Annotated in this window: 52 protein-coding genes (1 of these 52 only partly in view); 12 read left to right on the plus strand and 40 right to left on the minus strand. The window is 75.0% G+C overall.

Annotation, left to right across the window (positions count from 1 at the left end; all coding sequences use genetic code 11):
- Positions 1–117 precede the first annotated feature (117 nt).
- Positions 118–1,116: a S1 family peptidase gene (locus tag ABZ793_RS21325; RefSeq protein WP_357459886.1), complete on the minus strand. Its 999-nt coding sequence runs from the start codon at positions 1,114–1,116 to the stop codon at positions 118–120.
- Positions 1,117–1,338: 222 nt separating this feature from the next.
- Here ABZ793_RS21325 and ABZ793_RS21330 point away from each other — a divergent pair, with 222 nt between their 5' ends.
- A complete protein-coding gene (locus tag ABZ793_RS21330; protein WP_357459888.1) occupies positions 1,339–2,043 on the plus strand; it encodes an SGNH/GDSL hydrolase family protein in 705 nt (234 codons plus the stop codon).
- Positions 2,044–2,073: 30 nt separating this feature from the next.
- Here ABZ793_RS21330 and ABZ793_RS21335 read toward each other — a convergent pair whose 3' ends face one another.
- Positions 2,074–3,594: an NAD(P)/FAD-dependent oxidoreductase gene (locus ABZ793_RS21335; protein WP_357459890.1), complete on the minus strand. Its 1,521-nt coding sequence runs from the start codon at positions 3,592–3,594 to the stop codon at positions 2,074–2,076.
- 319 nt (positions 3,595–3,913) lie between these two features.
- Between ABZ793_RS21335 and ABZ793_RS21340 the strand changes: the two genes are divergently transcribed.
- Positions 3,914–4,876 carry an AraC family transcriptional regulator gene (locus ABZ793_RS21340; protein ID WP_357459893.1) on the plus strand — a complete coding sequence of 321 codons (963 nt, stop codon included), beginning with the start codon at positions 3,914–3,916 and terminating at the stop codon, positions 4,874–4,876.
- Between the two features lie 19 nt (positions 4,877–4,895).
- Here ABZ793_RS21340 and ABZ793_RS21345 read toward each other — a convergent pair whose 3' ends face one another.
- From ABZ793_RS21345 to ABZ793_RS21405, 13 genes are all read right to left on the minus strand, one after another.
- The gene (locus ABZ793_RS21345; RefSeq protein ID WP_357459895.1) at positions 4,896–5,876 is read right to left on the minus strand and encodes a phosphotransferase; all 981 of its coding nucleotides are present in this window, start codon (positions 5,874–5,876) and stop codon (positions 4,896–4,898) included.
- A gap of 187 nt (positions 5,877–6,063) precedes the next feature.
- Positions 6,064–7,422 carry a hypothetical protein gene (locus tag ABZ793_RS21350; RefSeq protein WP_357459896.1) on the minus strand — a complete coding sequence of 453 codons (1,359 nt, stop codon included), beginning with the start codon at positions 7,420–7,422 and terminating at the stop codon, positions 6,064–6,066.
- A gap of 3 nt (positions 7,423–7,425) precedes the next feature.
- The gene (locus ABZ793_RS21355; protein ID WP_350707511.1) at positions 7,426–8,394 is read right to left on the minus strand and encodes a transketolase C-terminal domain-containing protein; all 969 of its coding nucleotides are present in this window, start codon (positions 8,392–8,394) and stop codon (positions 7,426–7,428) included.
- Entirely contained in the window at positions 8,395–9,366 is a 972-nt protein-coding gene (locus tag ABZ793_RS21360) for a thiamine pyrophosphate-dependent dehydrogenase E1 component subunit alpha (RefSeq protein WP_357459901.1), read from the minus strand. It abuts the gene before it with no gap.
- On the minus strand, positions 9,363–10,160 hold the full coding sequence (locus tag ABZ793_RS21365) for a DUF3050 domain-containing protein (RefSeq protein WP_357459903.1): 798 nt from the start codon (positions 10,158–10,160) through the stop codon (positions 9,363–9,365). Before ABZ793_RS21365 ends, ABZ793_RS21360 begins: the two co-directional genes overlap by 4 nt.
- Position 10,161: 1 nt before the next feature.
- The gene (locus ABZ793_RS21370; protein ID WP_357459906.1) at positions 10,162–11,091 is read right to left on the minus strand and encodes a phytanoyl-CoA dioxygenase family protein; all 930 of its coding nucleotides are present in this window, start codon (positions 11,089–11,091) and stop codon (positions 10,162–10,164) included.
- Positions 11,088–12,200, minus strand: coding sequence for a 4-hydroxyphenylpyruvate dioxygenase (gene hppD, locus ABZ793_RS21375; protein WP_357459909.1), 1,113 nt, complete (start codon positions 12,198–12,200; stop codon positions 11,088–11,090). Before hppD ends, ABZ793_RS21370 begins: the two co-directional genes overlap by 4 nt.
- A gap of 72 nt (positions 12,201–12,272) precedes the next feature.
- A complete protein-coding gene (locus ABZ793_RS21380; protein ID WP_357459911.1) occupies positions 12,273–13,511 on the minus strand; it encodes a beta-ketoacyl-[acyl-carrier-protein] synthase family protein in 1,239 nt (412 codons plus the stop codon).
- Positions 13,508–15,124 carry a class I adenylate-forming enzyme family protein gene (locus tag ABZ793_RS21385; RefSeq protein WP_357459913.1) on the minus strand — a complete coding sequence of 539 codons (1,617 nt, stop codon included), beginning with the start codon at positions 15,122–15,124 and terminating at the stop codon, positions 13,508–13,510. Before ABZ793_RS21385 ends, ABZ793_RS21380 begins: the two co-directional genes overlap by 4 nt.
- Positions 15,121–15,657, minus strand: a complete 537-nt coding sequence (locus tag ABZ793_RS21390) for a beta-ketoacyl synthase chain length factor (protein ID WP_357460098.1) — start codon at positions 15,655–15,657, stop codon at positions 15,121–15,123. Before ABZ793_RS21390 ends, ABZ793_RS21385 begins: the two co-directional genes overlap by 4 nt.
- Before the next feature lie 74 nt (positions 15,658–15,731).
- Positions 15,732–16,814 (minus strand): beta-ketoacyl synthase N-terminal-like domain-containing protein, encoded by a 1,083-nt coding sequence (locus tag ABZ793_RS21395; RefSeq protein WP_357459916.1) that lies wholly within the window; start codon positions 16,812–16,814, stop codon positions 15,732–15,734.
- Positions 16,807–17,052, minus strand: a complete 246-nt coding sequence (locus ABZ793_RS21400) for an acyl carrier protein (protein ID WP_350707497.1) — start codon at positions 17,050–17,052, stop codon at positions 16,807–16,809. Before ABZ793_RS21400 ends, ABZ793_RS21395 begins: the two co-directional genes overlap by 8 nt.
- Entirely contained in the window at positions 17,052–17,318 is a 267-nt protein-coding gene (locus ABZ793_RS21405) for an acyl carrier protein (protein ID WP_350685991.1), read from the minus strand. Before ABZ793_RS21405 ends, ABZ793_RS21400 begins: the two co-directional genes overlap by 1 nt.
- Positions 17,319–17,333: 15 nt before the next feature.
- Here ABZ793_RS21405 and ABZ793_RS21410 point away from each other — a divergent pair, with 15 nt between their 5' ends.
- Positions 17,334–18,101: a 4'-phosphopantetheinyl transferase superfamily protein gene (locus ABZ793_RS21410; protein ID WP_357459920.1), complete on the plus strand. Its 768-nt coding sequence runs from the start codon at positions 17,334–17,336 to the stop codon at positions 18,099–18,101.
- On the opposite strand, the gene ABZ793_RS21415 is transcribed toward ABZ793_RS21410, so the two are convergent.
- The 11 genes from ABZ793_RS21415 to ABZ793_RS21465 form a co-directional block, all read right to left on the minus strand.
- Positions 18,032–19,423 (minus strand): class I adenylate-forming enzyme family protein, encoded by a 1,392-nt coding sequence (locus ABZ793_RS21415; protein ID WP_357460101.1) that lies wholly within the window; start codon positions 19,421–19,423, stop codon positions 18,032–18,034. The genes ABZ793_RS21410 and ABZ793_RS21415 overlap by 70 nt on opposite strands.
- A 393-nt stretch (positions 19,424–19,816) precedes the next feature.
- Positions 19,817–20,137: a multidrug efflux SMR transporter gene (locus ABZ793_RS21420; RefSeq protein WP_357459922.1), complete on the minus strand. Its 321-nt coding sequence runs from the start codon at positions 20,135–20,137 to the stop codon at positions 19,817–19,819.
- Positions 20,138–20,192: 55 nt separating this feature from the next.
- The gene (locus ABZ793_RS21425; protein WP_357459925.1) at positions 20,193–20,516 is read right to left on the minus strand and encodes an antibiotic biosynthesis monooxygenase family protein; all 324 of its coding nucleotides are present in this window, start codon (positions 20,514–20,516) and stop codon (positions 20,193–20,195) included.
- Entirely contained in the window at positions 20,513–21,763 is a 1,251-nt protein-coding gene (locus tag ABZ793_RS21430; RefSeq protein WP_357459927.1) for a beta-ketoacyl synthase N-terminal-like domain-containing protein, read from the minus strand. Before ABZ793_RS21430 ends, ABZ793_RS21425 begins: the two co-directional genes overlap by 4 nt.
- Positions 21,760–23,028 (minus strand): beta-ketoacyl-[acyl-carrier-protein] synthase family protein, encoded by a 1,269-nt coding sequence (locus tag ABZ793_RS21435; RefSeq protein ID WP_357459929.1) that lies wholly within the window; start codon positions 23,026–23,028, stop codon positions 21,760–21,762. Before ABZ793_RS21435 ends, ABZ793_RS21430 begins: the two co-directional genes overlap by 4 nt.
- A gap of 55 nt (positions 23,029–23,083) precedes the next feature.
- Positions 23,084–23,488 (minus strand): cupin domain-containing protein, encoded by a 405-nt coding sequence (locus ABZ793_RS21440; RefSeq protein ID WP_357459931.1) that lies wholly within the window; start codon positions 23,486–23,488, stop codon positions 23,084–23,086.
- Positions 23,481–24,233, minus strand: a complete 753-nt coding sequence (locus ABZ793_RS21445; protein ID WP_357459934.1) for an SRPBCC family protein — start codon at positions 24,231–24,233, stop codon at positions 23,481–23,483. The genes ABZ793_RS21440 and ABZ793_RS21445 overlap by 8 nt, the downstream gene beginning before the upstream one ends.
- Positions 24,233–25,609, minus strand: coding sequence for an acetyl-CoA carboxylase biotin carboxylase subunit (locus ABZ793_RS21450; protein WP_357459937.1), 1,377 nt, complete (start codon positions 25,607–25,609; stop codon positions 24,233–24,235). Before ABZ793_RS21450 ends, ABZ793_RS21445 begins: the two co-directional genes overlap by 1 nt.
- 11 nt (positions 25,610–25,620) lie before the next feature.
- Complete coding sequence (locus ABZ793_RS21455) at positions 25,621–26,124, minus strand: biotin/lipoyl-containing protein (protein WP_357459939.1); 504 nt, start codon at positions 26,122–26,124, stop codon at positions 25,621–25,623.
- Complete coding sequence (locus tag ABZ793_RS21460; protein ID WP_357459941.1) at positions 26,121–27,854, minus strand: acetyl-CoA carboxylase carboxyltransferase subunit alpha; 1,734 nt, start codon at positions 27,852–27,854, stop codon at positions 26,121–26,123. The genes ABZ793_RS21455 and ABZ793_RS21460 overlap by 4 nt, the downstream gene beginning before the upstream one ends.
- Positions 27,851–28,189: a TcmI family type II polyketide cyclase gene (locus ABZ793_RS21465; RefSeq protein ID WP_350707477.1), complete on the minus strand. Its 339-nt coding sequence runs from the start codon at positions 28,187–28,189 to the stop codon at positions 27,851–27,853. The genes ABZ793_RS21460 and ABZ793_RS21465 overlap by 4 nt, the downstream gene beginning before the upstream one ends.
- Positions 28,190–28,603: 414 nt before the next feature.
- Between ABZ793_RS21465 and ABZ793_RS21470 the strand changes: the two genes are divergently transcribed.
- The 4 genes from ABZ793_RS21470 to ABZ793_RS21485 all read left to right on the plus strand — a co-directional run bounded on the left by ABZ793_RS21470 (position 28,604) and on the right by ABZ793_RS21485 (position 32,653).
- Positions 28,604–29,407 (plus strand): BTAD domain-containing putative transcriptional regulator, encoded by an 804-nt coding sequence (locus ABZ793_RS21470; RefSeq protein WP_357459944.1) that lies wholly within the window; start codon positions 28,604–28,606, stop codon positions 29,405–29,407.
- Between the two features lie 124 nt (positions 29,408–29,531).
- Positions 29,532–29,879 (plus strand): TcmI family type II polyketide cyclase, encoded by a 348-nt coding sequence (locus ABZ793_RS21475; protein WP_357459947.1) that lies wholly within the window; start codon positions 29,532–29,534, stop codon positions 29,877–29,879.
- Positions 29,880–29,893: 14 nt separating this feature from the next.
- Positions 29,894–31,243: an NAD(P)/FAD-dependent oxidoreductase gene (locus tag ABZ793_RS21480; protein WP_357459950.1), complete on the plus strand. Its 1,350-nt coding sequence runs from the start codon at positions 29,894–29,896 to the stop codon at positions 31,241–31,243.
- 234 nt (positions 31,244–31,477) lie between these two features.
- Positions 31,478–32,653: a hypothetical protein gene (locus ABZ793_RS21485; protein ID WP_357459952.1), complete on the plus strand. Its 1,176-nt coding sequence runs from the start codon at positions 31,478–31,480 to the stop codon at positions 32,651–32,653.
- A gap of 207 nt (positions 32,654–32,860) precedes the next feature.
- Here the strand turns inward: ABZ793_RS21485 and ABZ793_RS21490 are convergent, their stop codons facing one another.
- The gene (locus tag ABZ793_RS21490; RefSeq protein WP_357459954.1) at positions 32,861–33,688 is read right to left on the minus strand and encodes a hypothetical protein; all 828 of its coding nucleotides are present in this window, start codon (positions 33,686–33,688) and stop codon (positions 32,861–32,863) included.
- A gap of 244 nt (positions 33,689–33,932) precedes the next feature.
- Here ABZ793_RS21490 and ABZ793_RS21495 point away from each other — a divergent pair, with 244 nt between their 5' ends.
- Positions 33,933–34,139, plus strand: coding sequence for a hypothetical protein (locus ABZ793_RS21495; protein ID WP_357459957.1), 207 nt, complete (start codon positions 33,933–33,935; stop codon positions 34,137–34,139).
- An 81-nt stretch (positions 34,140–34,220) separates the two neighbouring features.
- Here the strand turns inward: ABZ793_RS21495 and ABZ793_RS21500 are convergent, their stop codons facing one another.
- Positions 34,221–35,402 (minus strand): Cmx/CmrA family chloramphenicol efflux MFS transporter, encoded by a 1,182-nt coding sequence (locus tag ABZ793_RS21500; protein ID WP_357459960.1) that lies wholly within the window; start codon positions 35,400–35,402, stop codon positions 34,221–34,223.
- A gap of 808 nt (positions 35,403–36,210) precedes the next feature.
- Positions 36,211–37,044 (minus strand): TetR/AcrR family transcriptional regulator, encoded by an 834-nt coding sequence (locus ABZ793_RS21505; protein WP_357459963.1) that lies wholly within the window; start codon positions 37,042–37,044, stop codon positions 36,211–36,213.
- Positions 37,045–37,167: 123 nt separating this feature from the next.
- Here ABZ793_RS21505 and ABZ793_RS21510 point away from each other — a divergent pair, with 123 nt between their 5' ends.
- Entirely contained in the window at positions 37,168–38,865 is a 1,698-nt protein-coding gene (locus ABZ793_RS21510; RefSeq protein ID WP_357459966.1) for an MFS transporter, read from the plus strand.
- Between the two features lie 265 nt (positions 38,866–39,130).
- Here ABZ793_RS21510 and ABZ793_RS21515 read toward each other — a convergent pair whose 3' ends face one another.
- The 4 genes from ABZ793_RS21515 to ABZ793_RS21530 all read right to left on the minus strand — a co-directional run bounded on the left by ABZ793_RS21515 (position 39,131) and on the right by ABZ793_RS21530 (position 47,410).
- Positions 39,131–40,747, minus strand: coding sequence for a right-handed parallel beta-helix repeat-containing protein (locus ABZ793_RS21515; RefSeq protein ID WP_357459968.1), 1,617 nt, complete (start codon positions 40,745–40,747; stop codon positions 39,131–39,133).
- A gap of 193 nt (positions 40,748–40,940) precedes the next feature.
- The gene (locus ABZ793_RS21520) at positions 40,941–43,034 is read right to left on the minus strand and encodes an amino acid transporter (RefSeq protein WP_357459971.1); all 2,094 of its coding nucleotides are present in this window, start codon (positions 43,032–43,034) and stop codon (positions 40,941–40,943) included.
- Between the two features lie 603 nt (positions 43,035–43,637).
- Positions 43,638–44,408 carry a DUF5995 family protein gene (locus ABZ793_RS21525; protein ID WP_350707455.1) on the minus strand — a complete coding sequence of 257 codons (771 nt, stop codon included), beginning with the start codon at positions 44,406–44,408 and terminating at the stop codon, positions 43,638–43,640.
- A gap of 107 nt (positions 44,409–44,515) precedes the next feature.
- The gene (locus tag ABZ793_RS21530) at positions 44,516–47,410 is read right to left on the minus strand and encodes an AAA family ATPase (RefSeq protein ID WP_357459973.1); all 2,895 of its coding nucleotides are present in this window, start codon (positions 47,408–47,410) and stop codon (positions 44,516–44,518) included.
- A gap of 261 nt (positions 47,411–47,671) precedes the next feature.
- Here ABZ793_RS21530 and ABZ793_RS21535 point away from each other — a divergent pair, with 261 nt between their 5' ends.
- Together ABZ793_RS21535 and ABZ793_RS21540 are read left to right on the plus strand one after the other, a co-directional pair.
- The gene (locus ABZ793_RS21535) at positions 47,672–49,723 is read left to right on the plus strand and encodes an adenylate/guanylate cyclase domain-containing protein (RefSeq protein WP_357459976.1); all 2,052 of its coding nucleotides are present in this window, start codon (positions 47,672–47,674) and stop codon (positions 49,721–49,723) included.
- 110 nt (positions 49,724–49,833) lie between these two features.
- Complete coding sequence (locus ABZ793_RS21540) at positions 49,834–50,727, plus strand: aldo/keto reductase (protein ID WP_357459978.1); 894 nt, start codon at positions 49,834–49,836, stop codon at positions 50,725–50,727.
- A gap of 151 nt (positions 50,728–50,878) precedes the next feature.
- On the opposite strand, the gene ABZ793_RS21545 is transcribed toward ABZ793_RS21540, so the two are convergent.
- From ABZ793_RS21545 to ABZ793_RS21575, 7 genes are all read right to left on the minus strand, one after another.
- A complete protein-coding gene (locus tag ABZ793_RS21545) occupies positions 50,879–51,445 on the minus strand; it encodes a dienelactone hydrolase family protein (RefSeq protein WP_357459980.1) in 567 nt (188 codons plus the stop codon).
- Positions 51,446–51,503: 58 nt separating this feature from the next.
- Entirely contained in the window at positions 51,504–52,613 is a 1,110-nt protein-coding gene (locus ABZ793_RS21550; protein ID WP_357459982.1) for a nucleotide disphospho-sugar-binding domain-containing protein, read from the minus strand.
- A 72-nt stretch (positions 52,614–52,685) separates the two neighbouring features.
- On the minus strand, positions 52,686–53,093 hold the full coding sequence (gene paaI, locus ABZ793_RS21555) for a hydroxyphenylacetyl-CoA thioesterase PaaI (RefSeq protein WP_357459985.1): 408 nt from the start codon (positions 53,091–53,093) through the stop codon (positions 52,686–52,688).
- 1 nt (position 53,094) lies between these two features.
- Positions 53,095–54,402: a phenylacetate--CoA ligase PaaK gene (gene paaK / locus ABZ793_RS21560; protein WP_357459988.1), complete on the minus strand. Its 1,308-nt coding sequence runs from the start codon at positions 54,400–54,402 to the stop codon at positions 53,095–53,097.
- Between the two features lie 160 nt (positions 54,403–54,562).
- A complete protein-coding gene (locus ABZ793_RS21565; RefSeq protein ID WP_357459991.1) occupies positions 54,563–54,883 on the minus strand; it encodes a hypothetical protein in 321 nt (106 codons plus the stop codon).
- A gap of 69 nt (positions 54,884–54,952) precedes the next feature.
- Entirely contained in the window at positions 54,953–55,393 is a 441-nt protein-coding gene (locus ABZ793_RS21570; RefSeq protein WP_357459993.1) for a DUF6766 family protein, read from the minus strand.
- A gap of 114 nt (positions 55,394–55,507) precedes the next feature.
- Complete coding sequence (locus ABZ793_RS21575; protein ID WP_357459995.1) at positions 55,508–55,957, minus strand: MarR family transcriptional regulator; 450 nt, start codon at positions 55,955–55,957, stop codon at positions 55,508–55,510.
- A 140-nt stretch (positions 55,958–56,097) separates the two neighbouring features.
- Here ABZ793_RS21575 and ABZ793_RS21580 point away from each other — a divergent pair, with 140 nt between their 5' ends.
- On the plus strand, positions 56,098–56,316 hold the beginning of the coding sequence (locus ABZ793_RS21580) for an MFS transporter (protein WP_357459997.1). The gene runs 1,002 nt beyond the window's last position; 219 of the gene's 1,221 nt are visible here — the first part of the coding sequence; its start codon is at positions 56,098–56,100; its stop codon lies beyond the right edge, outside the window.

Raw genomic sequence — 56,316 nt, forward strand, 5'->3', positions numbered from 1 at the left:
ACACAAACCAATCCCCGCCCACCCCCTTCCCCACCCCCCCCTTCTCCCGACCGCAATGGCCCCCCCCCGCGGGGGGCCGCGCGGGCGGGATCCGCCGGGGCGCCACGGTCGGTCGGGTCAGAACACGGAGACGCCGTACTTGCTGAGCGCCTCGGTGACGGGCTGGAAGAAGGTGGTGCCGCCGGTGCGGCAGTTGCCGCTGCCGCCCGAGGTCAGGCCGAGCGCGATGCTGCCGGAGTAGAGCGGGCCGCCGCTGTCGCCGGGCTCGGCGCAGACGTTGGTGGCGATCATGCCCCGCACGGTGCCCTCGGCGTACCGGACGGTGGCGTTGAGGCCGGTCACCGTGCCGCTGTGGGTGCCGGTGGTGCTGCCCCGCCGGGTCACCTGCTGGCCGACGGACGCGTTCCCGGCGGCGGTGATGTCCTGCGAGCCCACCGAGCCGTCGATCGCGATCGAGGTGTTGGTGTAGCGGACGATGCCGTAGTCGTTGCCCGGGAAGCTGGTGCCGGTGCGGTCGCCGAGCTTGGTGCTCTGGGCCGAGTTGGCGTACCAGGCGGAGACCGCGTCCGTGCAGTGCCCGGCGGTGAGGAAGTAGTAGGTGCTGCCGCTGCGCACGTTGAAGCCGAGCGAGCAGCGGTAGCCACCGCCGTAGATGGCGTCGCCGCCGGAGGTCCGCGTGCTGAGCGTGCCGGCGAGCGGGGTGACGCGGGCCGTGCCGCCGGCGGCGGCCACCGCGGCGCGGATGCGGGCCAGCTGGGCGGCGCCGACCGTGCTGTCCACGCCGACGACCACCTGGTTGCTGACCGGGTCGACCCAGAGGGCGGTGCCGGTGACGCCCAGGTCCACCCGGGTCTGCGCGGCTTCCAGGGCGCGGGTGCTGTGGGTGACCAGGCGGGCGACGCCGCCGGCGGCGCGGACCTTGGCGGCGGCGGCCTCGTCGGTGACGGCGACGACCATACGGCCCGAGGCCGCGTCCACGTAGGAGCCGGCGGTGCGATCGGGACCGAGGCCGGCGGCGAGGCCGGACGCTCCGTCGGCGGTCAGGACGGCGGGCGCGGCGTGGGCCGGCGACACGGCCATGGTGGCGCCGAGGCAGGCGACGGCGACGGCGGACATCACGCCACGTCGAGTGAGTCTCACGCGTACCTCCGGGGAGGGCTGGACCGGCTCTCTGCCGATCGATGTGCACATATTCACATCGATCAACGGCAACGTAAAGGGGGCGGCGCGCGGTTTGTTCGCCGGCTGTTCGCCCGCGGTGCGCCGGGGCGTCGACCGGGACACCTCGTGCCGTATCGGCCGCTGGCCGGCGGCGACCCGGTCGACTAGCGTGCGCTCATGTCATCGACGCTGACCGAATCGACGGATCCGTGGTGCCTCCGCGACGGGGAGAGCGTCGCCCTGCTGCGCGACCACCCGTGGCGGCGCTTCGCGGTGCTCGGCGACAGCGTGGCCGAAGGGCTCTGCGAGCCCGTCGACGGCTATCCCGAGGTGCAGTGGGCGGACCGCGTCGCCGCCGAGCTGCGGGCCGTCCGGCCGGAGCTGGCGTACCTGAACCTCGGGCTGCGCGGGCTGCGGGCGCACGAGGTACGCGCCACCCAGCTCGCCCCGGCGCTGGCGTTCCGCCCCGACCTGGCGCTGGTGGTGTGCGGCGGCAACGACGCATTCCACCCGGCGTACGACGCGGACGCCGTCGACGCGGAGCTGACCGCGATGATCGAGGCGTTGCGGGCGGCGGGGGCCGACGTGATCACCGTCGGCATGTTCGACGTCTCGCACAGCCCGGCCGTGCCCGAGCGGCACCGGGCCGGCCTGGCCGAGCGGATGCGGCGGCTCTCCGCGCACACCGGCGCGCTCGCCGAACGGCTCGGCACCCTGCACGTACGGCTCACCGACCACCCGCTCACCGCCGACCCGTCGATCTACAGCAGCGACGGCCGGCACGGCAGCGCCCGCAGCGACGCCATCGCCGCCGCCGAGACCGTCCGCCGCCTCGGCGCCCACCTCACGACCGCCCGAAGCGCGGACGGGGCAGCTCGGTGAGGATCCCCGCGGCTGCTGTTCCTTCCCCTGTCAGACGGGCTGGCTCACCGACTCCCGCGGCGCCGTCGCGGCGGTGCGCCGGATCATGCGGGGCGTGACCCTCCGGTAGGCGCGCGGGTCGACGGGCAGCAGCCACTGGCGGGCGCGGGCCAGCGGGCCGAGGTTGAGCCCGAGATCGTCGAGCACCTCGTCGATGTTGTGCATCGAGAACGGGATGATGCTCGTGCCGCGGGCGTGCTGCCCGTTGGTCCGCGCCGCCATCCAGGCCAGCCGCGTACGCACCTGCTCCCGCATCCGCTCCCTGGGCGGCAGCGCGATCCCTCCCCGCAGATGGGCGGCTGTCCAGACCGCTGCCATCTCGGCGCTCAGCGGGCTGAAGAACGAGGAGTTGTAGCCGGCGAAGGTCAGGTGCGGGACGTCGACCGGCAGGATCTGGCGGTGGAGCATGAAGTTGCCCTCGTCGTCTTCGAGCCGGGCGTGCAGGGCGGCGTCGAAGAAGGGCACGTGCTGCCGGAACCCGGTGCCGCAGATGACCAGGTCGGCGGGGAGCACCGTGCCGTCCGCGAGCCGGGCGGCCGGCCGCCCCTCGTCGACCAGGAGTTCGCTGATCTGCTGATCCCGGTGGACGCTGATCCGACCGTCGGCGACCCGCTCGAAGAAACCGTCCGTCGCGAGGCTGACGGTGCTTCGCGCGATGTCCTCGAAGGTCCCGTTCGGCACGAGACCCAGCTCGCGCAGCTTGAGCTGCCGGGTAGCGACCGACCCCACGCCGTCGAGCATGCCGCGACGCAGACCGTTGCCCGGGCCGTGCAGGAACCGCTCGAAGCCCTTCACGCGGATGTACCGGAACAGCGCCTCACCCATCCGGGTGAGCAGAAGGTACTTGTAGTTGACCGCTCCGCCGAGCTTCCTGGGCATCTTCCACAGCAGTTGACGGGCGACGACGTCGGTCCGCGCGGCGACGTCGCTCAGCGGGACCGCCACGTCGCAGGACGACTTGCCGTACCCGACGACGAGGACGTGCTTTCCCCGCGCTGCCTCGAGATCGTGGAACTCCCCGCAGGCCAGAACACGTCCGCCCGCGGCGACGAAGTCCGCACGGCCCTCGAAGTGCGGGATGAGCGGCTCGGAGAAGATGCCGTTGGCGACGACGAGGTGGTCGTACCGCTCCCAGGTCGCGGGGTCCCGCCCACCCGTCGGTCGTGACGCGATCAGCCACGCGGTCTCGTCGTCCACGAGTTTCGCGGCGACGACCTCCGTGGCGAGGCGCAGAACGGGGCGGAGCCCGAACCGGTCCACGTAGCTCTCGACGTACTGCTGGACCTGCTCGCCCGACGGCCACTGCGGGTAGTGAGCGGGCATCGGCAGGTCGGAGAGGTGGTAGGTGCCCTTGTTGTTCTGGGTACGGAGACCGGGATATCTCCGGGTGCTGCTCCAGACGCCTCCGACGTCGGGCGACTTCTCGAACACGGAGACCTCGAAGCCACTCTGCCGCAGCACCTTCGCTGCGCTCAGACCGGCGAATCCAGCACCGACGACGGCGATCCTCATGGCGAACCTCCAAAGACTCTGCGACCCGTTGACGGGAGCCGCGACAGCGGGGCGCCAGCGGCGATCGCACGCTAACGAGCACGCCGGCAGGGCTGCTATCCGCTGGACGCGCGCGGCATCCGCATCGCGCAACCGGGGCACTTTCCCCGGCACCCCTGGTGTCGGGTTTGGAGCACGCCTCTGCTGATCACCCTGCCCCCGGTCCTAATCTCGGCACAGCAGGGCGTCTCGGCGCGGGGCCGCCGGTCCGGGCGAACCGGTGGTTCCGCGCGCGTCACCGGCGATGCACAGCCGCCCCGGCCCCATCAGGAGGTGCCAGATGGCTGCCACGACGGTCAGGACGGACGACATCGAGCGCGCCCGCACGGAGGTCGGTCGCGTGTTCTGTCCGCACCGGCTCACGCCCCAGCCCGGCGTCCGCAGCGTCCGCCTGCGCATGACGGCCCGCCGGTCGGGCGGCGTGGGCGTCGTCGACCTCGACTACGCGCAGGCGGTGCGGATCCAGCCCGCCGCGCTGGAGACCTTCTACCTCGTGCAGATTCCCCGTGGCGGCAGGGCGGAGGTCCGCCACGCCGGACGTACCGTGACCTCCACGCCCGACATCGCCTCGGTCCTCTCCCCCTACGACGCTTCGGACATGCACTGGTCCGAGGCATCTCCGCACCGGATCTTCTACGCCGACCGGCAGACGGTCGACCGGGAAATCGCTCGACTGCTGGGCCGACCGGTGGACGGCCAGGTCCACTTCGACCTCGGCATGACCATGAGCACGCCCGCGGCGGTGGCCTGGGCCCGCGGGGTGGACTTCCTCGCCGAGGAGCTGTCCCAGCCGAAGGGCGCTTCCCTCCTCGACCACCCGCAGGTCGTCGGCCGCTTCGAGCAGGCGCTCGTCGGCAAGCTGTTGCTGACCCACCGCCACACCTACACCGACCTGCTCGCCGAGCCGGCGAGGCACCCGGCACCCGGGCGCCTCGTCCGACGCGCCTGCGCACTGATGACGGAGCACCACGGCGAGGCGCTGACGGTCGGCGACGTCGCGGAGGCACTTCGGGTGAGCGTACGGACGCTGCAGGACTGCTTCCGCCGCGAGCTGCAGACCACCCCGATGGCGTACCTGCGCGCCCGCCGGCTCGACGCGGTCCACGCCGCGCTGCGCGCGGCCGGAACCGGGACGTCCGTGACGACCGTCGCCCTCGACCACGGATTCGCCCACCTCAGCCGCTTCGCCGGCGAGTACCGGTCCCGCTTCGGGGAGTCGCCTTCCACCACCCTCCGTCGCTGACCACGCCCCGCCGGACGGCTCAGGCGAGTTGGGCCAGCGTCCGGGTGATGTTGTGCTCGACGATGGCCAGCATGCCGGCCCGGTCCGGGAAGTCGCCGTCGAGCAGCCGCAGCGGGCCCGCCACCAGGGACAGGTGCAGCGCGAGCCGGTAGAGGCGCAGCCGGTGCCCGTCGAGTCCCGCCACCGCCAGCGCGCGGTAGTCGTCGCCGAAGCGCAGTTCGAGGAAGGCGTGCTCCCACTCCACGTCGAGGAACGTGGCGCCCTCGATGTCGACGAGCACCGGACGGTCCCGGTCGTCGACTTGCACGTGGTCCGGGCCGAGTTCACCGTGGACCAGGCCGTACCGGGACCGGGGCGGCACGGCGGCGTACCGCTCGGCGAGGGCGTCGGCGAGGCGCTGCCGCACCGCCGCGATCCGCCCGACCCGGGCGGCGGCCACGGCCAGGTCACGCAGCGCCCGGTCGAGCACGACCCGCTCCACCGGCCGGTCCGGTGGCGGCCCGTCGAGGCCCGGCCGGCCGTAGCGGTCGCGCCGGCGGGCGTGCATGCATCCGACGGCGTCGCCGAGCCGGGCCAGCACCGACCCGGCGCGTCGCGGATCGCGCCGGCGCAGGTCCTGCAGGGTGCCGCCCCGCACGTCCTCCACCACCGCCACGTCACCTGGCAGCATGCTGCCGGTGTGGTCGAGCAGCAGCAGCCGGGGCACCGGCACCCCGGCGGCGACGAACTCCCGGTGCGCCGCCTCGAACAGCCCGGCCCCGCTGGCGTGTCCGAAAAGGTCGTCGGGTTCCGGTACCGCCCGCGCCGGCCAGTAGTCCTCCGCCGGGTGCCACACGTACGCGACGACGGTGGAGTCGTCGTCCAGGGTCAGCCGGTAGACGCCCTTCTTCGTGCCGCCCGTCAGCCGCTCGGCCGACCACAGTTCCCGACCGCGCCCGCACGCCGCCCGCACCACCGGGCGCAACTGGTCGACCGTCAACCCCGCCCGCACCCCGCCCACCCCGGTGATGCTGCCCCGGTCCTGCCCGGCTGGGAAGCGCGTTTCGCCGGTGACCCGGCAGCGGACGCCCGATGACGGACGCGGGCGAGCGCGGTGGCACGGCCCGTGGCGGACGCCCGGTGACCCTCGCGCGACCGAGCACGGTGGGACGACCCGCACAGGCCGCCCCACCGCCCGATGTGGCGCGTCAGTCGACCACCAGGAGGCCGGAGAGGAGGACGCCGCGAGCCAGGTTGAGCACCCCGTCGCAGCCGGGGAAGCCGGTGCGGATGCAGGCGCCGGCGGCCCGGCGACCGAACAGGTACGGGGCGATGCTGTACGGCACCTCGGCGCTGACCGTCTCGCCGGTCTCGATGTGCACGAAGTCCAGCGGGACGTCGTCGGCCTTCACGTACTCCTGGAGGATGAAGCCGCCCCGCTCGACGGCCCGGGTCAGCCCGTCCCGCCACGTGTCGGTGTCGGTCTCCCGGCCGATCAGCACGTCCACCCCGGCGGAGCCGTCGGCCGGCTTCGCCACCAGGCCGGGCCGGTCGGCCACCGCCCGGTCGAGCAGGTCGGCGGTCAGCGACCAGGTCCGTGGCACGTACCGCTGGACCAGGTCCCGGTCCGCCGGCGCCAGCGCGTCGGCGTCCTCCCAGAGCCAGGCGAAGGCCCGCTTGTTGGCGACCAGCCAGGCCGCCGCCGACACCCACATCGGCACCGTCCCGGCCGCCAGCCCCGCCTCCAGGGCGTCCACCCCGGCGCTCGGGGTGACCCGGTTGGGCACGAAGAGGCGGAACACCCCGTCGACCGGGGCGCCGTCGGCGACCAGCCGCTTCCCGTCGTCGAGGGTCACCTGGGAGACCGGCGCGATGACCAGGTCCATGCCGGACGCGGCGGCCCGCTCGACCACCGGCGACAGCAGCCGGAAGAACCGCTGCGGGTCGTCCAGGCCGGGGTACTCGGCGTCGAAGTCGATCAGCATGGCGACCCGGGCGCCCTCGGGCAGGCCGAGCCCGGCGCGGATCGCGGCGAACCGCTGGTCCACCGCCGAGGGCGCCGCCGCCAGGCGGACCCGGTCGGTGAGGCCGCGCCGCCGGTAGACGTCGACGAAGCGACGCACCGTGGTGTCCGCGTCGAACGCCCCGCCCAGGCTGCTGTCGATGTTGTACTCGACGAACCGGGGCACCCCGTCGGAGAGCAGCACGTCCGGCCGGAACGCGTCCAGCAGCGCCTCGGTCAGCGGCTCGTCGTCGTCGAGCAGCCGGGTCTCGCCGTCGGGCACGTTCAGCAGCCGGCGCAGCTCCCCCGCCGTGCCGGCCCGCCGCCGGCACGCCTCGAAGACGAGCTGGGCGAGGCGGTCGGAGACGGCGTTGAGCACGCCGAGCGAGGTCTCGTCCATCACCGGCGGCCGGGCCAGCCGCCACTGCTTGTTGTACGTGGCCCGGCCGTCGAAGATCTCCCGCCAGGACTCCGCCCCGGCGGCCACCATCTCGGCGCGGATCGGCGCGGGCAGGTCGAGCCACGCCTGCGCGGCGGAGGGCCAGCGGTAGTCAGCGTCGGTCATACATCAGTCCTTCATCACGTGTTGGATGGCGGCCAGGAGTTGCTCGCGGCTGGGCTGCACGGCCCGGTCGAGCGCCGGGGCGAACGGCAGCACCGCGCCGTCGGGGCGGGTGACCCGGCGCGGCGGGGCAACCAGGCGCACCCGCTCGACCATGGTCGCGATGATCTCCCCGGCGATGCCGCAGGAGCGGTTGGAGTCGTCCACCACCACCAGCCGCCCGGTGCGCGACACCGACTCGGCGAGTGAGTCCCAGTCGAACGGGTACAGCGTGCGGGGGTCGAACACCTCCACCGACACCTGGTCGGCCAGCTCGTCGGCGACCGCGAGGGCGTCGTGCACCAGGTGCCCGACCGCGACCACGGTCACGTCGTCGCCGAAGCGGCGCACCCGGCCCCGGCCGAGCGGCACCGGCGCCAGCGCGGCGAGGTCCACGTCGTCGCGGACGTCGAGCGCCCCGGCCGGGGCGAAGACCACCACCGGGTCGTCGCACCGCACCGCCGACACCAGCAGCCCGTACGCGTCGGCCGGGGTGGCCGGCACCACCGTGGTCACCCCGACGTGGGCGAAGAGGCTGTACGGATGGTCGGAGTGCTGCCCCGCCCAGCCCGTACGGGAGCCGGAGCCGGGCACCAGGTAGGTGACCGGTGCGGCGCACTGCCCCCCGGTCATCAGCGGGAACTTGTGCGCGTGGTTGACGATCTGCTCGAAGACCAGGAACAGCAGCGACGGGATCTGGAACTCGACCACCGGCCGCATCCCGGCCAGTGCCGCCCCCGTGGCGAAGCTGGTGAAAGCCTGCTCCGACAGCGGGGTGTCGAGCACCCGCTCGGGGCCGAACCGCTTGAACAGCCCGGCCGTGACGTTCGAGGCGGCCACCCGGATGTCCTCGCCGAGCAGGAACACCGACTCGTCGCGGGCCAACTCGTCGGCGAGCGCCCGGGTGAGCGCCTTGCGGTAGGACAGTCTGGGCATCTACCCACCTCCGGCGCGGGCGGTCAGCCCGCTGGCGTACAGGTGCGCCAGGGCGTCGGCCGGGTCCGGCTCTCCGCTGGCGAGGGCGAACTCGACGGCCGCCGCCAGGGTGGCCTCGACCTCGGCGTCGACGTCGGCCCGCGCGGCGGCGGGCAGCCGCCCGCCCTGGATGTCCACCGGGTCGCGGGCCCGGCCCCGGGCCACCTCGTCGGGCGGGCGGTAGTCGAGGCGTACCGCGTGCTCGAAGGTGTGGTGGGCGTCGAACCGGTAGGTGCGGGCCTCGATCAGCTCGGGGCCGCCGCCGGCGCGCATCCGGTCGACGGCGGCCGCCGCGGCGTCGCGTACCGCCTCGGGGTCCTGGCCGTCCACGACGGCGGCCGGGATGCCGAACGCGGCGGCCCGGCCGGGGATGCTGCCGGCGACCGCGCCCGCGACGGGCATGGTGGTGGCGTAGCCGTTGTTCTCGCAGACGAACAGCACCGGCACCCGCCACAGCGCGGCCAGGTTGAACGCCTCCAGCAGCATCCCCTCGTTGACCGCGCCGTCGCCGAAGAAGCTCACCCCGACGACGTCGTCGCCGCGCCGTCGGCGCGCCCACACGGCGCCGGTGATGATCGCCCCGGACGCGCCGACGATGGCGTTGGCACCGAGCACGCCGACGCCGAAGTCGGCGGCGTGCATCGAGCCGCCCCGGCCGGCGTTGAGGCCGGTGACCCGGCCGCACAGCTCGGCGAGCATCCGGGCCGGGTCGGCGCCCTTGGCGAGCACGTGCCCGTGCCCCCGGTGGGTGCCGGCGACGACGTCGTCGGCACCCAGGGCGGCGCACACCCCGGCGGCGATCCCCTCCTGCCCGAGGTACGGGTGGATGCCGCCGACGACGTGCCCGGAGCGGACCAGCTCGACGGCCCGCTCCTCGAACCGGCGGATCAGCCGTACCGTCCGGTAGAGCCGGACCGGGTCGGCGTCGGTCACCGCTCGCGCCCCTCCTTGACGGCGGCGAGGATGTCGTCCCAGAGCTTCGCCCGGGCGGCGAGCGCGGTGTTGACGGTGTCGGCGCACTCCTGCCACTTGATGTCGTCGTCGCCGCACAGGTCGGCGAGCATCTGCATCGCCATCGGGGTGTGCTGCTCGCCGTCGACCTCGATGTGCCGTTCCAGGTAGTCGACGAACCTGTGCAGCTTGCGGCTGCGCTCGTTGACGGCGACGACCTGGGCGAACATGTCGGGGATCAGGTCCTCCCGGCCGAAGGCGAACGCCGCCGCCTGGCAGTGCACGGGGGTGTCCTCGATGATCCGCCAGGTGGTGCCGGCGAACGCCGCCGACGGCGCGGGCACGCCGGCGTCGACCAGCGCCTCGGCCACCGGCCGGCCCGCCCGCAGCAGGTCGACCAGCCGGTCCACCGCCGTGGTGTCGGCGCCGGCCTCCCGCATGCCCTGCACGTACAGCTCGAAGTGGCTGATGTAGCCGTCGCCCAGCTCGTCGCTCTCCTCCACCATCACGATGTCGTTGATCAGGCGGCGGCTGCCCGTCGGGCCGGTCGGGATCCACGGCACGCTGACGCAGGTGAGCTGCCGCTGCAACGACTTCAGCAGGGACATGAAGTCCCACACGGCGAAGACGTGGTGCTCCATGAAGGTGACCAGCGCCTCGTGGGTGTCGAGGTTGGCGTAGAGCGGGTGCCGGACCACCACGTCGCGGCGGTCGGTCACCGCCTTCTCCAGCCGCTCGATGCCCGGGTGCGTCTTCCCCCAGTCGTACCGTGACATGTCAGCCTCCCTGTTGGGCGCGGTGGCGCCAGATGACCGGGCAGTATTCGGGGTCCGCGTAGTCCGGCCGCCCGTCGGGGGTGCGGCGGACCAGCACGTCGTGGTTGTACGCGGCGAGCGTGCCGTCGGAGAGCGGATACTCCCGCCAGGCGTTGTCGCCGTCCTGCAGGTGCAGCGAGACCGCCCGGCGCGGGCGGCCGCTGACGTTGGCGCCGCTGCCGTGGTAGGTGCGGCAGTGGTGGAAGCTCACGTGTCCCTTGGGGATCACCATCGGCACCTTGCGGATCTCGGCGCCGTTGTGGGCCGCGTTCTCGGCGAGCATCTCCTCCAGCTGGTCGCGGTCGCGGTCGGCGAAGTGGCGCACCACCGTGTCGTCCGCGCCGACCTCCTGCCAGCGGTGCGAGCCGTCGACCATGGTGATGGTGCCCATCTCCTCCCCGCAGTCGTGGAACGGGATGAACGCGGTGAGCATGTTCTCCGACGACGAGGACGCCCAGTAGTGCTTGTCGAAGTGCCAGGGCACGATGTTGGACGGCTCGCCGGAGATCGGCGGCTTGTAGATCAGCGTGGACTGGAAGACGCGGATCTCGGTGGCCCGCGCGAGCCGGGCGGCGACCGCGCCGACGAGCGGCTTGCGCAGGATCGCCCCCAGCCCGTCGTGCTCGTGGTGGACGTAGTCGTTGTGCCGCTGCACCGCGCCCTTCGACGGCTCCCAGTAGGCGAGCTTCGGCGGGCGCACCGGCAGGCGGCGGTCCCGCTCGCCGTCGTAGTAGCGGTCGGCGGCCGCCGTGAGGGCGTCCACCTCGTCGTCGGTGAACAGCTTCTTCGACAGGTACCAGCCGTGCTCGGCGTAGAAGGCGACGTCCTCGTCGGACGGGAGCAGCGCCTCCTCCTCGGCGGTGAGTGTCGGCTCGAACTCGGTCGTGGTCACGCCCGCACCTCCTGCGGTGTCACGGCCGCGACGGCGGGGGTCGCCCCCGCCGCGGCCAGTTCCCGTTCCTTGGCCTCGTAGAGCGCCTTGATGTTGCCGCTGCCGAACGTCCGGGCCCCGCGCCGCTCGATCAGCTCCAGGAAGAGCGTGCGGCGCACGTGCATGGACTCGGTGAAGATCTGCAGCAGCTGCCCGCCGTGGTCGCGGTCGACCAGCACACCGAGGTCGCGCAGCCGGTCCAGCGGCGCGTCCACCCGGCCGACCCGCGCCTCGAGGGTGTCGTAGTAGCTGCCGGGGGTGCCGGCGAAGCGCACCCCCCGGTCGGTGAGGGTGCCGACGGCGGTGACGATGTCGTCGGTGCGCAGCCCCAAGTGCTGCACCCCGGCGCCGGCGTGCTGGTCGAGGAAGGCGTCGATCTGCCCCGGCCGGCGGCTGCGGTCCGGCTCCAGCAGCACCAGGGTGACCCGCCCCGACGGGCTCTGCACCACCTTGGAGTTCATCGCCTGCCCGGCGACCTCGATGTGCTCCTCGAAGATCTCCGCGAACCCGAACACCTCCCGGTAGTGCCGGACGGTCTCGTCGAGCTGACCCGGCGGCACGCAGACCGCCAGGTGGTCGATCTCGGCGAGCAGCTTGTCGTCGCTGCCGCCGGCCGGGGGCGTCAAGTCGACCGCCCCGGGCAGGAACTCGGTCCGGTCGCCGCGCCGCGACACCAGGCGGTGCAGCACGTCGCCGAAGCCGCCCACCTCGGCGGTCACCACCTCGGCGGCCGGCCCGGTCCAGGTGGTCGGCGGCGTCACCCCCGCCGCCCCGCGGCCCACCAGCTCGGCGTACGCGCCGGCGGCGTCGTCGACCTCGAGCGCGACCACGGCGATGCCGTCGCCGTGCCGCTGCACGTACCGGGACGCCGGGTGCTCGGCGGTGAGCCCGGAGGTCAGCACCATCCGGATGTCGGCGTGGCACAGCAGCAGCGACCGCTGGTCGGCCAGCCCGGTCTCGGGACCGCCCTGGCCGCAGAGGTGGAAGCCGACCGCCCGGCCGAAGTAGAAGGCCGCCTGCCGGGCGTCCCCCACGTAGAGTTCGATGTGGTCTATCCCACGGATGTCCATGTCCTCAGCCCTTTCCACGGGTCCCCCGTGGTCTGCCGCCCGGGCGCGCCCCGCCCGGGGGTGGAGCCTGTCTCAGGCCCTCGGCCGGGCGGCCCGCGCGAGCAGCAGGCTCACGTTCTGGCCGCCGAAGCCGAAGGAGTTGGTCAGCGCGTACCCGGTGTCCGTCGCCCGCGGCTCCTTGCGGATGTGGTCCGCCGGGCAGGCCGGGTCCGGGTCGTCGAGGTTGTGCGTCGGCGGGAGCAGGCCCCGGCCGAGTGCCAGCGCGGTGGCCGCCGTCTCCAGCACCCCGGAGGCGCCGAGCAGGTGGCCGGTGAGCGCCTTGGTGGAGCTGACCGGGACGCCACGGTCGCCGAACACCTCGGCCAGGGCGGTGGTCTCGGCGATGTCGCCGAGCTTCGTGCCGGTGCCGTGCGCGTTGACGTAGCCGACCCGCGCGGCGGGCACGCCGCCGCTGGCCAGCGCGCGCCGCATGCACTCCGCCGCGCCGGCGCCGTCGGGCCGCGGGGCGGTCGGGTGGTACGCGTCGGTGGTCGCCCCGTACCCGGCGACCTCGGCGTAGCCGGTGACGCCCCGGGCGGCGGCGTGCTCGGCGCGTTCCAGCACTAGCAGGGCCGCGCCCTCGGCGAGGACGAACCCGTTGCGCCGGGCGTCGAACGGCCGGCTCGCCGCCGTCGGGTCGGCCCAGCCCCGGGCCAGCGCCCGGGCATTGCCGAAGGTGTCGGCGAACGTCGGGAACAGCGGCGCCTCGCTGGCCCCGCACAGCACCACGTCGGCCTCCCCGGCGCGGATCAGCCGGACCGCGTCGGCGACCGACTGGGCGCCGGAGGCGCAGGCGGTGCCGACCGAGGAGGTGTAGCCGCGGATGCCGTACGCGATGGCGATCCGCGCCGCCGGCATGTTCGGCAGGATTCCGGTGAGCAGGTACGGGCTGACGGCGGCGCGGCCCCGCTCGGCCCGGGCCAGCACCTGCGCCTCCAGGGTGGACATCCCGCCGACCCCGCCGACGATCACCCCGATCCGGCCCGGATCCACGTCCCGGCCCACCTCGATGCCGGCGTCGGCGAGCGCGTCGGCGGCGGCGAGCAGGGCGAGCACGACGATCCGGTCCAGCACCCGGGTCTCCGGCCCGGAGGCGACGGTGCGCGGGTCGATCTCCGGGAGCAGGCCGGCGACCTCCAGCGACCCGGCGGCGGGGTGCCCGGCCGGCGGCCGGGTCAGCCCGGACCGCCCGGTGCGGAGCGCGTCGAACGTCGCCGCGACGCCCCGGCCGACGGGGGTGAACAGCCCCATCCCGGTGATGACGGCGGTCATGACGCCGCCTCGGTGAGATAGCGCTCCCGCAGGGCCACCTTGCGCACCTTGCCGGTGACGGTGACGGGGATGTCGGCGGGCCGCACCGGCACCACCCGGCGCAGGGTCGCGCCGACGTCCGGCCCGAGTGCCGCCCGGACCCGCGCGGTGCGGTCCTCGGCGTCGTCGGCGCCGGCGGCGAGTTCCAGCAGCACGTCGGTGACCACCCGGCCGGCCTCGGCGACGATCACCACCGTGCAGTCGGTGACGTCGGGGCAGGCGGCGAGGATCCGCTCCTCCGACAGCGCGGTGTAGAACCGCCGGCCGTCGCCCACGTCGACCGAGTCGACGGCCCGGTCCATGTGGTAGTAGCGGCCCTCGTCGTCGGCGTACACCAGGTCGCCGGTGAGATACCAGCCGCGCCGGCGGAAGCGGTGGGTGGTGACCGAGTCGTTCCAGTAGCCGCGGAACAGCGACGGCGAGTCGATGCCGAGCCAGCCCACCTCGCCGGTCGGCACCGGCTCGCCCGCGGCGTCGAGCACGGCGACCCGGGCGAACCGGTAGGGGCGGCCGATGCAGCGGCCGTACCGGTCGGTGTCGGTGCGGTGGGTGATGTGGAACATCGAGTGGCCCATCTCGCTGGAGCCGAGCCCGTCGATGAAGACCGAGCCGGGCACCCGCGTGATCCCGTCGCGGGTCACCACGTCCCGGGAGCCGACCGCGACCAGCCGGCGCACGTGCGGCTCGTGCGAGCAGTCGCCGGTGTTGAACCACAGCGACACCGACTCCAGGTCGTACGCGGACAGGTCGAAGCGGGCCAGTTCCGCCCAGGTGACGGAGAAGCCGAACACCCCGTCGGGGCGCCAGCGCTGGATCGCGTCCAGCACCCGCTCGCCGCCCTGGTCGGACAGCAGGAACATCTCCGCCCGGTTGCCGAGGGCCTGGTTGACCATGAGCACGGTGGCGGTGTGCGGGGCGGGCAGCGCGTTGAGGATGCGGTTGGTGCCCTGTGCCTGCGGCATGGCGAGCAGGTGCCGGGTGGCGGCGAAGAGGCTCGCGTGCGAGTGCAGGACCGCCTTCGGCACCCCGGTGGTGCCGGAGGTGTGGGTGATGATGACCGGGTCGTCGGCGTGGTGCCGGTAGTGCGCCGGCGCGGCGGCCGGGTCGCCCGTGCCCGCCTCGGCGGGGGTGCCGATCACCGGCACGCCGAGGTCGTGCCCGGCCAGCAGCGCGGTGTGCGCGTCGTCGGCGAGCACCCCGACGCCGCGCAGCCGGCGGATGTACTCGGCGGCGATCTCCGGACGCAGCCTGCCGTTCATCAGCGCCGGGATCGCACCGAGCCGGGTCAGTGCGAGGTAGCTGAGCACCATGTCGGCGGCGGCGGTGGCCCAGACGGCCACCGGGTCGCGCGGCTTGATCCCCCGCTCGTGCAGCCACGCGGCGCGGGCGGCGACCCGCTCGTCGAGCCGGCCCAGCGTGAGCGGCAGCTCGGCCGGGTGGCCGTCCACGGCGGTGTCGAAGGTGAGCCCCGGCCCGTGCGGGTCGGCGCCGTGCGCCAGCACCCGGGCCAGCACGTTGCCGGCGCCGATCCCGTCGTCCGCGGCCAGCGTTCCGCGTAGTCCCCTGGTCCTCATGGCGTTCCTCCCCCCAGCAGCACCGCTACGGCCCGGGCGCCGGGCTCCCCGCCCGGGCCCCGCGCACCGCCGTCGTCCGGTGCCTGTTCGATCAGGACCAGCAACGCCCGGTCGGCGTCACCGTCGTGCAGCAGCAGGTCGACCTCGGCGATCCCCTCGTCGCGCGGGTCCCCGGTCGGCGCGAGGCAGACCACGGGCCCGCCCAGCCCCCAGCGGGCGGCCACGTGCCCGGCCACGCTGTTGGGCACCGACTGGAAGAAGAACAGCGGTCCGGGCCGGCCGCCGGCGGCGACCGTGGCGCGCACGTGCGCCGCGCTGGCCCGGTCCCCGGCCGCGCTGGCCAGCACGACCGCGGTCCGCTCCCCGTCGGGCGCGGGTCGCCCGTCGTACGCCCGGGTCAGGCAGCGCTCGGCGACCGCCGCGACCAGGGGCGGGAAGCTGGAGTGCACGAACCCGGGCACCGGCGGCGGCGCGCCGTCGCCCGGCTCGGGCCAGGCCGCCTCGGCCAGCACGGCGAGGCGACCGGCGGCCACGGTCGCCGGGCCACCGTCCGGGCGCGTGTCGTCCGAGCGCGTGCCGTGGGTGCCGGCGGGCCCGCTCGCGGCGTTCACGCGGCGCCCACCAGCAGGGCGGTGTTCGCGCCGCCGAAGGCGGCGTTGAGGCTGAGCGCGTACCCGGTGGCGGCCGGCCGGGGCGCGTCGCGGATGACGTCGACCGGGCAGGCCGGGTCGGGGTCGAGCCAGCCGGCGTTGACGGGCAGCTTCCCGTGCCGCAGGGCGAGCACGGTGACCACCAGTTCCAGCAGGCCGGAGGCCTCCAGGGCGTGCCCGTGCAGCGCCTTGGTGGAGCTGACCGGGGTCCGCGCCGCCGCCGCGCCGAGCGCCGCGCGCAGCGCCGCCGCCTCGGAGGCGTCGCTGTAGCCGGTGCCGGTGGCGTTGGCGTTGACGTACCCGATCGCCTCCGCCGCCAGCCCGGCGCGGCGCAGCGCCGCGGCGACCGCGCGGGCCAGGCCGCGCCCGCCCGGCTCCGGCTGGCAGGGGTGGAACGCGTCCCCGGCCCGGCCCCACCCGAGCAGGTCGGCCACCGGCGCCCGGGCGACGGCCGTCGACTCCAGCACCACCGCGGCGATCCCGTCGCCGAGCAGCAGCCCGGTGCGGCCGGCGCTGAACGGGCGCACCGCGCCGTCGGTGGCGAGGGCGCGGCCGGCGTCGAAGAGCGCGTACTGGTCCGGCTCGACCAGGTAGCCGGCCGCGACCACCGCCCGCTCGACGTCGCCCCGCCGGATCAGGGCCGCGGCGTCGGCCACCGCGCTGCTGGCCGAGACGCAGGCGGTGGTGTACGCCCGGGTCGGGCCGGTGAGCCCGGTCCGCGCGGCCAGGCCGGTGGTCAGCGCCGGCACGCCCGCGCCGCCGTGCACGGCCAGCAGCAGCGCCGTGCCGGCCCGGCGGCCGGCGTCGAGCCCGGCGGCCCGGCAGGCGGCGTCGACCGCCTCGGCCAGCTCGTCGGCCAGGTCGCCGACGTCGGGCAGGGTGGCGGCTGCGTCGACCCGGCGCGACGCCGTGTCGAAGCGGTCCACCGGCCGGAACGCGGGCGTCCCGGCCAGGACGCCGGCGAGCTGCGCGTCGGGTCCCCTGCCGAGCGCGCTGGTCGCGTGGACGCCGGTGAGCTGGACGGCGGCCCGTTCAGCCATCGGCGGGGGCGGTCAGGGAGGTCCGGAAGACCGCCAGGGCGTCGTCGACGGTACGGATGCCGGCGAGCTGGTCGTCGGTGAGGTCGAGCCGCCGGTCGTAGCGCTGCTCGACGAGGTGCACCAGCCAGGCCAGTTCCATCGAGCCGATCCGGTCGCCGACCTCGGCGGCCGGCTTCCCGGTGAGTTCGGCGAGCATGGTCACCAGGTCAGCTCGCCCCAGGTCGGGCTGACCGGCCATCAGGAGTTGTCGCTCGTCGCCCCGGCGACCCGGTCGGCGACCATCGTGGTGAACTCGCCGACCGTCATCAGGGCCAGCTTCTCCGACTCGTCGTCGGCGAACTTCAGGCCGTAGCGGTCCTCCACCCGCACGGCCAGGTCGGCGAGGGCCAACGACTCCAGGTCCACCCCGGACGGTCCGAGGGTGGTCTCGTCGTCGATGCCCTCGACGTCGTAGTTCATGTCCTCGAGCTGCTCGACGACGAAGGCGCGGATCTCGGCTCGCATGGTTAACCTCTCTCCGTGAGCCAGTTACCGGTGCCCGGTCGGGACACCGTGTACGTGTGGGTCGGCCGAGGGGACGGCGGTCGGCCGATCCCGGCCGGGCGGCTGCTGCGGCGGGCGGGTGCCACGCTGCTCGGCCGCGCGGAGGCGCAGATCGTGGTGGGCCACGGCCCGGACGGGCGGCCGTTCGTCGGCGCGTCCGATGACCCACGGATGGAGCTGCCGGTCAGCGTGAGCCGCGCCGACCGGGTGGTCGTGGTCGCCGCCCGCGTGGCCGGCCCGGTCGGGGTCGACGTGGAGCGGTCCCGACCGCTGCCCGCCCTGGCGCTGGCCCGGCGGTGGTACGCCCCGGCCGAGGCGGCCTGGCTGGCCGGGCGGCCCGCCGGCGGCCGGGCGGCGGACTTCCTGCGGTTGTGGACCGCGAAGGAGGCGGTGGGCAAGGCGCTCGGGGTGGGGTTGCGCGACGGCGGCCTGCGCCGGCGGATGCCGGTGCCTGCCGCTGCCGGCGCGCCCCGGCGCGCGGGCACCGCGCGGCCGGTGGGCGGCGGCGAGCTGCGGCCGGTGCCCGGCGTGGCGGGGCTGCGCGTCGGGCACCCGCCGGTCGGCGGGGGCCTCGTCGTGGCGGTCGCGGTGGTCGGCGCCGCCGCGCCGCCGGTCGAGGTGGTGGAGGTCCAGGTGGACGGGGACGGGACGGTCGGGGCGGCGCGGCGGACCGGTCACGTCGCCGCCGCCCGGAGCGCGTCGACCGAGCGGACCAGCTTGCCGGTCGTGGTGCGGGGCAGCTGATCCAGCAGGTGCAGGGTGCGCGGTCGCTTGTAGCCGGCCAGCCGCTCGGCGAGCAGCTTGTCCAGCACCTCCTCCGACAGCGGCCCGTCCGGCTGCACGTACGCGGTGATGCCGTTGTCCCAGACGACCACGGCGGCGGCGACGCCGGGCAGCCCGGCGGCGGTCGTCTCCACCTCGGTGAGGTCGACCTTCAGGCCGCCGACGGAGACCTGCGAGTCGAGCCGCCCGCGCACGGTGACCAGCCCGGTGCCGGGGTCGACCGTGCCGGCGTCGCGGGTGTGCAGCCAGCCGTCGGCCCAGCGGGTCGGGTCGCTCAGCCCGACGTACGGCGACGCGGGGCAGCTGACCTGGAGCTCGCCGTCGACCTCGCGGACCTCGATGCCGGGGGCGGGGGCGATCGACGGGCGGTGCCGCCCGTACAGGTCGGTGCCGATGACGCCGACCTCGGTCATCCCGTACATGTTGCCCAGCGGCACGCCGTGGCGGTCGGTGAAGGCGCGGGCGACGGTGGCCGGGACCAGCTCGCCGCCGGTGGTCATCCGCTTGAACTGCGGCAGCGGCCCGGCGGGCCGGGTGGAGGCGAGCAGTCCGATGTGGAACGGCACGCCGAGCACGGTGGCCGGTGAGTCGTCGGCGGCGATCGCGGCCAGCACGGCGTCGCCGCTGAGCCGCTCCGGCGGCACCAGCTCGACGCCGGCGTGCAGGCCGTAGAGCAGGCCGCCGACCAGGCCGAGCACGTGGACCATCGAGGGCAGCAGAATGATCCGTTCGCCGGGCAGCGCCACCCCGTCGATGCGGGTGTAGCGGTGCACCTCGGCGACGAGGTCGTCGGCGGTGCGGCCGATCACCTTGGACGGTCCGGTGGAGCCTGAGCTGAGTTGGATCACCGCGTGCCCGCTGACCGCGGGGCGGTCGGCGTACGGGGTGACGCCCTCGGTGACGTCGACGAAGACGCGCAGCGCCCCGCCGCCGCCGCGCACCGGGGCCACGACCACCTGCGGGGTGAGCCGCTCCAGCGCCCGGTCCACCTCGTGGTCGGTAAGGCGGTGGTCGAGCAGGACGGCCTGCGCCCCGGTGCGCCAGGTGGCCAGCAGGTTCACCACGTACGCCAGTGACGGCGGCAGGCGGAGCGCGGCGGCCCCGCCCGGGCGCAGTCCGGCGGCGGCGAGACGGGTCTGCGCATCGGCGACCAATCGCCGCAACGTGCCCCGCTCCACCGGTTCCGGAAGTCGTATACAAATGTCGTTCGCAGGCCCTGCGAGCAACACGTCGTCGACCCATTCCGGGGTCCCTGCCGCAGGATTTTCCGTCGGACGATCCATGCTCACCGCCGTCCACCGCCCAGCCTGAAATAGGGCGAGTACGCCCAAAGGGTGCATCTTTCGGGGTGCTGCCGGAACACTACGACAGCCGCGAGAACCATTACTAGATGCAAATGGCTAGATCAAAAAAAGCGGCTGGCCGGATTGCAGACCCTCGATCGGACAGGCAGTATCGAGCGCGTACGGCAGCGCGCCGCTCACCATGGGTGAGGTGCGTCCGCAGATCGGCGCCGGCCCACCGCCCGGCACGCAGGCCCACCGGTCGCGTGGGGCCTCACCTGGCGACGGGACCCCGGCGACCACACGGGTGCCCGCCTACGCGCAGGCGACCGGGGGCCTGTCCGACCGGCGGGCGTGCGCGGCACGCTCCCTCCGGTTCCGTCGCGCGCCGCCCTAGTGCGCGCCGCCGACGTTGAGCACGACCACCCCGGCGATGACCAGGCCGACGCCGACCACCTTGGTCACGCTCAACGGCTCGCCGAGGAACACCGCGCCGATCGCCACGATCGCGGCCGTGCCGAGCCCGGACCACAGGGCGTACGCGACGCCGACCGGGATGTCCCGCACCGCGAGGGAGAGCATCCCGAAGGCGGCCAGGTACGCCACGGCCAGGCCGAGCGTCGGCCAGAGCCGGGTGAACCCGTCGGTCGCCTTGAGCAGACTGGTGCCGAGGACCTCGGCGGAGATCGCGAGAAGCAGGAAGACGTACGCCATGCCGGTGATCCTGCGGCACGCCGTGCCGCGCCGCGCACGGCGTGCCGCCGGGCGGTCAGACGCGCGCCACCTCGGGAGTCTGCGCGTGGACGACGAAACGCAGCGAGCGGGCGTCGGTGAAACACTCCCGCATCGGCCGCACCAGATCCCGGTGCCCGGGACTGCGTTCCCACGCCTCGAAGTCGGCCAGGGACTCCCACTCACTGGTGATCAGCCACTGCTCCGGGTCCGCCGCCGACCGGCACACCTGGTCGACCAGGTGCCCCGGCACACCGTCGGCGACCAGGTGCCGCACCGCCTCGTACGCCCGCAGGAAGTCCGCCGTCCGCTCCTCGGCCACCCGTACGAGAAAGACGACCCGAGCCCGTGCCCCGCTCATTCCGCTGCTCCCCTCGGTGCCGGTGGCGCTCCCCGCAGCACCAACGCGCTGTTGAAACCGTCGAAACCCCGGGCGCAGACCAGCGCCAGCCGGCTGCGCGGCTGCCGGGGCGCCCGCAGGAAGCCCAGTTCGCAGCCCGGCGCCGGCTCGCGGGGACCGGCGGAGGCGGGCAGCGTGTCGTGGCGGAACGCGAGCAGCGCGGTGGCCACGTCCAACGCGGAGCCGCCCTGGTGGGCGCGGCCGGTCAGCGCCTTGTGCGTGCTCACCGGCGGGGGCCGGTCGCCGAAGACCGCCCGCAGCGCCTCGGCCTCGGCGCGGTCGAAGCGGGGCACCCCGAGGGCGTCGGGGACCACCACGTCCACCTCGTCCGCGGTGACCCCGGAGCGGTCCAGGGCCAGCCGCATCGCCCGGGCGTACCGGGCGGAGTCGCCGCCGGCGTCCGGGCCGGTGTGCGCGGCGTCGTGGGTGGCGCCCCAGCCGGTCACCTCGCCGTAGACCCGGGCGCCCCGGGCCAGCGCGTGCCCCAACTCCTCCACCACGAACACCGCCCCACCCTCCGCCGGCACGTAGCCGCCGGCCGACCGGTCGAACGGCCGGTACGCCACCTCCGGGTCGGCGACGTCGCTGAGCAGCCCGGAGCGGAGCTGACAGGTCAGCGCGTACGGGCTCAGCGGGCACTCGGTCGCCCCGGCGATCACCACCGGCGTGCCCCGGCGCACGGTGCGCACCGCGTGGGCGAGGCTGTCCAGCCCACCGGCGGACTCGGCGACCAGCACCCCGCACGGCCCCTTGAACTGGTGGTGGATGGAGAGCTGCCCGACGCTGGCGGCGTAGAACCAGGCGATCGACTGGTACGCCCCCACCGTGCGGGTGGCGCCGCCCCACAGCCGTTGCAGTTCCCGCTGCCCGAACAGGTTCCCCCCGGACGAGCTGGCCAGCGTCACCGCCCAGCCGTAGGGCTCGGGGGCCCGCTCGGGCAGCCCGGCGTCGGCCAACGCCAGCCTGGTCGCGGCGAAGCCCAGATGCGTCCAGCGGTCGGTCTGCACGAGCTGCCGGGTGTCGGCGTACGCCGCCGCCTCGAAGCCGGGCACCTCCCCGGCGACCCGGGTCGGGTATTCCGTCGGGTCGAAAAGGGTGATCGGGCCGGTGCACCGGGTCCCCGCCGCGACCGTGCGCCAGTGGGCGTCGGCGCCGATGCCGCTGGGCGCCACCACCCCGATGCCGGTGACCACGGCCCGGGCGCTCACGCCGCCGCCGCCAGCCGCCGGAACACCATCGCGGACTGGAAGCCGCCGAAGCCGCTGCCCACCGACAGCGCCACGTCCACCGGGGTCTCCCTGGCCACGTTGGGCACGTAGTCCAGGTCGCACTCCGGGTCCCGGGTGGCCCAGTTGGCGGTGGGCGGCACCACGCCGTACTCGATGGCCAGGGCGCAGGCGGCCATCTCGATCGAGCCGATCGCGCCGAGCGAGTGCCCGACCATCGACTTGATCGAACTGATCGGCACCCCGTACGCGGCCTCGCCGAGCGCCCGCTTGAACGCCGCCGTCTCGTGCCGGTCGTTCTGGCGGGTGCCGGAGCCGTGCGCGCTGATGTAGGAGACGTCCTGCGGGGACAGCCGGCCCTGGCGCAGCGCGTCGGTGATCGCCAGGCCCATCTCCACCCCGTCCGGACGCAGCCCGGTCATGTGGAAGCCGTTGGCGCGGCTGGCGTACCCGGCCAGCTCGCAGTAGACGTGCGCGCCCCGGCGGCGGGCGTGCTCCCACTCCTCCAGCACCAGCACCGCCGCGCCCTCGGCGAGGACGAAGCCGTGGCGGTCGGCGTCGAACGGGCGGGAGGCGTGCGCCGGGTCGTCGTTGTCCGGGCTGGTCGCCTTGATCGCGTCGAAGGAGGCGACGGTGACCGGGGAGATCGGCGAGTCCGACGCCCCGGCCAGCACGATGTCGGCCTCCCCGTCGACGATGAGCTGGTGGGCGTAGCCGATGGCGTCGATGCCGGAGGTGCAGCCGGTGGACACGACCTGGGCGGGGCCGTGCAGCCCGTGCCGGACGGCCACGTCGGCGGCGAGGCTGCTCGGCACCAGCGCCGGGTACAGGTACGGCCCGCCGAGGGCGTGGTCGACCAGCCACCGCCGGCCGGATTCGCTGACCCGCACGTACTCCTGCTCCAGCGCCATGGTGCCGCCGACGGCGGTGCCCAGCACCACGCCGGTGACCTCCCGCTCGGCGTCGGTGGGTTCCAGGCCGCTGTCGGCGAGCGCCTCGATGGAGCAGGCCAGGGCGAACTGCACGTACCGGTCGGCGCGCTGCCGTTCGGCGAGGGTGATGCCGGCCGCGTCGGGGTCGAACTCGCACTCGGCGGCGATCTGGGAGCGGAACGGCGACGGGTCGAAGAAGGTGATCCGTCGGGTGGCCGTACGCCCTGCGGTCACGGTCTTCCAGAAGCTGTCCCGGGTGGCGCCGCCCGGCGCGACCACCCCGACGCCGGTGACGACCGTGCGGCGCCCGGTCACGACGCCACCTCGGTTCGCGGCTGCGGGGCTCGCAACCCCGGCTCACTCCTCGTGCTCACGACCCGCCCCGCTGCTCGACGAGTTCGGTGTCGACGTGGCCCAGTTCCGGCCGGGGTGCGAGGGGTCCCAAATGGAAGACGACCTCGGCCGGCTCGCCGCCGGTGTTGCGCAGCCGGTGCCGGACGTTGCGCGGCACGAACAGCGCCTCCCCGGCGGCCAGCGGCACCTCCTCGTCGTCCAGGTCGGCGGTGATCGTGCCCCGGACGACGTACAGGAACTCCTCGCTGTAGGGGTGGTAGTGCTCGGCGATCCGCTCCCCCGGGCGCAGCGTCGCCACCCCCATGAAGCCGGAGGTGCTGCCGACGGTCTTCGGGCCGAGCAGCACCCGCAGCTCGCCGCCGCGGCGGCCGTCCGGCGCGACGTCGGCGGCGGCCACCAGCCGCAGGGTGTCCTCACTCATCGCCGGCTCCCGTCGCCCCGTCGGCACCGGCCGGGGCCCGGCCGCCGCCGTCGGCGGCCAGGCGTTCGATCTTCTCCTTGATGACGGCGAGCTGCACGGCGCTGTTGGTGTTGATCCGGTCGGTCATGCCGGCGTTGTCCACCGGCGCGGTCGGTTTCATCGCGAAGTCCTGCACCCAGGTCATCCGGGTGCCGCCGGGCTCCTCCGCGTAGCTCCAGTGGATGCGCATGTACTCGAACGGCCCGGTCTCCACCCGCCGGGCGCGCACCTGCCGGGTGGCCGGGTCGGCGGTGCGTTCGCTGACCCAGCTCCACGCCACCCCGTTCTCGTCGGGGTGCATGGTGAGCCGGAACCGCACGGTGTCGCCGTCGCGGTCCAGGATCTCCGCCCGGGCGTACTCGGTGAACAGCTCGGGCCAGCCGGCGACATCGTTGGTGACGTCCCAGACCAGCGGCAGCGGCGCGGCGACGAACACGCTGTTCTCGGTGTGTCCGGGCGGGTCGGCGCGGCGGGCCACCAGCTCGGCGACACCGGCGATGCTGAGCTGCCCGGCCTCCTCGGGGATCCGCACCTGCCACCGGTCGGCGACCACGGCGGAGAGTTCGAGCAGCGCCAGCGAGTCCATGCCGAGTTCCTCCAGGGACGCCGCCGGGGCGCGGGCGGCGGCCTCGGCGTCCAACCCGCAGTTGGCCACCAGGATGTCGGTGATCTCGGCGGTCAGCGGACGGCCATGGGTGACGGTCATCAAAGCCTCCTGTGGTGTGCGTCGGACGGGCCGGCGAGCAACTGGTCGACCAGGCCGGTGGAGTAGCGGCCCTTGCGGAACCCGGCGTCGTCGAGCACCCGCCGGACGAACGGGATGGTGGTGCGGACCCCGGGCCCGGCGATGTCGAACTCGTCGAGGGCGCGTTCCAGCCGGTTGAGCGCGAGCTCCCGGTCCGGCGCCCACACCGCCACCTTGGCCAGCAGGGAGTCGTAGTACGGGCCGAACAGGTAGCCGGCGTGGCCGTGCGTGTCGACCCGGGTGAACGGGCCGCCGGGCGGGACGAAGCGGTCCAGCCGGCCGGGGGTCGGCGCGAACCCGCGGTCCGGGTCCTCCACGTTGACCCGGCACTCGATGGCGACCCCGTGCGGGCGGATGTCCTCCTGCCGCCAGCGCAGCGGCACCCCGGCGGCGATGTGCAGCTGCTCGTGCACCAGGTCGATCCCGGTGATCATCTCGGTCACGGGGTGCTCGACCTGGATCCGGCAGTTGATCTCGAGGAAGTGGAACCGCTCGTCGGGGTCGACGAGGAACTCCACCGTGCCGGCCCCGGTGAAGCCGGCGGACAGGGCACCGCGCAGGGCGCATTCCGCGATGGCCTCCAGGGTGCCGGCGGACAGCGCCGGGGCGGGCGCCTCCTCCACCAGCTTCTGGTGCCGGCGCTGCACCGAGCAGTCCCGGGTGCCCAGGTGCACCCCGTTGCCGTGGGAGTCGCACAGCAGCTGCACCTCGACGTGCCGGGCGCCGGTCAGGAACCGCTCCACGTACACCCGGTCGTCGCCGAACGCGGCCTGCGCGGCGGCCCTGGTCCGCGCGTACGCCCGGGGCAGCTCGGCGGGGGTGGCGACCACGGTCATGCCCCGGCCGCCGCCGCCGGCCGCCGCCTTGACGATCACGGGGTAGCCCGCCTCGGCGGCCACCTCCGCCGCCGCAGCCGCGGTGGGCACCGGCGCGACGCTGCCCGGCGGCAGCGGCAGCCCGGCCCGGCGCATCAGCGCCCGCGCCGAGGACTTGTCCGCCAGCGCGGCCATCACCTCCGGCGGCGGACCGATGAACGTCAGCCCGTTGTCGGCGCAGATCTCGGCGAAGTCGGCGTCCTCGGAGAGGAACCCGTAGCCGGGATGCACCGCCTGCGCGCCGACCTGCCGGGCCGCCTCCACGATCGCGGCGGCGTTGAGGTAGCTGCGCCGGCTGGCCGGCGGACCGATCAGGACGGCCTCGTCGGCGAGGCGCACCACGGCGGAGTCGGCGTCCGCCGTGGAGTAGACGACGGCGGTACGCACCCCCAGCTCGCGGCAGGCGCGCAGCACCCGCAGGGCGATCTCACCCCGGTTGGCGATCAGCACCTTCTCGAACATCACGCACCGCCTCAGACCGGGTCCAGCGCGACGAGCGGCTGGTCGTACTCGACCGGCTGCCCGTCGGCGGCGAGGAGTTCGGCGACCCGACCGCCCCGGTCGGCGGTCACCTCGTTCATCAGCTTCATCGCCTCGACGATGCCGATGACCTGGCCGGGGCGGACCAGGTCGCCGACGGCGACGAAGGGCGCGGCGCCCGGCTCCGGCGCCCGGTAGAACGTGCCGACGATGGGCGAGCGCACCGCGTACCGGCCCGGCTCGCCGTCGGCCACGGGCGGCGGCGCGGGCCGGGCCGCGACGGGCACCGCCTCCGGCGCCTCCGCGGGCGACCCGCCGTGCCACTCCACCTCCAGCACCGTGTCGCCGCTGCGCAGCCGCACCCGGCGGACCGGGCCGGCCAACTCGGCGACGAGGTCCCGGGCGTGCCGCCGCAGCCCGGCCAGCACCGCGTCCACCCCGGACGCCGACTCCGCGCCGGCCGGCGCGGTGTCGACCGGGGCACCGCCCGCGCTCACCGGACACCCGACCGGGCGCCGAGGCGGGCCGCGCCGAAGCGCCGGAACCGCTGCCGGCGGCGCCGGACCAGCGTGGCGGGCGGCACGTCCAGCAGCGGCAGCAGGGCGGCCGACACCGCCGCGCCCAACGCGCGCGCGGCCGCCTCCGGGTCGTGGTGCGCGGCCGGGGCCGGCTCGGGCACGAGGTCGTCGACCACCCCCAGGCGGCACAGGTCGGGCGCGGTCAACCGCAACGCGCGCGCCGCCTGCGGGGCGGCCCCCCGATCCGGCCAGAGGATGGCGGCGCAGCCCTCCGGGCTGATCACCGAGTAGACGGCGTGCTGGAGCATCAGCACCCGGTCGGCCACCGCGAGGGCCAGCGCGCCGCCGCTGCCGCCCTCCCCCGTGATCACCGCGACGACCGGGGTGGGCAGCACGGCGAGCGCGAGGATGTTCTCCGCGATGGCCGCCGCCTGCCCCTGCTCCTCGGCGCCCACGCCGGGATCCGCCCCGGGCGTGTCGACCAGGGTGACCACCGGCAGGCCGAGGCGGGCGGCCAGCCGCATCAGCCGCAGCGCCTTGCGGTGCCCGGCCGGGCTGGCCATGCCGAAGTTGCGGGCGACCAGCTCGGCGGTGGTGTGGCCCTTCTGGTGCCCGATCACCATGACGGGCCGGCCGTCCAGCCGGGCCAGTCCGCCGACCACCGCCGGGCAGTCGGCGCCGAGCCGGTCGCCGTGCAGCTCGACGAAGCCGTCGAACGCCGACTCCAGGTAGTCCAGTGTGGTCGGCCGGCCCGGGTGCCGGGCCAGCCGCACCGTCTCCCAGGCGTCGCCGCCCGGCGGGTCGGCCGGGCCCGGCGCCGTCGCGGCACCCGCCTCGCCGGCCGGCCGCGCCACGCCCGGCGACGGCTCCTGCCGGGGTACGGCGGGACGCGCCGCCGGCCGACGTCCCGCCCGGGCCGCGGCGAGCAGCGCCGCCAGCCGGCCCCGCAGGGCGTGCCGGGGCACCACCATGTCGACCTGCCCGTGCCGCAGCAGGAAGTCGGCCGTCTGGAAGCCCTCCGGCAGCGGCCGGCCGGTGACCTGCCGGATCACCCGGGGCCCGGCGAAGCCCATCCGCGCCCCGCTCTCGGCGATCACCACGTCGGTGTTGGTGGCGAACGAGGCCGCCACTCCCCCGTACGTCGGGTCCGTGAGCAAGCTGACGGTGAGCAGCCCCGCCTCCCGCAGCGCGGCGATCGCCTGGCTGACCGTGGCCATCTGCATCAGCGACAGGACGCCCTCCTGCATCCGCGCGCCGCCGGAGGCGGTGACCAGGATCAGCGGCGTGCCGTCCTCCAGCGCCCGCTCGGCGGCCCGGGTGATCAGCTCCCCCACGGCGCAGCCGAGGCTGCCGCCGAGGAAGCGGAAGTCCATCACCGCGAGCGCGCACGGATGCCGGCTGATGGTGGCGGTGCCGCAGACGACCGCCTCGGCCAGCCCGGTGCCGGCCCGGGCGGCGGTGAGCCGGTGCGGGTACGGCAGCAGGTCGACGAAACCGATCGGGTCGACCTCCGCCGGCCGGTCCGGCAGGGCGGTGAACGACCCCGGGTCGACGAGCTGGAGCAGCCGCTCCGGCGCGTCGAGGCGGGCGTGCGTGCCGCACTCGGGGCAGACGTCGAGGTTGCGGCGCAGCCGCTTGCGGTACAGCAGGGTGGCGCAGCCGCCGCAGCGGGACCAGAGCTGCCCCTCCCGGGGCGCGGTGGCGGTCACGACGGCCGCCCGGCGGGCGCGGCGTCGAAGCGGTAGAAGCACCGGGCCATGGCGTCGCGCGGCTCCCGCCACGTCGGCAGGTACGGCGAGACGTACGGGCGCAGCCGGGCGCTCACCCGCACGAACTCGGGGTGCCCCCGGGCCGCCTCGACCGCCGCCCCGGCCGGCGCGTCCGTCTCCAGCAGGTGCACGTAGAGGTCACCCAGCCGGTACAACGACCGGTGCCGCACCCCGACCAGGTGCGGCAGCTCCGTCGCGTCGGACTCGGCGAAGATCTCGGCGACGCGCGCCTCGGCGCTCGGCACCACCTTCGCGACGATCAGCGAACGGTCCATGGGTGGACCTCCCTCCACGGCGTCCGACGTCGGTGACGACGGCGCCGGCCGAGCCGGACGACTGGCGACACGATGCGGCCACGGGCGTCACGGCGGCGTCACCACGGCCCGCCGCCCGACAACGCCACTTCGTGACGCTGCGTTGACGCAGGCTGTGTATCCGCTGTACAACACCGCTCGCCACGGTGGACTATCCGCAGTTCAGAACCGTTTTCGTGGACACGTCGCCGGCGGTCCGATCTCATCCGAAACATTGACCGAGAGTGACCACGATTGATAATCTTCGTCACGGTCAGCCCGGCGGCCGCGGCGCGCGACGCCGCGCCGCGGCGGAGCGACCCGACAGTGGGGTCAAGGGCAGCCGCGCCGGGACAGCAGAGGAGTCGGGACGAGCGTTCCGCAGGGGGTGCCGCCGTGGCCGCTGATCCGTCGACGCCGACCACCGGGCGCCGCCCCGGCACGCAGATATCGCTGCACCTGCTCGGCGGCTTCCGGCTGCTGCACGGCGACACCCCCGTCGTGGTGCCGCGCGGCCTGCAACGGGTCATCGCACTGATCGGCCTGCGCCCCGGCGCCACCCGCAGCCACCTCGCCGGGCTGCTCTGGCCCGACGTCCCCGAGGACCGCGCGCTGTCGTCCCTGCGGACCGCGCTGTGGCGGCTACGCCAGGACCCCTGCTGCCCGCTCACCACCGCCGGCGACACCGTACGCCTCGGCCCCACCGTCCGGGTCGACGTCGACGCCCTCATCGGCACGGCCGCCCGGGTACGCGACGGCGACGCCCCGTGCGCCGCCGCCCTCGCCGCCGGCCGACACGACCTGCTCCCCGGCTGGTACGACGACTGGGTCCTCGCCGACCGGGAGCGGCTGCGCCAGCTGCGGCTGCACATGCTGGAGGAACTGGCCGGCCAACACCTGGCGGCGGGCCAGCACGGGCAGGCCCTGGAGGCCGCGCTCGAGGCGATGGCCGCCGAGCCGCTGCGCGAGACCCCGCACCGGCTGGTGGTGCGCATCCACCTCGCCGAGGGCAACGCCTTCGAGGCCGTGCACGCCTTCTACGTCTACCGCGACCTGCTGCTGCGGGAACTTCGGCTCGAACCCTCCGCAGCCATGACCGCGCTGCTCGACGACACCCTCGCGCCCATCCGCGAGGCCACCCGGGACACCCCGCCGCCACGCCGCACGCCGTCCGCCCGGGTCGCGCCCCGCGCCCGCTGAACCGGCGTCACCGGCGCAGCCGCACACGTGACGGGCAGGTGACAGCCGCCCGGGCAGGGTGGGCCGCACAACAATCCGTGGTCTCCGACACCGCTCGCGGAGCGCCACCGGCGAGAGGGGTCCCATGAGCCGTCTACTGATCGTCAGCAGGATCATCCCGGGCGCGGAGGGTCGGGTCGCGCAGATCTTCGCCGAGTCCGACGCGACCGAACTGCCCGCCCTGACCGGCGTCCGGCACCGGTCCCTGTACTGCCTGCACGACCTGTGCGTCCACCTGATGGAGACCGCGGAAGTCGACCCGGACGCCCTGGCCGGCGCCCGCAACCACCCGCTGTACCGCCAGGTCAACGAGCGCCTGTCCGCGCACACCTCGCCGTACCTGCCGACCTGGCGCTCGCCACGCGACGCGATCGCCGGCTGCTTCTACCGCTGGGACGCCGCCGACGCGCCGTCCCCGCACGCGGCCGGCTGAACGGAGGCGGCCCCATGTCACCCAGACCACCCCACGTCCTGATCATCGGCGCCGGCACCGGCGGGCTCTGCCTGGCCCACGGCCTGCGCCGCGCCGGGATCAGCGTCGCCGTCTACGAGAAGTACCGCACCCGCGGCGAGGGACTGCTCGGCTACCGCGTCGGCATCGGCCCCACCGGCAGCCGCGCCCTGCGGGAGTGCCTGCCGCCACGGCTGTTCGACACCTACCTGGCCACCTGCGCCCGATCCCCCCGCTACTTCAACGTCATCACCCAGCGGATGCGCCAGACCGCCTCGTTCACCCTGCGCCCCGACACCGACCCGGTGGACACCGAACGGTCCGTGGCCCGGATGACCCTGCGCCAGGTCCTGCTCACCGGCATGGAGGACGCGGTCCACTTCGACAAGACCTTCACCCGGTACGAGCAACGCGACGACGGCACCGTCACCGCCCACTTCGCCGACGGCAGCACCGCCACCGGCGACCTGCTCGTCGCCGCGGACGGCACCCACTCCGCCGTACGCCGCCAGTACCTGCCGCACGCGGTCACCCGCGACGCCGGCACGGTCAACATCGCCACCCGCATCCCCCTGACCCCGCACACCCGCCAACTGCTGCCCGAACGAATCGAGCAGGGCATCTCGCTGATCTTCGGCACCGGCGGGATGATGGGCGTGCTGCACGTGATGGAGTTCAAGTGGAACGGCGACGGCACGCTGAAACCCGGCGTCGACCCCGCCGACGCCGCGCTGCTGCGCGACTGGCCCGGGCTGCGCCACGACACCACCCGCGACAACATCAACCTGGTCATCTGGAGCACCGCCCGCCGGTTCCCGCCCGACGTCATGCAGCGCCGCGGCGAGGACCTCGTCCTGCTCGCCCTCCAACTCACCCGCAACTGGCACCCCCACCTGCGCGAACTGCTCGCCCGCAGCGACCCGGGCAGCGCCCTGCCGATCCGGGTCTCCACCAGCGAGCCGGTGCCGCCGTGGAAGAGCAGCACCGTCACCCTGCTCGGCGACGCCATCCACACCATGACCCCCGGACGCGGCGTGGGCGCCAACACCGCGCTGCGCGACGCCGCCCTGCTCTGCCGGCAGCTCCGGCTGGCCGCGGCCGGCGACAAGACGCTGCTCCAGGCGGTGGCCGACTACGAGGCCGCGATGGTGCCGTACGGCTTCGCCCGGGTCGCCGACTCACTCAACCGCAGCGGCACCAACGGCGACGACCGGATGTACAAACCCGTCGTCGGCCGGCTCGCGCTGCTCGGCGCACGCGGCTACTTCGGCGTCACCAGCCGGGTGCCCCGACTGGCGCGCAAGTTCGTCAACGACTTCTACACCTACCGCGGCGAGGAGGACTGACCGTCCGACCCGGACCCCGGCGCCCGCCCGGCGCCGGGGTCCCCGCGTGCCCGCCCCGCACCGTGCGCGGACGGCGCCGGGCGACGACGGTCCGTCGCCCGACGGACACCGCCGGTGCAACCCGTCCCACATGCGCCGTGACCGGCCGATCCTGCCTGCCGCCCGCACGGCACGTGTGCGAAGCTGCGGCGAGTTTTTCTCGGAGTTTCGACGCGAACGAATAGGAGGTCCGCCGTGGCGTGGTCTTTCGGGCACTGGCTGATACTGATCGTGGCCCTGCTGGTGGGTCTGGCCGCCGGATGGTTCTGGCGCGGCCGGCAGGGCGCGGCAGCCGGGCACGGCTCGCCCACGGTGGAGGGTGACCGGGTCGCCGGCGTGACCGCCGTGGTGGTCGACCCGCCGCCCGCCGCCACCACCGACGAGGTACGCCCCGAGGTGACCCTCGACCGGGCCCCGGACGCCGTCGCCGACCCCGTGCCCGCCCTCGACGGCCCGGCCGACGCCGGCCCCGCCCCGGTCACCGTCGTCGCCACCGACGCCGCGCCGGCCGACAAGGTCGACCCGGCCGACATGGCGCTCACCGGCGACCCGGTGCCGGCGCCCGACACCGACTCCGTGGCGGCGGCCACGCCGAGCGACACCGCCCCGGATCACCGGCCGGACGCCGAGGTCGTGCTGCCGGCCGCCGCCGGGGTGACCGGCCCCGTCGACCGCGAGCCGGCCGAGGAACCGACCACCGCCACCGAGCCGGAACCCGTCGCCGTGAACGAACCGAAGCCGGTGCCGGCCACCGAGCCGGAACCCGTCGCCGTGAACGAACCGGAGCCGGTGCCGGCCACCGCCGCCCCGATCGAGGCCCCGACCGCCGAGTCGGAGCCCGCGCGCGCCGACGAGGCGGAGCCCGTCCCGGCCGCCGAGCCGGAACCCGTCCGGGCCGTCGCCGTCCCCGCCCAGGCGCAGCCCGAGGCCGTGCCGGTCCCCGCAGCCGCCGGCCCGGCGGAGCCGACCCCCGCCGCCCCGGCCGAGCAGGACGCGACGCCGGCGGCGACCACGCCGGCGGACGTGCCGGCCGAGCCGGCGGACGAGCCGGCCGAGCCGGTGGTCGTGCCCGCCGCGCGCGGCGCGGTGGCAACCCCGCCGGTGCGGTCCGCGGCCGACGCGGACGCCGCCGACGACTTCCGCCGCATCCAGGGCGTCGGCCCGAAGATGGCGGCGGCGCTGCAGGCCGCCGGCATCCGCACGTACGGGCAGCTCGCGGAGTTGGACGAGGCCGCGCTGCGGGAGACGATCCGGGGCGCCGGGCTGCGGGCCGCGCCGAGCCTGGCGACCTGGCCCCAGCAGGCGAAGGTGCTCGCGGGCGCCTCGCAGGAGGCGGCCGCCGCGCTGCCGACCGGCGGCGACGACGCCTGACCCCCGGGGCCGCCGCACCGACGGCGGCGCCGGACGGCGCTCCCCCGCGAGCCGGGGCGGCGCCACGACACAATCCACCTGATGCCACCGACGTCGCGACGTCCGCTCACCCGGACGCCGCGACGTCGGGCATTCCGGGCGGAGGCCGACCAGCCACCGGGCGGCGGCCATGGGAGCCGGACACCGCCAGCCCGATCCGGCACCCGGTCAGACCAGCGCCTCCGCGTACCCCCGGACCCGCAGACGCCGACCGGCGGTGGGGCCGAGCCGCACCTGGAGGCCGAGCGGCGCGGCGGCCCGGCGCACGTCGTCGACGTGCAGCGAGCCGTGCCGGTCGACGGTGAGCACCGGCGGCTCCTCCGGCTCCCCGGCGGGGGCGTGGAACGACAACAGCGTCACCGAGGCCGGCAGGTGCCCGGGGTGCGCCGCCCGCGCCGCCGCCTCGTCCCGGTGCGCGAGCACCACCAGGTCGTCGAGGTGGGCGAAGTCCTCGGCGATGCCCTCGGCCTTCCAGTGCGCCGGCTCCTCCGCGACCCCGGTCAGGTGCCGGGAGCGGTTAGCCGAGGTGATGTGGAGGTGGTCCACCCCGGTCTCGGCGACCGCCCGCGCGAAGAACACGTTCGACGGGCAGGCCAGCCCCGGCGCGATCACCTGCGTGGTGCGTACGCCCCGGTCGTGCCGGGTGAGGTGGGCGGGCAGCCGGTCGACGGCCGGGCCGCGGAAGCCGAACGGGCCCGCGCCGTAGAGGACGCCCATCAGCTGCCGCACCCGGTGCGCGGGCAGCCGGTGCGGCAGCCGCGCCCAGTCGAACATCGCGGGGATCCGCCCGAAGGCGGTGGTGATGCTGCCGACCTGGTCGGCCGGCCGACCCTTGGCGACGTTGACCCGGCGCACGGTGGCGGCGTCCGGGCGGGTCACCAGCGCGTAGAAGTTCCCGAACGCCACCGCCACCACCGCGCCCCCGGCCAGTGCGCGGGCCGCGACGGCGACGTCCTCGGGGCGGTCGACGTACAGGTGCGGGGTCGGGGCGTCCATGGTGTCCTCCTGCGCGGCGCTCTGACGCAGTTGTACGCCCGCCGGGCTGCCGCGCGCGGCCGTCGGTCGCCGATCCGATAGCGCACCGGCGCGCCCCGGCCCGGGCGGCCGGTCGGCCGGGGCGGGCCGTCAGGCCGGCGGGCCTGCCGGGCGGGACGGTCGACCGGCGGCGTCGTTAGCCGTTCCACGCGACTGGGTACAACTTCGACACCTCGAACCACCACACCCCTTTCTGGAGGCAGCGATGCGCGGCACGTCGATACTCGGAGTCATCGTCGTCATCTGGCTGATCATCGGCGCGGTCGCCGCCGGCCAGCGCGGCTACTACAACGGCGACGACACCAACTGCGCCGAGGCGGGCACCATCCTGGTGACCATCGTGGCCGGGCCGCTGAACTACGTCGGGGCCAACCCGAAGGTCGACTGCGAGCTGCCCCAGCCCTCCGAGTAGGACGGATCCCGGCCCGCGCCTGGCGGGTGGCGCGGGCCGGACCGGTGGACGGCCTCGTGCGGCGACGGGGAGCGACGCGGGCTAGGAAGCGACCACCCGCGTGGGCGACTCCGTCCCGGCATCCCGCCACACCGTCCAGGTGGGTACGGCGGCGACGAACGCCAGTGCCACCAGCAGCGCGCTGACCCACAGCGGGGACCGGTAGCCGAGCCCCGCGCCGATGGCCGCCCCGCCCAGCAGGGGGCCGACGGCCGCGCCCACGTTCAGGGCGGCGGTCGCGAAGGAGCCGCCCAGGGACGGCGCGTCGACGGCCGCGTACAACGCCCGGGTGATCAGCGTGGATCCGACCGCGAACGAGAGCGTCCCCTGGACGAGGACGAGCAGGAACGCGGCGGGCGCGCTGGCCGCGGTGGCCGCGAACAGGAGCCAACCGACGAGCAGGGCCACCCCACCGGGCACCAGGACCCGCATGGGCTGCGAGTCCGACACGCGACCGCCGACCGTCACACCGACGAACGACCCCAGGCCGAAAAGAGCCAGCAGGACCGGCACCCACCTCCGGTCGTAGCCGCTGACGTCGGTGATCAGCGGCGCCAGGTAGGTGAAGGTGCAGAAGGTCGCCCCGTTCACCAGGGCGCCCAGGAGCAGGGTCACGAGCAGGCGGGGACGGCGCAGCGCCCGAAGCTCGTGCCGGGCGCTCGGTACGGCCGCGTCCGGTGGCGTGGCCGGGACCGCGCGCCGGATGGCCACGACGGCGGGCAGCGAGACGACGGCCACCGCCCAGAACGCCGAGCGCCATCCCCACAGTTGGCCGAGGAACGCCCCGGCCGGCACCCCCGCGACGCAGGAGAGGGTGAGACCCCCGAGCAGCACGGAGGCGGCCCGGCCCTTGGCCCCGGGTCCGGCCATGTCGGCCGCCGTGGCCAGGCCCACCGCGAGGAACCCGGCGTACGCCAGCGCTCCGACGACCCGGGTGGCCAGCAGCACGGCGAAGCTGTCGGTGACCGCCCCGACGACGTGTACGACGACGACGGCGGTCAGGAAGACCAGCAGCGCCCGACGTCTGGGCCACCGCAGACTGAGGACGGCCATCAGCGGCGCTCCGATGATCATTCCTGCCGCGAAGGCCGACGTCAGCGCGCCGGCGGCCGGGACGGGCACGTGCAGGTCCCGGGCGATGTCCGGCACCAGGCCGGACAGCATGAACTCGGACGTTCCCTGGGCGAAGACCGCCAGCCCGAGCAGGTAGATGGCGAACGGCATGACACTCCACATTCCGCGTCGTGGATGGATGAGAGGACGCGGGTGGGTCACGGCGGGCCACGGCCGGGCGGCGCACGGGACAACCGTCCAGCCGGGCGCACGGAGACCACCGCGCGAGGGCCTCCCGGTACGTGGACGCGGCACGACGGTGGTGACGCGCGGGTGACGCCCGGGAGCAGCCGGTACGACGGCGATCGGTGGCGGGGACGCCTGAGGGACGCTGTCCGGTTCCGACAGCGTCTAGTGCGACGTCAACGAAGGCCAGCCACCGGACACCGGTGGCTGGCGTCTGGACGCCTCGGGGCTGGACACGACGCAGACCCTAGTGACGGCGCGGAGCAATCGTCAACGCGATAACCGCCGGCGGCGCGGGCGCGGCAGCGACGACGTCCGTGGATCGGCCGAGGAACGTCACCGGGCTGGGCGACGGGCGGGCCTCCGAGGTCAGCCACGCCGCTGCCTGAGGCACATCGCCTACAGCATCCTAGGAGGATGGGCTGTCAGGCCGACGGGACCGAACCCGTGCCGGAGGCGGGGCCTTGCCGGATACGAACCGGTCCCGGCCCGCCCTGCCCTCGACCGGTCGGCGGACCCGCACCTCGGTGGCGTTAATCAAGGCACGCGGGTGGTGGCCCAGGTTAGGCCACCACGTCGGCGAGGGCGCGTAGCCGCGCTCGGTCGTGCACCCGGCAGCCGCGCTCGGCCAGCAGCGGCCGCACCTCGGCGACACTGCGGGTGATCGCCGGGCGATGGACTCCGAGTTGCTCGGGAACGATCCGGGCCGCGTGACAAACCCGCCCGCCGCGACTCAGGCCTCGATGCCCCGCCGTGCAAGATCGGCCGCGATGCCGTCCAGGACTCCGGCGAGGCCCGAGGCGAACAGGGCGTCGAGGTCCCAGGGGGCGGCGCCCGCGCGCATCGCGGAGCCGAGCCGCGGGTACGCGCCGGACTCGAAGAGCGGGCTGCGTTCCTCGTCCGGGGCGTGCGCCGTCCGCTGCGTGGTGCTTCCCGCCTGCCGCTCCGCCTCCACGTCGCTGACGTAGGTCAGCGCCACACCCTGCACGTAGGAGGCGAACATGAACATGTACCGGAAGGCGTCGGCAGGTTCGAGGCCGAGTCCGTCGAAGGAGGAGAAGCTGCTCTCGCTGTCCGCCGCGAGTGCCGGGCTGAAGTGTGCGCGGGTTGTCACCAGGACCCTCGACAGGATCCACGGGTGGCGGTGGTACAGCTCCCAGTCGCGGTAGGCGGCTCGTTCGAGGCCGTGCCGCCAGTTCCGCGGTGGCGCGTCGGGCAGAGGGACGTCGGCCATCGCGGCCTCCACCATCAGGGCCACCAGATCGTCCTTGGACGCCACGTGCCGGTACAGGGCCATGGTGCTCGCGCCGAGGTCCGTGGCGACCCGGCGCATCGACAGCGCGTCGAGCCCCTCCGCGTCCGCGACGTCGATTCCGGCCCGCACGATGCGCTCGACGGTGAGGTGGGGTGCGCTGTCGCTCTCCTCCAGGACGTCGGCCGGCGCCTCCGTCCTACGGCCCCGGTAGGCCCGCGCCTGGCAGGCGCGGGAGCAGTAGCGCCGCGGCCGCCCCCGTTCCGCATGCTCCAGCGTCTTTCCGCAGGACGCGCAGGCCGACTGCTCCGACATCACCACACTCCTTTTCGTCACACCCGGCGAAGGTGTGTCGAAATTCTATCCCGCCATCGAAGCGAGCGCATGAAGCAGGGAAAATAGCAAGCCCGAAACACATTTGCAGCCACCCGCACGCGTGTGCGTATCCTGTACACAGCTACGCGCGTACTAAGTACGCACTGCGTGACGGAATCCGTCCCAACCGAAAGAGCAGGAGCGAAGGACATGACCGAAGAACGTAAGAGAGCCGGAACCAGACAGTGGGTCGGGCTCGCCGTTCTGGTGGTGCCGTGCGTGCTGGCGTCCATGGACATGTCCGTCATGTTCGTCACGCTCCCGTCCCTGACGGCCGACCTCCAGCCGAGCAGCTCCGAACTGCTGTGGATCATGGACGCCTACGGCTTCCTGCTGGCCGGCCTGCTGATTACGATGGGCACCCTTGGTGACCGGATCGGACGGCGGCGGGTGCTGCTGACCGGTGCTGCGGCCTTCGGTCTCGCCTCGGTCCTCGCGGCCTACGCGTCCAGCCCCGAGATGCTGATCGCGACCCGCGCGCTCATGGGCATCGCCGGAGCCTCGCTGGCTCCCTCCACCCTCTCCCTGATCCGGAACATGTTCCACGACGACCGGCAGCGGGCCACCGCCGTCGGCGTCTGGACGGCCGGCTTCGCGGGCGGTGCCGTCGTCGGCCCCATCATCGGCGGCCTGCTGCTGGAGCACTTCTGGTGGGGCTCGGTCTTCCTGATCAACGTCCCCGTGATGATCCTGCTGCTGCTCCTCGGGCCACTGCTGCTGCCCGAGTACCGCGACCCCATGCCGGGCCGCTTCGACCTGCTCGGCGCCCTGCTGTCCCTGGTGGCCGTCCTCGCCGTGATCTACGGCATCAAGCTGACGGCGAAGCACGGCTTCGGATTGACCCCGGCTGCCTGCATCGCCGCCGGACTCGCCGTGGGAGCACTGTTCATCCGCCGCCAGCGCAAGGCCGTGAACCCGATGATCGACCTCGCGCTGTTCAGCACCCGCCGGTTCAACGTGCCGCTGCTCATCGACGCCCTGGCGACCTTCGCGATGATCGGCTTCTCGCTGTTCAACTGGCAGTTCATGCAGCTCGTCCTGGGCATGAGCCCGTTCGAGTCGGCCCTGTGGTCGCTGCCCACGTTCCTCGTGCTGCCCGTGGGTGTCGCCCTGGCCACCGCGATGGCGCCGCGTATCGGCAAGCCCAACGTGATGATCGCCGGGCTTCTGGTGGCGGCCGCCGGATACGTCGCGCTGTCCCTGATCCGGACCGACTCGGGCATCGTCTATCTGGTGAGCGCACTCGCCGTGGTCTCCGTCGGCATCGGCGGTGTGTCCGCCGTCGTCACCGAGGTGATCCTGTCCGCCGCGCCGCCGGAGCGAGCCGGGTCGGCCTCCGCCCTGGCGGAGACCTCCGCCGAGTTCGGCGGAGCGTCGGGCATCGCGATCCTCGGCAGCATCGGCACCGCCGTCTACCGCTCGCAGATGGAGTCCCAGGCCCCCGCGGGCCTCACCCCCGAGGAGCTGGCCGCGGCGAAGGAAACCCTCGGCGGCGCCGTCGACACCGCCGCAGCCCTACCGCACCAGACCGCGCAGGCGCTGCGGAGCGTGGCCTTCGACGCCTTCACGCAAGAGATGCGGATCGCCGCGATGGTCAGCGTCGTCCTGACGGCGGGCGGGGCCATCCTGATCGCCACCATGCTCCGCGCCGCACGCAACCGACCCGGACCCGCCTCACCGAGGGCGGTCCCGGGGCGGACGGCACAGCACGGCGGTCGCGACCAGGCCGACGAACTGCCCGTGACGACGCCCACGTCGTGAACCCGGTCCCGTGGACCGTACCGGTATAGCCGCGCCCTCTCCCGGGCAGCGGCTACACCGCCAGCGGCTCCGCCTCCCGGTAGGGTCGCTGGGCCCGGCCGGAGCGGCCGACAGCCGAGCTCGCGCAGGCGAGCTCGGACGGGGCGGCGAACGGAGGGTGCCGTCCGGACGGCGGGCACGCGACGAGGGGCGCACCCGGCCCGCGCCGCCGACGATCCTCACGATCGTCGAGAGCGGGGCCGGGTGCGCCCCCCGGGGCGGCCGGTCAGCGGAAGCAGTTGGCCACCGGTACCCGGCTGCCCTCGCAGTTGGTGGACTCGTTGTCGACGATGTCGGTCTCGTCGTCGACCCTGACCCGGGCCTTGTCCGCGAAGAGACCGCCCGGCTTGCCCGTGGCGGTGTTGTCGCTCACCCGGCTGCGGTAGAGGGAGACCTGACCCTGGGTCGCGAAGATTCCGCCGCCCGTCGACGCCGCGCCGACGGCGTGGTTCCCGTCGACCTCGCTGTGGCGGACCAGCAGGTTGGACTTCGCGGCGTAGATCCCGCCGCCGGTGCCCCGGGCGGTGTTGCCGGCGACGACGCTGTCGTCGAGCGGCAGCAGCCCCTGGGAGGTGGAGATGCCGCCGCCGTTGCCGGTGGCGGTGTTGTCGCGCACCTCCAGGCCGCGCAGGAAGATCAGGGCGTCCGAGTTGGCGATGCCCCCACCGGTCTGGGCGGTGTTGCCGAGCACCTTGCTGTCGGCCACCCTGGTGCGGGCCGAGAAGCTGGCGATGCCGCCGCCCTGCGCCGCGTTGTTGTGCGCGAAGGTGCTCTTCTGCACCTCGGCGGCCCCGCGGTAGTTGCCGAGGCCGCCGCCGTACGCGACGGCGGTGTTGTTCCGGAAGTCCGACGTGCGCAGGCTCAGCACGCCGCCGTTGAGCAGGCCCCCACCCTTGCCCGCCTTGCCGGCGGCGTGGTTGTCGACGAACGTGCTGTCGGCGACCACCATGTTGCCGTCGTTGAAGATCCCGCCACCGCCGCCCTCCGCGGAGAGGGAGGTGCTGCCGACGACGGCGGTGCGCTCGACCACGGCCGACGCGCCGTGCACGACGTGGATGCTGCCGCCCTCGGCGGCGGAGAGGCCGTTGCGCAGCACGACGTCGGAGAGGGTCAGTTCCCCGCCGTCGCGGACGGTGAAGAACCGGAACGCCTCGGCGTGCACGTCCCGCTCGATGGTGGCGCCCTCGCCCCGGATCGTGATCGGGTGGTAGATGACCGGCAGCCCCGCCTTGTCGTGCTGCGGGTTGCGCGGCGGGGCCTCGGCGTCGCCCGGGTTCTCCGCGCTGTCGGCCGCCTCCCGGGCGTCCCGGATCCCGCCGTCGTAGTCGTCGGGCTGCTGGAAGGCGTGCGTCAGCTCGTACGTGCACTTCGGCGCGAGGCGCAGGTGGGCGCCGCCCTCGGCGTTGGCCCGGACCAGCGCGGCGATGAGCTTCGACGAGTCGCACGGCACCGCGACCTCCCCGCGGCGCCCGGCCCCGGGCCCCGGGTCCGGGTACCCGTCGCGGCCCTCCTCCCCGCCCCGGTGCTCCCCGGCGGAGTCGCCCGACCGGTCGCCGGAGGGCTCCCCGGCGGCAGCCCCGGAGGGGTCGTCGGAGGGTTGCCCGCCGAGGGCGGCGCGGCCCTGCTCGCGGCGGTCGTCGCGGTGCTCCGCGCCGGAGTCGTCGCCGCGCAGCACCAGGGACGGTGTCTCCGACGCGACGGGCGATCCCGCGGCCACCGCGACGCCGCCCGCCACCCCGGCTACCCCGGCCACCAGGGTGCCCGCCACGAGCCCACCGGCTAAGAACCACCGGGACCGCCGCCTGCTTGGCGCCGCTCGCCGGTTCCCTTGATACGTCGACATCAGCCTTCCCCTGCCTCTCGTGCATGACACGGCCGGCCCGAACCGGGCGCGGGGTGACTGACATCCCGACAGCCACCGAAGGCCACGATACGAGCGAAACTCGGGCAAGTCAGTCGAAGATGAATAAACGTACGATTCACCTTGAAAGACGTGATAACAACCGCACGGCCCGAGGCTGGCACGGGTGCCGGGGTCAGCCGCCGACGTGGATGCCCGGCCGGCGGGCCGGGTCCGGCTCGGACTTGCGGAGGATCTCCCGGACCACCGGCGGGGTGTCGCCCCGACCGAGGATGAGATAACGCAGCAGGTGCGCGAGGGGGTTCCCCTCGGACCACTCGAAGTGGGCGTGTGGGCGGACGCCGGTGGCGTCGCGCAGCGCCAGGAGGATCGCCGCGATGGCGTTCGGCACCGCCGGGCTGCTGGCCCGCAGCACCCGGAAGCCCCCGACCTCCACGCCGTGGACCCGCAGCACCTGGCTGAACTCGGACGGGTCGACCACCTCGATCTCCAGGAACAGGATGTCGCCCTCGCCGGGGACCGGGTTCATCCCCCGCTGCGCCCGCTCCTTGATCGTGTACTCCTTCACCGCGCCCCGGGCCCGCTTGTGGGCGATGAGGTGCAGCCGTCCGTCGTGCGCCAGCGAGTCGGCGACGAACCGTCGGGCCGCCTCGTCGAACTCGATCCGCTCCGCACGCAGCTCGGTGGTCCGGCTCACCCGCGAGACCAGCGAGACCGCGACGATGCCGAGGATGAACAGGGCCGAGATGGTGATGCCGTCCGGCTTGGCGACGGCGTTCTCGGTCAGGGCGTACAGCAGGACCAGGGTGAGCACGGCGAAGCCGACGGCGGCGAGGCGCTCCCGGCGGCCGGCCGCGGAAATGGTGACCGCCACGGCGGCGGAGACCATCATGGCGAGGATCCCGGTGGCGTACGCCCCGGCCTGGTCGTTGACGTCGGCCCGGAACACCACGGTAATCGCGATGCTGACCAGCGTGTAGACGATCACGACCGGGCGCACCGCGCGGGCCCACTCGGGCGCCATGCCGTAGGTGGGCAGGTAGCGGGGCACGATGTTGATCAGGCCGGCCATCGCGGAGGCGCCGGCGAACCAGAGGATGAGCACGCTGCTGACGTCGTAGACGGTGCCGAAGACCTCGCCGACGTGCTCGTGGGCGAGGTACGCCAGCGCCCGGCCGTTGGCGGCCCCGCCCGGCGCGAACTCACCGGGAGGGATCAGCACCGTGGTCACGAGCGAGGTCGAGACCAGGTAGACCGACATGACGAGGGCGGCGGTGGCGAGCATGCGCCGGGTGTTGCGGATCCGCGCCGCCAACCGGGCCGCGCCGTCCGGCCCCTCCCCGGCCACCAGCGGCATCATGCTGACCCCGGTCTCGAAACCGGAGAGCCCGAGCACCAGCAGCGGGAAGGCCAGCACGGCGGTCACCGCCACCTCGCCCGGGCCCCGGCCCGCGTTCAGCGCCGAGGTCCAGCCCGCCAGCGTCCCCGGGTCCGCCGCGATCTCCGCCAACGAGACCGCGACGACCACCGCGTTCAGCACCAGGAAGACGGCGACCAGCGGGATGGCCACCGCCACCGCCTCCCGGAAGCCGAGCAGGAAGACGCCGCCGAGGACCAGCAGCAGCACGACGGTGACGCCGACGGCGACCGCCGTTCCGCCGACGCCCTCGGGCAGCAGCGGGTTCTCCAGCAGGTGCACCGTGGCGTCGGCCGAGGAGAGGGTGATCGTGATGATCCAGGAGGTGGCCACGAAGCCGAGCAGGACCAGCACGAAGACCTTGCCCCGCCAGAACGGCAGCAGCCGTTCCAGCATCGCCACCGAGCCCTGCCCGTGCGGGCTCTCCCGGGCCACCCGCCGGTACATCGGCAGCATGCCGAGCAGCGTCAGCGCGACGATCAGCAGGGTGGCCAGCGGGGAGAGCGCCCCGGCCGCGACCGCCGCGATCCCCGGCAGGTACGACAGGGTGGAGAAGTAGTCCACCCCGGTCAGGCACATGACCTGCCACCAGGCGTGCGAGCGGGCCTGGCCCTCCGCCGACTCGGGGCCCACCGGCTGCACCCGGTGCATCAACAGCCACCGTCGCAACGGGCTGGGCGGCGCCACCGGCCGGCTGGGGCTGGCCACGACCTCCGGGACGGCGACCGGGCGACCGGCGCGGCGGCCGGGGCGGGTGGGATCGCGCGCGGCGCGCAGTTCCCGGTCCCGTCCGGCGGGCGGTTGGCGGCGACCGCGCGTGCGCCGCGACCCCGCCCCGTGCTCGTCAGCCATCCCCCGTCCCCGCCCCTCGGCCGTCCTGACCCGACCGTAGGCGGTCTCCCGCCGGCCGCCCGCCGGAACGGCGAACCCGGAACGCCCTTCCGACAGGGCGGGAGGCCCTCCCGGACAGACGGGCCGGCCGGGGGCGCCGGCCGGGCCGTCAGCCACCGGCCGGCGCGGGCGTACCCCGCGCGGACCGGCCGACACCCCCCGGGCCGGCCGGCCCTCCCCCAACCCCCGACCACGGCCCGCCCGCCGGGCGGCCACGGCGGCCGGGCACCCTCCGGGCCCGCCCGCCGCGCGCCGACTTCGGCCGGGCACCCCCCGGGCCCGGCCGCCGTCGGCGCCGTCCTCAGCCGGCCAGTGCCAGCCGCCCGACCAGCCAGGCCGCCCGGTCGTCCCGGGTGTCGGCCCGGCAGCGCTTCTGCTGCGAGCGGTGCACCGGCCGGGCAGCCGCCGCGGCGTACCGCATCAGGTCGAAACGCCCCTGACCGCGCCACCCGGCGCGGCCGACCAGCCTCGGCGGATGGCGGGCGGCCGCGCGCGCGGGCGGAGCGGACGCGTCCCCGCGCTCCGCCGTGTGCCGGTGCGGAGCGCGGGGACCCCCCGTCCCGGCTACTGCAGGAACGCCCCGAGGGGCGAGAGCAGCAGCCGGCCGAGCGCCGCGGCGGTGTCGTCCAACCGCGCGCGCTCACACTCGTGGGCGGCCGGGTCGTGCCGGCACCGCCAGATCTTCTGCGCGTTGCGCCAGGCGACGTCGCGGGTGTACTCGACCAGTTCCCCCTGGTACCAGTCGTCGATGTCGCCGTTGAGCATGTCGATGAGCAGCTGCCACCGCTCCAGGTAGCCGCGCCGCAGGCCGGGGATCTTGTCCGCGAAGATGTTGTTGATCTCGAGGTAGTCGCGGTGCTGCTCGGTGCCGTCGACCGGCTCCGACTCCAGGCTGTCGAACGTGGTCACCAGCGCGAACGGCAGGTCGAAGTTGATGTGCGCGTTCACCCCGGCGGCCGCCGACGGCAGCGGACGGGCGTCCGGCCCGCGCATCCGTTCGAACAGGCACGTCCAGGCCTTCGGCGTGCCCGGGCTGGAGTCGGTCCACAGCCGCATGGCGTCGAAGTAGCGCGCGGCGAACTCCACGTCGAGCCGGGACAGGAACACCGGGTCGGAGAACCGGTCGTCGTAGAGCCCATTCAGCACGCTCTCGGTGATCGTCAGATAGAGCTTGTTGAAGTCGGCCAGCGGGCAGCTCGCCTCCAACGGAGGCAGCCGGACCAGCAGGTCCTGGAGCTTGGTGAGGTGGTCGACCACCGCCGGCACGTCGGCGGGGTGGTCGGCGAGCAGGTCAACGACGTCCCGATGCACGGGCCCCCACACCGGTTCCGTCATCTCTCCTCCACAGTGGTTCCCGGCACCCCGTGCCGTCGGCGACGCTGCACAGCCTGCCAGCCGACGACCGTCGGCCGGATCAGTAGAACGACGTATCCGTACGCGCGTCAGGCGGGCCGGTTACGCAGGAAGATGGCGCTGGCCTGCACCCGGGTGCGGACCTGGAGCTTGTCGAAGATGTGCGAGACGTGCACGCCGATCGTCCGCTCGCTGATGAACAGCCGCTGGCCGATCTCCCGGTTCGTCAGCCCCTCGGCGACGGCGGCGAGCACCTCCCGCTCCCGCGCGGTCAGCACCGCCAACTCGTCGCCGTCCGGGCCGGCGGTCGGCTCGCCCGCGACCGGCCGGTCCTCCAGCGCCACCCGGGCCCGGCCCGCGAGGGTCCGGATCTCCGAGGTCAGCGGCACCGCGCCGAGCCCCTGCGCCGCCTGGTACGCCTGCCGCAGCAGCTTGCCCGCCGTGGCGCTGCGCTTGCGCCGGGCCAGCAGCGCCTCGGCCTGCCGCAGCCGGGAGTAGGCCGCCGGGTAGGGGTGGAGGCGCCGGTCCCACTGCGCCACCGACCGGGCCCACAGCTCCGGATCGCTGCTCTCCAGGCGGCTCACCTCGGCGGCGCACAGCGCCAGGAACCCGTCGACCACGTCGCGCACCGGGCGGGCCGCGTGCTCGCTCTTGCGAGCCACCCGGTCGGCCACCTCCCGCAGCCGCCGCACCGCGGTCTCGTCCACCGCGATCGTCCGGCTGGCGTGCGCCTCCGCCTCGGCCCGCAGGCCGTGCCACACCAGCGCGGCGAGGATGCCCACGTCGTCGGAGCGGCTCTCGGTCAGGCCGCGCTGCACCGCCTGCCGGGCGAGGTCGTGCCGGCCCTGCCACATGGCCAGCCCCGCCCGCAGCGTGAGCAACGGGATCACGTGCCGCGCCCCGCCGCCGGCGAGCACCGTGGCCACGGCGTCCAGGTCGCGGTCGGCGGCGGCGATGTCGCCGTAGCCCACCGACAGCCGGCACCGGGCCAGCAGCAGCTCGACCGCGTCCGCGCCGGAGGGACGGTGCCGCAGCGCCGCCGCGACGACCTTCTCCGCCTCCGCCCACTGGCCCACGCGGAACAGCCCGTTGGTGGCGATGGCCAGCAGCCGGGTCTCCCAGGTGCGGCCGAGGCCCAGCTCGGCCACCCGCTCGGCACCCCGGCGGGCGACGACGACGCCCTCCTCCAGCACGTTCAGCGGCCCGGTCAACAGCTCGGCCAGGTGCAGGTACGCGCAGGCCACGTCCTCGGGGCGGCCGGAGCGCTCGGCGGTCTCCAGCGCCCGGCGCATCACCGCCAGCCCGGCGTCCGGGTCCTCCAGGTACGCCTCGGAGAACCCGAGGGCCGCGCTGGCCAGCACGACCTCCGACGTGGAGCCCTCGACCGCGGCGGACAGCTTCAGCGCCTCCCGGGCCCGCCGGCCGGCGTCGGCGTACCGACCGAGGTGCAGCAGCAGCTCGGCCAGGTGGGCGGCGGCGGTGGCGCGTTCCCGGGGCGTGCAGTCGGCGGCCTCCAGGGCCCGCTGGTATTCCGCCTCGGCGAGCGCCGACCGGCCGGCGGCGGCCAGGTAGCGGGCCCGCCGGATGTGCAGCGCACAGGTCGACCGGTCGGCGCCGGAGCCGGCCAACTCCTCGAGCAGGGTCAGCGCGCGGGCGTGCTCGCCGCAGTGGTGGGCGGCCTCGGCCGCGCGCTCCAGCAGGGTCACCCGGTCCACGTCCAGCGGACCCACGCCGGGCGAGCCGGCCAGCTGCAACGCCACCGACCAGTGCCGGTGCGCCTCGGCCCAGCCGTGCAGCCGCTCGGCCTCCCGGGCCGCCGCCGTCGCCGCCGGCAGCGCCCGCGCCGGCTCACCGGCCAGCCGCCAGTGGTGCGCCAGGCGGGCCTGGTGCAGCTCCGCCGGGGCCGAGGTGAGCGCCTCGGCGTAGCGGCGGTGCAGGGCGGCCCGTTCGGCGGGCAGCAGCTCGTGCTCCAGCACCTCGGCGACCAGCCGGTGCCGCAGCCGGTAGCCGTCGTCCGCGCCCACCAGCAGCCGGTGCGCGACGGCCGCGCGGACCGCCTCGATCAGCTCGTCCTCGGGCAGCCGCGTCACGCGCGCCAGCAGCCAGTGCTCCACCGGCTCGACGCCGGCCGCGACCGCGTGCACCACGGCGTGCGCGTGCTGGGGCAGCGCGTCGACCCGGGCCAGGAAGATCTCGCGCAGCGTGTCGGAGAGGCCGTCCCGGCCGTCGCGCAGGTCGCGGGCCAACTCCTCCACCACGAACGGGTTGCCGCCGCTGCGCCGCCACACCAGCTCCGCCGCCTCAGGGGCGAGCGGTCGGCCGACCACGGCGGCGGCGAGCTGGTCGGTGCCGGCCCGGTCCAACGGGACCAGGTCGAGCACCCGCACCGAGCGCAGCCGCCGCAGCTCGGTGAGCACCCGGCGCAGCGGGTGCGCGCCCTGCAACGACTCGGCCCGCACCGCGGCGAGCACGGACAACTGGAGGTCGCCGAGGCCGGCGAGCAGATAGAGCAGCAACTGTCGGGTGCTGCGGTCGACCCACTGGAGGTCGTCCAGCACGAGCACCAGCGGACGCCCCTCGGCGATCAGGTGCAGACCCCGGGAGACCCGCTCCAGCAGCGCCCCGGCGCCGTCCGGGCCGGCGGTCTCGTCGGCGAACATCTGCAGGAGGCCGCGGACGGCCGAGGACGTCCGGGCGTGGGAGCCGGTCAGCTCGGCGTCGAAGCGGCGCAACGCCTGCAGCAGCGGGTGCAGCGGCGACGCGTCGCCGATGTCCAGACAGGAGCCGGTGAGCACCAGGGCGCCCGCGTCGCGCAGCCGGGCGCCCACCTCGCGCAGCAGCCGGGTCTTGCCCACGCCGCTCTCGCCGGTGAGGAAGACCGCGGCGGTGTGCCCCTGCGCGACCTCGTCGAGCAGCGCGGACCGTACCGTCGTCACCAGGTCGGCCCGGCCGACGAGCGGTGCGGCGTCCACATCGCTGGCCATGGCACGCAGCCTAGTCACACGTCCGCGCACCGTTCTACGGGTCTTCTGCCCCTGTGGTACTCGTCGCGTCGACATTGCGACCGGAGGTTGCGGCTGGCCGACATACGTCGTTCTGCGGATCCCCCGTCGGCCCACAGGTGACAGTGTCCGAGGCATCGGCAGGCAACGGAGGGAAAGGCGGGTGCGATGCCCATGCTCACCATCGTCGCCGGTCCGCAACGTGTCCCGTCAGCAGGTTGGCCGGCGCCGGAGGAGAGACGCATGGTCACCGTGCTGTTCGCCGACATCGTCGGGTCGACCGCGCTCGTCGACCGGCTCGACCCCGAGGACGTGCGGGCTTTGCAGCGCGCCTACTTCGCCACCGTCGCCGGGGTGCTGCGCCAGTGGCACGGGGTGGTCGAGAAGTACGTCGGCGACGCGGTCATGGCGCTGTTCGGGGCACGCGAGTCCGACGGGTTCGACGCGTACCGGGCGGTACGGGCGGCGCTGGACATCCAGCGGGCCCTCGACCGGCGTCCCGTGCCCGGCGCGCCGCGGCTGCGGGTCCGGGTCGGGGTGGCCACCGGCGAGGCGCTGGTGGACCTCGCCGCGACGCACGACGGCGGGCACGGCGCGGCCAGCGGCGCGGTGACCAGCACCGCCGCCCGGTTGCAGGAGTACGCCCCGCCGGGCGGCGTGGCGCTCTGCGCGGTCACCCACCGGGCCACCGTGGGGCTGATCGACCAGCGCCGCGTACCGCCGGTGGCCCTCGCCGGCAAGGCGCTGCCGGTGGACGTGTGGCACGCCACCGGCGCCACCCGGCCGGTCCCGGCCCCGCACGAGGGCCCGCTGGTCGGGCGACGGCGGGAACTGGCGACCGCCCGTGACCTGATCGTCCGCGCCGTGCGGGACCGCAGCCCGCGCTGGCTGTCGCTGGTCGGTCCCGCCGGCAGCGGGCGCAGCCGGCTGCTGCACGAGCTGCGGCGCGCCGTCCCGACCGTGGACGACGTGCCGGTGCGCTGGTGCGTCGCGCACTGCCCACCGTGCCCGGAGGCCCTGGCGCCCGTCGCCGACCTGGTGCGCGGGGCCGCCGGCCTCCGCGCGAACGACCCACCTCCGGTCGTACGCCGCCGGCTCGCCGCCGCCCTCGCGGGCCTGGTGCCGCCCGCCGGCCTGGCCGAGGCGGTGTCCGCGCTGGAGGGACTCCTGGCGGGCCCGGACGCCGCCCGCGAGGCCGCGCGGGGCGCCGAGGTGGCGCGGGAGGTGCTGCTGTCGCTCGCCGCCCGGGAGCCGCTGGTGGTGGCGGTGGACGACCTCGACCGGGCCAGCGGGGAGCTGAACCGCTTCCTGCACCGGCTCTTCGCGGCGGCCACCGCCCGGTCCCTGCCGCTGGCGGTCGTGGCGCTGCACCGTCCCGAGTGGGCGGACGTGCTGCCCGGGGCCCGGGACCGCCGGCACCGGCTGGACGTGCCGCCGCTGCGCCCGCTGGAGACCGGCCGGCTGCTGCGTCACCTGCTGCGCCGGGCCGACCGGCCGGCGGCGGCGGCCGCGCGCCTGCTGCCGCTGGTCGAGGGCAACCCCGGCCGGGCCGCCGCGTACGTGGCGTCGCTCGACGTGACGCCGCCCGCGTTGCCGCCCGTGCCCGAGTCGGTGCGCCGGGAGGTGGACGCCCGGCTGGACCGGCTCGACGGCGTCCGGCGGGCGGCGCTGACGGCGGTGGCGGCCCTCGGCGTCGCGGCCCTCGGCGCGGGGGTCACCGCGTCGGCGGTGGGGCGCCTGCTCGGCTGGTCGCCCGCCCGGGTGGTGCCGGAGCTGCGCGCCCTCGCCGCCTCGGGCCTGCTGGTCGGCCGCGCCGGCGGCGGGTACGCGGTCGCCGACCCGGTGCTGCGCGAGGTCGCGTACGCCCGGCTGCCGAGGGCGGCGCGGGCCGCGATCGCCGGGTGGGCCGGGCAGCCGTCGGATGCGGTGGCGCCGGTCCGCCGACCCGCCGCGGCGGCCGTGACCGCGTCGGGGGCCGCCCCGTCCTCCGCCCTGCCCGTCGGCCCGGTCGCCGCGCGCGCCGTCGGTCGGCAGCCGCTCGCCGGCCGCGCCACCACCTCCGGCGCCCCCTGGCCGACCGGGTCGGGCCCGGCCACCGCAGGCGCGCGGACGGACCGGGCGGGACGTTCCGGGGCCGTCCGGGTGGTGGACCTCTCCGGGTGGACGGCCGGCCCTGGCGCGCCCGTCGGACGCGACCGCGCCCCGTCGGTCGGGCCGGCACGGTCGGACTGGCGGAAGCGCCGCGAATGGAGGTCGGCGTGGGGGCTGCCGCGCGGGGCGCCGGCGGCGGCGTGACGGAGGGGCCGTCTCTCCCCCACGATCCACCTTAGGCCGGTGCCGGCCCCGGGCGGTATCGGGCGGCTGACCGAGTGCGCGGGCCGGTTCCCCTTGGCTAGCTTCGTCCGATGCCTGTCGAAGAGATCACCGCCTCCGCCGCCGGCACCTGGACCCTCGGCGACCGCACCGTGCACCGGATGGGCTTCGGGTCGATGCGGCTGACCGTCGACCCGGACCGGGCGCGCGCCGTCCGCGTCCTGCGCCGGGCGGTCGAACTCGGCGTCAACCACATCGACACCGCCGCCTTCTACGTCTCGCCGGGCGGGCCGCTCGGCGTCGGCACCGGCCCGCGCCGGTACGCCACCGAACTCATCCGGGAGGCGCTCGCGCCGTACCCGGACGACCTGGTCATCACCACGAAGGTCGGGCCGTCGTTCGACGCGGCGACCCGGCACCGGGAGCTGACCCCGGCCGAGCTGCGCCGGGAGGTGGAGGAGAACCTGCGCCGCCTCGGCCGGGACCATCTGGACGTGGTCAACCTGCGGATCGTCCGGCGCGAGGGGCGGGACTCGGTGGCGGAGCGGTTCGCCGCCCTCGCCGAGCTGCGCGACGCCGGGCTGATCCGGCACCTCGGCCTGTCCAACGTGCGGGTGGACCACCTGGACGAGGCGCAGGCCGTCGCGCCGGTGGTCTGCGTACAGAACGCGTACGCCCTAGACGCGAACCGGTGGGCCGACGACCTGCTGCGGGTCTGCGGCGAGCGCGGGGTGGCCTTCGTGCCGTTCTTCGCGATCGCCGGCGCCGGGCGGGAGGCGGGCGCGACCGGCGGGCACGACGACGCGGTGCGCGCGGTGGCCCGCGCCCACGGGGTGACCCCGCATCAGGTCCGCCTGGCCTGGACGCTGCACCAGGGGCGGCACGTGCTGGCCATCCCCGGCACAGGCGACCCGGAGCACCTGGCGCAGAACGTGGCGGCCGGCGCGATCCGGCTCTCCGCCGACGACCTGGCCCGCCTCGGCTGAGCGGCCCCGTCGGCCCGGCCCGCCTCGGCTGAACGGCCCCGTCGGCCCGGCCCGCCTCGGCTGAACGGCCCCGTCGGGCTCGGCTGGCGGAGCGGTCTGGTCCGGCCCGGGGCGGCTCAGCGGGCCGGCGGCCCGCCCCGCCGGAGTCCGGTCAGTGCTCGGCGAGGAAGGCGACGGCCCGCTCCCAGGTCTGCGCGGCGGCCGTCGCGTCGTGGTCGGGCAGGTGCGGGTCGGTGTAGAGGTGCCCGACGCCGGGATAACGGTGGACGGACAGCTCCGCGCCGGCGTCGGTCATCGCCCGCCGCCACTGCGCGACCTCCGGCTCCGCGTCGTAGTCGTCCGGGTCGCCCAGGTGCAGCTGCACCGGCAGGCCCGGCCGGACCGACTCCGGCTCGCCGCCGACGCCGGAGAGCAGCAGGAGCGCCGCCGCGTCGGGGCGCTCGGCGAGCATCGCGCCGGCCACCCCCGCGCCCATCGAGAAGCCGGCCAGCACCGCGTCGGCCGGCGCCTCGCGCAGGGCCTCCCGGGCCCGGTCCAGCACGGCGTCCTGGCCGATCTTGCGGAGCAGGGCGAAGCCGTCCTCCACCGTTTCCGCGGCCGGCGCGCCGTAGAGGTCGGGGGTGACGACCGTGTGCCCGGCGGCGCGCAGCCGGTCGGCGGCGGTCAACACGGCCGGCCGCAGCCCGTAGACGGAGTGAAACAGCACGACATGTCCCATGGAGGCATCCTGCCCCACACCCCCGACCGGAACGGGCCGCCGCGCGGGCGGGACGGCGTCAGGCCAGCGACTCCAGCCGCCGCACCAGCTCCGCCGGCCCCGGCATCGCGGCGATCTCGGCGCTGACCTGCCTCGCCGCGTCGCGCAGCGCCGGATCGCCGACCAGCCGGGTCAGGGTGTCGGCGGTGATGTCGCGGGCCCGGACCGCGATTCCTGCGCCGCGCGCCGCCACCAGCTCGGCGTTGTGCCGCCGGTCGCCGGCCCCGACGGTGGCCAGCTGCGGCACCCCCGCGGTCAGCGCGGTGAAGACGCTGCCCGCGCCGCCGTGGTGGACCAGCGCCGCGCTCGCCGGCAGGGCCTCGGCGAGCGGAATCCAGTCGACGGTACGCACGTTGCCGGGCAGCGCCCGGCGGGCCAGCCGCGCGTCCGGGCGGACCAGGACGAACTCGGCGTCGACCCGGTCGGCGGCGGCGACGACCGCCGGCATCGGCCCGGCGCTGCCGGGGCCGGCGACGGTGCTGCGGCTGACCAGCACCCGCGGGCGCTCCCCCGGCTCGCGCAGCCAGCCCGGCAAGTCGCCGCCGCCGGCGTGGGCGGCGTAGCGCATGGGCCAGCCGTCCTGGTGCCGCACGCTGGGCGGGGCGACGGCGATGGCGGCGGCCGGGGGCGGCAGCTCCGTCAGGCCGTGCCGGCGCAGGGTCCCGCCCAGGCGCGCGAGGGTGACCCGGACCAGCTCCCGGCCGTCGAAGAGGGCGTTCTCCTGGCGTACGGCGGGCACGCCGCGCGTCGCGGCGGCGAGCGCCCCGGCCACCGCGAACGGCTCGTGGACCACCAGGTCGGGCTTCCACCGCGCGGCGACGGCGACCACCCCGTCGGTGATCTGGTCGTTGACCGCGCCGAAGAGCAGCGCCGCGCCCCGGGTGCCGGCCGTGCCGGCCAGCTCGGCCCGGGCGATCAGCGGGTGGCGCAGCATGACGTCCCGGGCGATCCGGCCGAAGTCGAACGCCGGCGCGACATCACGCACCGGCAGCCCGGACTGCTCCGCCCGCAGGCCGTCGGCGGCGGTGGCGACGAGCACCTCGTGCCCGGCGTCGCGCAGCGCGGCGGCCAGCGGCAGCAGGGGGAAGACGTGCCCGATCAACGGCGCGGAGACCACCAGAACTCGCACCGCCCGATGCTAGCCGCGCCGGTAACGCCCGTGGGGGCGGCGAGGTCGGACGCATCGGCGCCGGCGCGAGGCTCAGCCGGCGGGCGTCGGCAGGGTGCGGCTGCGGCCCCGGAACTCGGCGACCACCTCGCCGCCGTCCCGGGTGACGGTGACGTCGTAGATGCCGCTGCGGCCGTACCGGGTGCGCTCGGTGGCGCGGGCGGTCAGCAGGTCGCCCTCGCGGGCGGGACGGACGAAGGTGATCTCGCCGCCGGCGGCGACGGTGACCGGACCGTGGCTGTTGCAGGCCAGCGCGAAGGCGGTGTCGGCGAGCAGGAAGACGAAGCCGCCGTGGGCGATCGCGTGGCCGTTGACCATCGCACCGGTCACCCGCATCCGGGCCACCGCCGCCCCGTCGGCGGCGTCCACCAGCTCGATGCCGAGCCCCTTCGACGCCGCGTCGGCGTCGAACATGTCGTACGCGGCGTTGCGCCCCGCCATGTCAGCCGCCCCGCCGCTGGTCGACGATCCGCCGCATCTTGCCCATCGACCGTTCCACCCCGTCCGGGGCGACCACCTCGACCGCCACGCTCACTCCGATCGTGTCCTTGACCAGCCCGACCAGCGCCCCGCCGGCCCGCTCGGCGGCCTCGACGGCCACCCCCGCCCGCCGCTCCACCCGGACGGTCAGCGTGTCCAGCCGCCCCTCCCGCCCGAGGACGCACTGGAAGTGCGGCGAGAGCTGCGGCGTACGCAGGATCAGCTCCTCGATCTGGGTGGGGAAGACGTTCACCCCGCGCACGATCATCATGTCGTCGCTGCGCCCGGTGATCTTCTCGATCCGGCGCATCGGGCGGGCGGTGCCGGGCAGCAGCCGGGTCAGGTCGCGGGTCCGGTAGCGGACGACCGGCATGGCCTCCTTCGTGAGCGAGGTGAGCACCAACTCGCCGCGCTCGCCGTCGGGGAGCACCTCCCCGGTGACCGGGTCGACGATCTCCGGATAGAAGTGGTCCTCCCACAGGTGCGGCCCGTCCTTGGTCTCCACGCACTCGTTGGCCACGCCCGGGCCCATCACCTCGGAGAGGCCGTAGACGTCCACGGCGTGCATGTCGAGGCGCTGTTCCATCTCCCGGCGCATGTCCTCGGTCCACGGCTCCGCGCCGAAGACACCGACCTGGAGCGAGGTGGCGCGCGGGTCGATCCCCTGCCGCTCCATCTCGTCCACGATCGCGAGCATGTAGCTGGGGGTCACCATGATGACCTCCGGCTCGAAGTCCCGGATCAGCATCACCTGGCGTTCGGTCATCCCGCCGGAGACGGGGATGACGGTGCAGCCCAGCTCCTCCGCGCCGTAGTGCGCGCCGAGCCCGCCGGTGAACAGCCCGTAGCCGTACGCGACGTGCACGCGGTCGCCGGGGCGGCCGCCGGCGGCCCGGATCGACCGGGCCATCAGCCGGGCCCAGGTCCGCAGGTCGTCGGCGGTGTAGCCGACCACCGTCGGCCGGCCGGTGGTGCCGGAGGAGGCGTGCACCCGGGCGATGCGTTCGCGCGGCACGGCGAACATGCCGAACGGGTAGTTCTCCCGCAGCTCCGCCTTGCCGGTGAACGGGAAGCGGGCCAGGTCGGCCAGGTCCCGGCAGTCGTCGGGGTGCACCCCGGCGGCGTCGAAGGCGCGGCGGTAGTGCGGCACGTTGTCGTACGCGTGCCGCAGCGACCAGCGCAGCCGCTCCCGCTGCACCGCCCGCAGCTCGTCGACGCTCGCCCGCTCGATCGGCTCCAGGTCCTCGGGGCGCGGGGTGCGGTCCTGCATCGGTGCCTCCTGCACGTCACGCTGGCGCGGCGGCGGGGGTCGCGTACCGACACGTCCGGATCGCCCCGGAACCGGGCCGCCCCGCCCGCCGATCTTGGTACCGTACGCCGGCCGGCGGCGCGGCACCACCGGCGGCCGGGACGGCCGGCGGGCCCGGCGGTCAGACGGTGAGCAGCGTCTTGCCGATCGCGGCACGCTCCTCGATCGCCCGATGGGGGTCGGCGGCCCGGTGCAACGGGAAGGTCTGGCCGACCAGGGGCGCGATCCGCCCCGCCACGGCGCGTTCCAGGTAGCCGCCCCGCTCGTCGGTCCTGGTGACCACCCGCCGGCCGGTCCAGCCCGGGTCGACCCCCGCGCCGACGGTGCCGACGGTGCCGGCGACCCCGGCCCCCGGCCGGTACGGCGGCCGGACGGGGAAGCACTCGCCGCCCTGCCCGCGCCGGATCATCGTCTCCACCCAGAGCACGTCCGCGACGGACACGACGTGGTCAAGCCTCCGAGGTGAAGCGGGCTTGAGGTCAACGGGCGGCGTCGTGGCGCCGTCCACACGTCACGGGTTCTCCGGGTCCAGGTCGCGCTCGCGCAGCAGCGCGTCCAGCTTGGCTTCGATCCGCTCGTCGGACTCACGGGACTGGGAGGAGCCCCAGTAGTAGAACAGGGCCAGGCCGGCGGCCTGCCAGATCAGCTGGAGGAACTCGGACTGCCAGTTCTCGAAGGTGGAGGCGAGGAACTGCGGCAGGAAGTCGGCCCAGGCGAAGGACTGGCCGTGCTGGCTCGCCTCGTTGCTCTCCGCCACCGCCTGGAAGACGAACTGGCCGATCCAGGAGAACAGGAACAGCGCCCCGGTCACCAGCGCGAACGCGTACGCCCGGGGCCAGCGCGGCTTGCGGAACGGCGGCCCTCCGGCCCGCCTGGCGTTGCGGCACGGACTTCCCCCGTCGGACGCTGGACCGGCCGGACGCACGTGGGCTGGCGTCGTCGTTTCCGCCATCACGACCCCCTCTCGACAATCCCCTGTCGGGCATGTGCCCCGGCTCGGCGCTGCCGAAACGGCGGGTCGGCGTGGCGGAACGGCGTGGCGTGCGGTGGTCGGCGTGGCGGCGGGTCAGCGGGACGCCGGGAGCCGGTGCAGCGCGTCGACCAGCGGGGCAAGCTCCGGTGCGGCCTCGGCCTCGGCCAGCGCCTCGGCCAGCACCCGGTCGTGGGTGGGGCGGGCCTGGGCGAGCAGCTCGCACCCGGCGGGGGTGAGCTCGGTGTAGATGCCGCGTCGGTCGTCGGCGCAGAGGACCCGGGTGAGCAGGCCGCGGTCCTCCAGGCGGGTGACCAGCCGGGTGGTGGCGCTGTCGGAGAGCGCGGCGGCCCGGGCCAGCTGCCGCATCCGCATGTGCCAGCCGTCCTGGCGGGAGAGCGCGTCGAGCACCGTGTACTCGACCACGGAGAGCTGGTACCCGGCCTGGAGCGCGCGTTCCAGGGACGCCTCGATGAGGCCGTGCAGCGCGGCGAGGGTGCGCCAGCCCTGTGCGCGGACCTCCACGGCGTCGTCACCGATGCCCATCCGACCTCCTCGCGGTGTGACCTGCTCGACCCTCAGCCTAGCAGGCTTGCGCTGATATCCCGCGCGTGCAACTATTTCGTTGCTTCCGCGTGTAGTTGCATGCGCCAGCTATCTGCCTCTCTCTCCTGGAACGGAAGACCATGTCTGGACGGAACCGGTCCCTGCCCGGTGGACTGCTCGCGCTGGCCGTCGGCGCCTTCGGCATCGGCCTCACCGAGTTCGTGATCATGGGGCTGCTGCCCCAGGTGGCCGCCGACTTCGCGGTGACCGAGTCGGTCGCCGGGTGGCTGATCTCCGGCTACGCGCTCAGCGTCGCGATCGGCGGCGTGGCGCTGACCGCGGCGGTCACCCGGCTGCCG

The organism is Micromonospora sp. NPDC047465, assembly GCF_040643125.1.
GTDB lineage: Bacteria > Actinomycetota > Actinomycetes > Mycobacteriales > Micromonosporaceae > Micromonospora.

Bases quoted from the DNA above. Each gene is read 5' to 3' on its own strand.
- ABZ793_RS21325 (WP_357459886.1), bottom strand. From the start codon at position 1,116: ATGTCCGCCGTCGCCGTCGCCTGCCTCGGCGCCACCATGGCCGTGTCG.
- ABZ793_RS21330 (WP_357459888.1), top strand. From the start codon at position 1,339: ATGTCATCGACGCTGACCGAATCGACGGATCCGTGGTGCCTCCGCGAC.
- ABZ793_RS21335 (WP_357459890.1), bottom strand. From the start codon at position 3,594: ATGAGGATCGCCGTCGTCGGTGCTGGATTCGCCGGTCTGAGCGCAGCG.
- ABZ793_RS21340 (WP_357459893.1), top strand. From the start codon at position 3,914: ATGGCTGCCACGACGGTCAGGACGGACGACATCGAGCGCGCCCGCACG.
- ABZ793_RS21350 (WP_357459896.1), bottom strand. From the start codon at position 7,422: ATGACCGACGCTGACTACCGCTGGCCCTCCGCCGCGCAGGCGTGGCTC.
- ABZ793_RS21355 (WP_350707511.1), bottom strand. From the start codon at position 8,394: ATGCCCAGACTGTCCTACCGCAAGGCGCTCACCCGGGCGCTCGCCGAC.
- ABZ793_RS21365 (WP_357459903.1), bottom strand. From the start codon at position 10,160: ATGTCACGGTACGACTGGGGGAAGACGCACCCGGGCATCGAGCGGCTG.
- hppD (WP_357459909.1), bottom strand. From the start codon at position 12,200: ATGGACATCCGTGGGATAGACCACATCGAACTCTACGTGGGGGACGCC.
- ABZ793_RS21380 (WP_357459911.1), bottom strand. From the start codon at position 13,511: ATGACCGCCGTCATCACCGGGATGGGGCTGTTCACCCCCGTCGGCCGG.
- ABZ793_RS21385 (WP_357459913.1), bottom strand. From the start codon at position 15,124: ATGAGGACCAGGGGACTACGCGGAACGCTGGCCGCGGACGACGGGATC.
- ABZ793_RS21395 (WP_357459916.1), bottom strand. From the start codon at position 16,814: ATGGCTGAACGGGCCGCCGTCCAGCTCACCGGCGTCCACGCGACCAGC.
- ABZ793_RS21400 (WP_350707497.1), bottom strand. From the start codon at position 17,052: ATGGCCGGTCAGCCCGACCTGGGGCGAGCTGACCTGGTGACCATGCTC.
- ABZ793_RS21405 (WP_350685991.1), bottom strand. From the start codon at position 17,318: ATGCGAGCCGAGATCCGCGCCTTCGTCGTCGAGCAGCTCGAGGACATG.
- ABZ793_RS21415 (WP_357460101.1), bottom strand. From the start codon at position 19,423: ATGGATCGTCCGACGGAAAATCCTGCGGCAGGGACCCCGGAATGGGTC.
- ABZ793_RS21420 (WP_357459922.1), bottom strand. From the start codon at position 20,137: ATGGCGTACGTCTTCCTGCTTCTCGCGATCTCCGCCGAGGTCCTCGGC.
- ABZ793_RS21425 (WP_357459925.1), bottom strand. From the start codon at position 20,516: ATGAGCGGGGCACGGGCTCGGGTCGTCTTTCTCGTACGGGTGGCCGAG.
- ABZ793_RS21440 (WP_357459931.1), bottom strand. From the start codon at position 23,488: ATGAGTGAGGACACCCTGCGGCTGGTGGCCGCCGCCGACGTCGCGCCG.
- ABZ793_RS21445 (WP_357459934.1), bottom strand. From the start codon at position 24,233: ATGACCGTCACCCATGGCCGTCCGCTGACCGCCGAGATCACCGACATC.
- ABZ793_RS21450 (WP_357459937.1), bottom strand. From the start codon at position 25,609: ATGTTCGAGAAGGTGCTGATCGCCAACCGGGGTGAGATCGCCCTGCGG.
- ABZ793_RS21465 (WP_350707477.1), bottom strand. From the start codon at position 28,189: ATGGACCGTTCGCTGATCGTCGCGAAGGTGGTGCCGAGCGCCGAGGCG.
- ABZ793_RS21475 (WP_357459947.1), top strand. From the start codon at position 29,532: ATGAGCCGTCTACTGATCGTCAGCAGGATCATCCCGGGCGCGGAGGGT.
- ABZ793_RS21480 (WP_357459950.1), top strand. From the start codon at position 29,894: ATGTCACCCAGACCACCCCACGTCCTGATCATCGGCGCCGGCACCGGC.
- ABZ793_RS21490 (WP_357459954.1), bottom strand. From the start codon at position 33,688: ATGGACGCCCCGACCCCGCACCTGTACGTCGACCGCCCCGAGGACGTC.
- ABZ793_RS21495 (WP_357459957.1), top strand. From the start codon at position 33,933: ATGCGCGGCACGTCGATACTCGGAGTCATCGTCGTCATCTGGCTGATC.
- ABZ793_RS21500 (WP_357459960.1), bottom strand. From the start codon at position 35,402: ATGCCGTTCGCCATCTACCTGCTCGGGCTGGCGGTCTTCGCCCAGGGA.
- ABZ793_RS21505 (WP_357459963.1), bottom strand. From the start codon at position 37,044: ATGTCGGAGCAGTCGGCCTGCGCGTCCTGCGGAAAGACGCTGGAGCAT.
- ABZ793_RS21515 (WP_357459968.1), bottom strand. From the start codon at position 40,747: ATGTCGACGTATCAAGGGAACCGGCGAGCGGCGCCAAGCAGGCGGCGG.
- ABZ793_RS21520 (WP_357459971.1), bottom strand. From the start codon at position 43,034: ATGGCTGACGAGCACGGGGCGGGGTCGCGGCGCACGCGCGGTCGCCGC.
- ABZ793_RS21525 (WP_350707455.1), bottom strand. From the start codon at position 44,408: ATGACGGAACCGGTGTGGGGGCCCGTGCATCGGGACGTCGTTGACCTG.
- ABZ793_RS21530 (WP_357459973.1), bottom strand. From the start codon at position 47,410: ATGGCCAGCGATGTGGACGCCGCACCGCTCGTCGGCCGGGCCGACCTG.
- ABZ793_RS21535 (WP_357459976.1), top strand. From the start codon at position 47,672: ATGGTCACCGTGCTGTTCGCCGACATCGTCGGGTCGACCGCGCTCGTC.
- ABZ793_RS21540 (WP_357459978.1), top strand. From the start codon at position 49,834: ATGCCTGTCGAAGAGATCACCGCCTCCGCCGCCGGCACCTGGACCCTC.
- ABZ793_RS21545 (WP_357459980.1), bottom strand. From the start codon at position 51,445: ATGGGACATGTCGTGCTGTTTCACTCCGTCTACGGGCTGCGGCCGGCC.
- paaI (WP_357459985.1), bottom strand. From the start codon at position 53,093: ATGGCGGGGCGCAACGCCGCGTACGACATGTTCGACGCCGACGCGGCG.
- paaK (WP_357459988.1), bottom strand. From the start codon at position 54,402: ATGCAGGACCGCACCCCGCGCCCCGAGGACCTGGAGCCGATCGAGCGG.
- ABZ793_RS21570 (WP_357459993.1), bottom strand. From the start codon at position 55,393: ATGGCGGAAACGACGACGCCAGCCCACGTGCGTCCGGCCGGTCCAGCG.
- ABZ793_RS21575 (WP_357459995.1), bottom strand. From the start codon at position 55,957: ATGGGCATCGGTGACGACGCCGTGGAGGTCCGCGCACAGGGCTGGCGC.